The sequence below is a fragment of the Rhodoferax sp. LB1P47 genome (assembly GCF_056521445.1).
The window spans coordinates 115,343-171,234 of the sequence record NZ_JBWMAU010000006.1 but is presented as its reverse complement, the minus strand read 5'-3'; the positions used below and the strand labels follow the sequence as shown (position 1 = coordinate 171,234).

Genomic DNA, 55,892 nt, shown 5'->3' with positions numbered 1-55,892 from the left:
ACCCCCAGCGGCAACATCCACGGCATGCCCGTGGCCTGCCTGTGCGGCCACGGCCCGCAAGAGCTGATCGAAATCGGCGGCCATGTGCCCGCTATCCAAGCGCGCGAACTGGTGCAAATCGGCATCCGCAGCGTCGATGCCGGTGAAAAGCGCTTTGTGCACGAGCAGGGCATTGAAGTCTTCGACATGCGCTTCATCGACGAAATGGGCATCCGCGCCACGATGGAAATGGCGCTCGACGGGCTGGATGCCAACACCCATCTGCACGTCAGCCTGGACGTGGACTTTCTCGACCCCGTCATCGCCCCCGGCGTGGGCACCACCGTGCGCGGCGGCCCCAACTACCGCGAGGCCCAGCTGTGCATGGAAATGATTGCCGACACCGGCCTGCTGGCCTCGCTGGACATCGTCGAGCTGAACCCCGCACTCGACGTGCGCAACCAGACCGCCGAGCTGGCAGTGGATTTAGTGGAAAGCCTGTTCGGTAAAAGCACGCTGATGCGGCAGGTCACCCATGCAACATGACTTTCTGTCTGCCCTGATGGTCTTGCTGATCGTCACCGACCCGCTGGGCAATGTGCCCATCGTGCTCAGCCTGCTGCGCAACGTGCCCAAAGAGCGGCGCTTCTGGGTCATCACCCGCGAATGCCTGTTTGCGCTGGGGATTTTGCTGGTCTTCATGGTGGTGGGTGACCGGCTGCTGCACGTCATGCACCTCACCGATGCCTCGCTGGAAATCGCCGGGGGCGTGATCCTGTTCCTGATCGCGATGGGTATGGCCTTCCCCAGCATGGGCGTGGGCTTTTCTGGCCCCGAGGAAGCGGCCGAACCGATGCTGGTGCCCCTGGCCATCCCGATGATCGCCGGGCCATCTTCCCTGGCCACCGTGCTGCTGCTGGCCTCGCGCCAGCCTGAGCGCGCCTGGGCCTGGGCCGGGGCCATCACCCTCAGCATGGTGGTGGTGTGGCTGGTGCTGCTGTCGGCCAGCGGGCTGGCGCGGCGCATCGGCAAGTCGGGCCTGATTGCGGTGGAGCGGCTGATGGGCCTGCTGCTGGCGGCGATGGCGGTGCAGATGCTGATTTCGGGCTTGCGCAATGCATTTCCGGCTATCTCTTGATGGGCTGGTATTAAGAAATTAATCACTAGTTAAGTCTAGAAATTTGGTGAAATTGTTGGGTGTTGTCGCTGCAAACTAGGAAAATTGCAGTCAACCCAGCAGGAATTCACCATGCGTTTGCCCACCCCCTACCGGTCTGAATCTGAAACCGTTGCCCACCGTCTGGCCGCCTTGTCGGGTGCGTTGGATTGGGGGGTCGCCAGCGCCCCCGCCCGCCCCTGGGTGCAGGCCGTGCGCGACAACCCGCCGCCGTTCTGGGCTATGGAAAGCCTGCTGCGCGAATACCCCATCTCCAGCGCCGAGGGCCTGGCCCTGATGCGCTTGGCCGAAGCCCTGCTGCGCGTGCCCGATGCCGAGACCGCCATCGCCCTGACTGCCGACCAACTGGGCCGCGCCGACTTTGACGGCCTGGATGACACTGGAGCCGCCCACGTGTTGGGCCGCTCCACCCTGGCCAAACTCTCCAGCAGCGCCATCGCCCTGTCGAAAAAATTCTTGCCCGAAGCCGAGGCTCCCCAAGGCCTGCTCACCAAGCTGGGCGCCAAGACCGTTGTAGCCGCCACCGTGCGTGCCGTGCAGCTGCTGGGCCGCCAGTTTGTGCTGGGCCAAACCATTGGGGACGCGATGGATGAAGCCGCCTCCGCCCGCACAAAGCAGCCCCAGCTCACCTACAGCTACGACATGCTGGGCGAGGGCGCACGCACCGATGCGGATGCGCTCAACTACCTGCAAAGCTATAAGAATGCTATTGAAGCGATAGCTACCCGCGCAAGTACCACCTGCGCCACCGAGCAAAACGACGGTATATCCATCAAGCTCAGCGCCCTGCACCCGCGCTACGAGTGGACCCAGCGCGAACGCGTGCTGGCCGAGCTGGTCCCTCGCGTCTGGAGCCTGTGCGAGCAGGCTGCCCGCGCCAACATCAACCTGACCATCGACGCGGAAGAAGTGGACCGCCTGGAGCTGTCGCTCGACGTATTCGAGGCGCTGGCCGCGTTGATCGCCCAGCACCAACCCCAGTGGCGCGGCTTTGGTCTAGCCATGCAGGCCTACCAAACCCGGGCGCTGGAGCTCATCCAGCACATTGCCGTTATCGGCCGCAAATACAAGCTACGCCTGATGTGCCGTTTGGTGAAAGGCGCGTACTGGGATTCGGAAATCAAACGCGCCCAAGAGCTGGGCCTGCCGCACTACCCGGTGTTCACCCACAAGCACCACACCGACGTGTCGTACCTGGCCTGCGCCAAGGCCCTGCTGGACGCGCCCGATGCCATCTACCCCCAGTTCGCCACGCACAACGCGGCCACCATTGCCGCCATCCTGTATTTGGCCGCCAAGAGCGGTACGCCGTTTGAGCTGCAACGCCTGCACGGCATGGGCGAGGGCGTGTACCGCGAGGTGCTGAAGAACCCGCTGATCGGCTGCCGCGTCTACGCCCCCGTGGGCAAGCACCGCGACCTGCTGGCCTACCTGGTGCGCCGCTTGCTGGAGAACGGCGCAAATTCGTCCTTCGTACACCAGCTTGCAGACGAGTCGGTGGGCATGGAAGAAATTTTGGTGTCACCCCTGCGCCTGGAGCCAGTGTCTGCATTCCCGTTGCCGCCCGTGCTGTTTGGCCCCGGCCGCAAAAACAGCGCGGGCATGGACTTGGAAGTGGCCACCCAGCGCGCTGTGATGCAAGCCGCCTTCGACGCCACCCCCGTGTTGCCCGTGCCAGAGTTTGATGCCAAATTGGCCGCTAGCGCATATGCTACAAGTGCTGCAAGCTACAAAATATGGAGCAAAACCCCCACCGCTGCCCGCGCTGCCCTGCTGCGCCAAAGCGCCGATGCGCTGGAACACCAGATGCCCCGCTTCTGCGCCCTGCTGGTCAAAGAAGCCTTCAAAACCTGGGGCGATGCCGTGTCGGAAGTGCGCGAAGCCGTGGACTTCCTGCGCTTCTACGCCAATGAAGCCGAGCGCATCATGGCCCCGGTCGCCTTGCCCGGCCCGACGGGCGAAACCAACGAATTGCGCTTGACGGCCCGTGGCGTGTGGGTCTGCATCAGCCCGTGGAACTTCCCACTCGCCATCTTCATGGGCCAGGTGGCGGCGGCCCTGGCTACGGGCAACACGGTCTTGGCCAAACCGGCCGAGCAAACCCCGTTTGTGGCGCTGGAAGCCGTGCGCCTGCTGCATGCCGTGGGCATCCCCGAGGGCGCGGTGCAACTGCTGCACGGCCCAGGCGTTACCGTGGGTGCGGCGCTGGTGGCGCTGCCCGGCATTGCGGGCGTGGTGTTCACCGGCTCGACCCCTGTGGCCCGCCACATCAACCGGGCGCTGGCCGCCAAAGACGGCCCCATCATCCCGCTGATTGCGGAGACGGGCGGCATCAACGCCATGCTGGTGGACAGCACCGCCCTGCCCGAGCAGGTGGTCGATGCCGTGGTGCAAAGCGCCTTCCGCAGTGCGGGCCAACGCTGCTCGGCGCTGCGCCTGCTGTGCGTGCACGAGGCCATCGCCGACCACGTGATAGCGATGGTGCAAGGCGCGGCCCAAGAGCTGGTGCTGGGCGACACGGCCAACTGGGCAACCGATGTCGGCCCGGTCATCGACAAAGATGCCTTCGACGGTATCCAAAAGCACATCCAGCGCCTAAATTTAACGTCAAAAGTGCTTCTAGCGCAGACAGTAGCTGCGCAAGATGCTCCTAATTTAATAGCGCCGCAGGCGTTTGAGTTGAACCAGATTGCCGACGTGTCGCAGGAAATTTTTGGCCCCGTGCTGCACATCGTGCGCTGGTCGGGCGACCCGCAGGCCGTGATCGCGCAGATCAACGCGCTGGGCTACGGCCTCACGCTGGGTATCCAAACCCGCATCGACAGCCGCGCCCACGCCCTGGCCGCCGCCGCCCATATCGGCAACGTCTACATCAACCGGAACATCATTGGCGCAGTGGTCGGCGTGCAGCCCTTCGGCGGCGAAGGCCTGAGCGGCACGGGGCCCAAGGCCGGTGGTCCTAACTACCTGGTGCGCTTTTGCGCCGAACAGACGCTGACGGTGAATACGACTGCGGCGGGCGGCAACGCGGCGCTGCTGGCGGCGATGCCTTGAGGCCTAGGCAGGACTAAATGGGTCCACCACCCGCACCCCGGTCGGCGCAAAGTGCCGGGGGTTGCGGGTCACCATCGTCAGGTTGTGGCTGAGGGCGGTGGCAGCGATCAGGTTATCGATGCCGGTGTTGCCGGTTTGCACGCACAGCCGCCCCCATAGCCGGGCGATGGCGGGCGTCACGGGCAGGATGAAGGCTGCGAACTGCAATTCCGTCTGCGCTAGCCACTGGGCCAGGTCGGCAGCGAACGCCGGGTTGGCGCTGCGCTGGCGTTCGATACCGGCCTCGATTTCTCCCACGGTCAAGGCGCTGATAAAGACGGAATCGGCGGGCTGGGCCTGTAAATACGCCAGCACGCCCGCGTTGGGGCGGGACTTGCGCAGCTCGGACAGCACCACGGTGTCAAGCAAGATCATGTGAAGTCGATGCTGCGGGGCGGTACGTCCAGGCGCGGCAGGTCCAGCGCGCTGTCCGCCAAGTCTTTGGGCATGGCCAGCAGATGCGCCAGAAAGCTGGCAGGCGGGGCAGACCGGCTGGCTGCGCTGTGTTGCAAGGCGGCAAAGTCGGCCTCTGACAGCACCACCACCGCCTGTTTACCGCGCCGCGTCACGTGCTGCGGCACGCCACGCAGGGCGTTATCGACCAGTTCACTGAACTGCGCCTTGGCATCTTGCAAGCGCCAGGGTTTAGCGGGTGGTGCGGTGGTAAGGGTTTGCATGGTTATCTGACTAGCTGAATGGACTAGTCTTATTTTAGGCTGAGCAGGCCCGCCGACTAAAATATTTTGCCCATGCCCAAAATCATCCTCTTCAACAAACCCTTCAACGTGCTCACCCAGTTCCGCCCCGACGGCGACCGGCCGACGTTGGCGCAGTTCATCACCGACCCGACCCTGCGCGTGGCCGGGCGGCTGGACCGGGATTCGGAAGGGCTGCTGCTGCTCACCGACGACGGCGTGCTCAACGCCCGCATTACCCAGCCCCAAGAGAAGCAGTTCAAAACCTACCGCGTGCAGGTGGACGGCACGCCCACCGATGCCGCCTTGCAGGCGCTGCGCCAGGGCGTGCTGCTGAACGACGGCATGACCCTGCCGGCCGAGGCCGTGCAGATCGCCGAGCCACCGGGCCTGTGGCTGCGCACGCCGCCGGTGCGCTACCGTGCGCACCTGCCCACGGCGTGGCTGGAGATTCGCATTTGCGAGGGGCGCAACCGCCAGGTGCGGCGCATGACGGCGGCGGTGGGTTTGCCAACTTTGCGGCTGGTGCGGGTGCAGATTGGCATCTATGCGCTGGGCGATTTAGCCCCGGGGGCTTGGCGGATATTTTCATGACGAAATATGCCTCTAGCGCATATTTAATATGCGCTAGTAGCTATATATTTGATAGTGAATCGTCTTTGCCAAGCGGACATCCACACCGCCAAAGCCAGCCCTATACTGCACTGCAACATGGCTTTGCCTGAAAGGTTTTAACGTGGCTTCACCCTCTGCTGCCGAACGGGCCTTACCCGGCCCGCACCACGAACAATGCACCCTGGTGCTGCAAGGCGGCGGCGCTTTGGGGGCCTACCAGGCGGGGGTGTACGAGGCGCTGGAAGAAAACGGCATCTGCCCCAACTGGGTGGCGGGCGTGTCGATTGGGGCCATCAACGCGGCCATCATTGCGGGCAACCCGCCGCCGCTGCGGGTGCCGCGCCTGAAAGAGTTTTGGGAGGGCGTGTCGTCCCAGCTGCTGGCCCCTGCGCCGTCTGCGCAGTGGGGCATCCAGGCGCGCGAGCTTTTTAACGAATCCAGCGCGGCCTTGGTGGCCATGCTGGGCGTGCCGGGCTTTTTCAAACCGCGCATCCCTGCCGCCCAGTACCAGCCGCAGGGCACGCTGGCCGCTTTGGGCATCTACGACACCGAGCCGCTGCGCGCTACGCTGCTCAAGCTGGTGGACTTTGACCGCATCAACCGCAACTGCCCTGACGGCAATGTGCGGTTGTCGGTGGGCGCGGTCCATGTGACCAGCGGCAACTTCGCCTATTTTGATTCGGCCGACCGCCTGCACCGCCAGCCGCTGGGCCCGCAGCACATCATGGCCAGTGGCGCGCTGCCGCCGGGTTTTGCGCCGGTGGAGGTGGGCGGCGAGTTTTATTGGGACGGCGGGCTGGTGTCCAACACCCCGTTGCAGTACGTGATCGACCAGCCCTCCGCCGAGGACATGCTGGTGTTTCAGGTGGATTTGTTCAGCGCCCGGGGCCACATGCCGCGCAACCTGAACGAGGTGGCCGAGCGGGGCAAAGACATCCAGTTTGCCAGCCGCACCCGCTTCAACACCGACCTGGTGGCTACGCAACAAAAGTTGTCAAACGCCGCGCAAAAGCTGGCCGCCAAGCTGCCGCCCGAATTTGCCAGCGACCCCGATCTGCAACAGTTACTGAACGCTGGATCGGCCAGCGCCCTGACCGTGGTGCACCTGATCCACCGCAGCAAGCATTTTGAAACCCAGTCCAAAGACTACGAGTTCTCGCGTGCCACGGTGCGTGAGCACTGGGCCGCAGGCCGCGCCGACGTAGAGCGCAGCCTGGCCGACCCGCGCTGGCTGAACCGCCAGCGGCCACCGGCCGGGGTGACCGTGCTGGATTTGACCAAACCCCAGGACTACTAGCCCGCCCGCATCTGCACCGAGTCGCGCACCACCAGCGTGGGCACCAGCAGGTGCTGGGGTTCGGTAAGCACCTCCCCGGCGGCCAGCCGCAACGCCAGCTGTGCGGCGGTGCGGGCCAGCGCGGCCACGGGGTGGTGCACGGTGGTTAGGCGCGGGTGGATCAGATCGGCGTATTCCACGTCGTCAAAACCAATCAACGACAGCTCTGTGGGCACTTCGATACCGGCCGCCCGGCAGTGGTTGAGCGCGCCAAAAGCCATCTGGTCGTTTAGGCAGAACACCGCGCTCAAGCCCGGTTGGGTGGCCCGCAGTTCGGCCATGCAGGTGCTGCCCGAGGCAAAGTGGAAATCGCCCTCGCACACCCGCTCCGGCGGTAGCTTTATCCCGGCGGCTTCCAGGGTGCTTTGAAATGCGGCCAGGCGCTGCATGCTTTCCGGGTTGCTGCGCGGCCCGGCAATCACCCCGATGTCGCGGTGGCCGCAGCGCAGCAGGTGCTGGGCCGCCAACTGGCCACCAGTGTGGTTGTCGAGTTGCACGCAACGGGCTTCAAATCCCGGCACGGTGCGGTGGATGACCACCATGTGCGGGTTGTGGCGCAGCATCTCGGCCAGGGCCTGGTCGCACAATTGGCCGGGGTACAAGATGATGGCATCGCAGCGCCGCTGCCGCAGGAATTGCAGACCGTTGGCCACCTCGTCCACACTGTTTTTGCCGCAGGTGACGACCAGGTAGCTGCCCACGGCGCTCACCGCTTCTTCCACCGCATTGACCAGCGGCGCAAAAAAGGCCCCGGACAAATGTGGCACCACCAGCCCCACGCATTCCGAGCGCCGGGAGGCCAGCGAGGCGGCAAAGCTGTTGCGCGAAAAGTCCAGCGTGCGCATGGCGGTTTCCACCTTCAGGCGGGTGGCTTCGCGCACTTTGTGCGGGTCGTTCATCACCCGCGATACGGTGGCGCTGGAGACACCGGCCAGGGCGGCCACGGTGTGGATGGTGGACATGGCGGTGGTAGGGCTCAGGTTGCCGGAGGGTCAAACACCTCCGTTGCCGGATGTTACCGCCCGCCCAGGCGCATCAGCGGGGCTGTCGCCGCCGTGCAGCCCACAACCCGAAGGCCCCCGCGCCCAGCAAGGCCAGCGAACCGGGCTCGGGCACGGCGCTGGCCTCCAGGTTGTCGATGGCGAAGCTGTCGGACGCGCCGCTCACGTCGAACCAGATGGCCCGCACATGGCTGAACGGTTCCCCCAGCGCGAAGCGGGTGGCGGGGAAGCCCGAATCGTCGCTGGGCAGCAGCTGCGCGAAGTCGTCGCTGCTGCCGTCGGCCGAGGCGTGGACGTAGACCTGCTCATTGCCCGATGCCGGGCCGCCACCGGTGTCGGTGTTGGAGACGATATCGAAGCCGCCCAAGCTGAAGGCCCCGCCATCGGTGCGGGTCAGGCGGATCTGCGTCAGGTAGCCAAAGTTGCCGCTAGCCCAGTGGCCTTGCAGCACGTCGTTGCCGACCTCATAAAAGTCGCCCACGTTGCTGGAAAAGGCCGAGTCGGTGCCGATAAAGGTGACGCGAAACCCCGCCTCTTCGTAGCGCTGAACATCGTCCCAGTTGATGGCGTTGTTGGTGATGCCGGTGGAGGCATCGTTGCGGGTAGCGGTGCCGCCGGTGAAGGTGATCAGCGAGGCCTGGGCCGAAGTGGCCAGGCCACAGGCGAGCAGGGTTGCCGCGAGGATGTGGTTTTTGAACATGTGTTTTCCCTTGGGGGCTTATTGGACGAATCGGACGTTGCGTACCTGGAACTGCACGCCTTGCTGGTCACCCCATTTGGGGAAGATGGCAAACGGCACACTGGTGCGGCGCAGGTCAAAGCAGGGGGTCGGGGCGGCGGTGATGCTGGCCATGGTGATGCTCACGGCCTGCCAGCCGCCTGCGGTGGGGCGGCCAAACAGCACGTCACCGGTGTTGCAGCTGCTGCCCGCGCTCTCCATCTTCACCACCAGGCCGCTGGTGTTGCTGCCGTAGTTGCTGACGTTGATGTCGAACTGCAGCTTGCCGCCGGTAAAGTTGCCCAGGTTGACGGGGCCGCCATCGTTGAAGAACAGCAGGCCATCGCCCCCGTCGGCGGCAAAGTTCAACGCCAGTTCCCCTGTGGACAGCACGCTGAAGCTGGTGTGCACATTGTTGGTGGAATAGGTGTTGGCCTTGAAGCCGTCGGATATCACGCCGTTGTTGAACACGGTGTAGGTGGGGCCGGGTTTGGGGGTGGGCAGGGCGACGGCAGGCGGCACCAGGGTGTCGCAGGCGACCGCGTCGGCATCTTTGGCGGCACCCGGCACCCAACGGATGTGGGCAAACGAGGCGCTGAAGGCTTTCTCGGTGTAGACCAGGAACGGCGTGTTGATGCTGGCGAAGTCGGTGCCCTTGGCGGCAAAGCAGCTTAGCGGCAGCTTCACCGTGCGCTTGGTGTTCAGCCCCAGCGTGCTGAACAGCGTGGTGCCGTCCACTTCGCCGATGCAGGGGTAGCTGCAATCGATGCGCACCTTGACCAGGCCGTCGGGCAACTGGTGGACGATGGTCTCAAACACCAGCGCCGCGTCCGAGTTGAGGTAGCTTTGCTGGTCGCTGGTGCCGGGCTGCTGCGCATAGAACTGGCCGGTGCCGGTCCAGGTGATTTTTTTGCCGTCTTGCTGCACGTTGACCTGGGTGGTTTCGGCCTTGATGGTGCTGTGGGCGATGACGGCGTTCAGGTCGGAGCCCAGCGCGGTGCCGCCCCAGTTCTCGGGCGAGCCGATGCCGAGCGCAAACGGGGCCTGGTCGGTGGAGTTGAAGACTTCCAGATCCACCGTGGTGGTGCCGCCCCCGGCGGTTTGACCGCAGCCCAGGGTGGGCACGGTTTCATCCAGCTTGGACAGGGTTTTCTGGTCGGCGTAGCGCATGCCGTAGCCGTAGGCAAACAGCGGGTCGTAGGCCGCATCGCCCACGTTCAGCGGGGTTTGGCAACCCGACTTGGGCCATGAGAATGACAGCTTGCCCATGGTGTCGAAGTTGACCTTGCCGTTGTAGGTGCGGAAGAGCACGTCGCCCACGCCCTTGCCCTCAGTGCCGGGCAGCCAGGCCACCATGAATGCGTCGGAGCGGTTGATTTCTTTGTTCGCCAGCACCGGGCGGCCGGTGACCAGCACGGTGACCACCGGTACGCCTTTGCCGCTCACGGCATTCAGCACGGCCAGGTCTTCGGGGTAGCGGCGGGCGTGCTCCAGCGTGCCGGTTTTGCCGATGTCGCCTACGCCCTCGGCATACGGCGTTTCACCGATCACGGCAATCACCACCTTGAAGTCGGCCAGGTTGATGCCCGCACCGGTGGCGCTGTAGGTGACGTTGGCAGCACCTGTGGCGGCTTTGATGCCCGCCAGGATGCTGTCGGCGTTGGGGAAGTCGGCGTTGGTGTTGGAGGTACCTTGCCAGGTGAGCGACCAGCCACCGGTCTGGTTCGATAGGTTGTCGGCCGATTTGCCCACCACCAGCACTTTTTGGCCGCGCACCAGGGGCAGCAGCTGGTTGTCGTTCTTCAGCAGCACCAGCGATTTGCGCACCGCCTCGCGGCCCAGCACCCGGTGTTGCAACTGGGCTGCATTGCCGGCATTCAGGCGCTCCAGTGGGCGCTTGGCGGTGAAGATGCCCGCGCGCAGCTTGACCCGCAGGATGCGGGTGACGGCATCGTCGATGCGGGCCATCGGAATGCTGCCGTTTTGCACCTGGGCGATGGTGTTGGTGATGAAGCCCTGCCATTGGTCGGGCACCATGATCATGTCGACCCCGGCGTTGATGGCCTGGGCGCAACTGGCATCTGTGCAGCCCGGCACCTGGCCGTGGCCGTTCCAGTCGCCAATCACAAAGCCGTCAAAGCCGATCTGGGTCTTCAGCACATCGGTCAGCATTTTTTTGCTGCCGTGCATCTTGCCCACGGCGATGCCCAGGCTCTCGTTGGTCCAGCTGTTGAAGGAGGCCATCACGGTCTGCGCGCCTGCGCCCAGCGCCGAGTAGTAGCCCTGGCCGTGGATGTTGACCATCTCGCTTTTGCTGGCCATGTTCACGCCCTGGTCCTTGCCCTGGTCGGTGCCACCGTCGCCCATGAAGTGCTTGGCGGTGGCAATCACGTTGGTGGGCTTGGTGAAGTCGCCCTGCAAGCCCTTGATCATCTCGTAGCCATAGGTGTTGACGATCAGCGGGTCTTCGGAATAGCCCTCGTAGGTGCGGCCCCAGCGGTCGTCGCGCACCACCGCCAAGGTGGGCGCAAAGCTCCAGTCAATGCCGGTGGATGCCACCTGCGTGGCCACCGCCTGGCCGATGCGCCGCACCAGCGCCGGGTCGTTGGCGGCACCCAGGCCGATGTTGTGCGGGAACAGCGTGGCACCAAACACATTGCCGTGGCCGTGGACTGCGTCGGTGCCCCAGATCACCGGGATCTTCACCCTGGAGTCGGTGGCCATCGAGGCCATCCAGTAGGCGTCGGCCAGCTTGACCCAGTCGCTGGAGAGCGCGTGCTTGTTGTTCTGCGGCCAGGAGCCGCCGCCGTTGAGCACCGAGCCGATGTAGAACTGACGGACCTGGTCGGGCGTGATGCTTTTGATTTCGGGCTGCGTCATCTGGCCCACTTTTTCGGCCAGGGTCATGCCGGTAACGATGGTTTGGATGCGGGCCTCCAGCGCGGCGCTGCTGGGCAGGTCGCTGGTAATGTGCGGCCAGTCGGCGTACTGGGGCAGGGTGGTGGCGGTAGTGGCGGTGGCCACGGCGGCTTTGGCCTGCTGGTCGCTCAGCGCGGTCGGGCTGGACCCGCCTCCGCATCCTGCCAGCAAGGCCGCACCGCAAAGCGCCGCGAGGCCTCTGCGTCCATACGTCTGAAAGTAGTAATCCATAGTGTCTCCAAAGGGTGTTTGGCTGCAATGTAAGCGGTTACATTTTCAATCGGAGGTGGTTTGTGGCATTGGTATATGCCCTTGGTAACGGCCTGTAACTCCGCCTCATTTGTTTCTGGATGTAACCTGTTTGCGCCGTCCACAGAGATCGCAAGCAGGTTCTAAAACCCTTGGCGAGCAGCTGGGTAATATCGTTTGCAGAGGCGGGAAATGTTGCTATGGCAGACTCCGGCCATGCACACCCGCCCCTCCACCCGGTTTTGGACCACCTTCTTGGTGGTTCTGTGTTTGCTGTGGGCGCAACTGGCTTTGGCGGCCTATGTGTGCCCCCAGTGGGTGCAGCCGGTGGCGGCCATGCCGGGGTGTGATGCTATGGCCGCAGAGCAAATGGACCCGGCCCAGCCCGCGCTATGCCATGCGGCGGTCGAGGCCAGTCCGCAGTCGGCCCACCAGGCCAGCGGTGTCGATGTGCCGTCCCCCGTCTGGGCCGCGCTGTGGACGTTGGTGTGGTTGCTACCCTTGCTGGCGCTCACGGCATTGGCCGTTCCAGCGGCCCGTCCGCTGCGGCCCTTTAGCGGTCCGCCGCTGTACCTTTTCAACCAAGTTTTCCGTCTATAAGCCGACCCAGCGCCTACGCTGGGCTCGGGCTGGTTCGTCGATCACACACCTGTGAATGCGAACGCCTTGGGCGTTTAAATTTAGATTGTGATGTGTTGACGGAGGACTTCCATGTTCACCTTTTTGTACCGCAGCGTGCTGGTCGCGTCTGCTTTGGCCACGCCTGTGGCTGTGGGGGCGGCAGAGCCGCTGGCGTTCCATACCGCCTTGCAAGTCGCAGAGGCCCAGTCGCAGCGGGCGGCTGCGGCTAGTTGGCAGGCCAGCGCGGCCCGCGATATGGCAGTGGCGGCAGGGCAGTTGCCCGATCCGGTGTTGCGGCTGGGGCTGAACAACCTGCCGCTCAATGGCGAAGACCGGTTCAGCCTGGGCCGCGACTTTATGACCATGCGCTCGGCCGGTGTCATGCAGGAATTCACCCGGCAAGACAAGCGCCAGGCCCGCCGCCAGCGCTTTGAAAAAGAGGCTGAAGCCGCCGATGCCGCCCGCGCCCAGACCCTGGCCAGCGTGCGCAGCAGCACCGCCATCGCCTGGCTGGAGCGCTATTACCAGGAACGGTTGCGGGCTTTGTTGCTGCGCCAACAGGCAGAGGCACGGTTGCAAATCGATGCCGCCGATGCCGCCTACCGAGGTGGCCGTGGCAGCCAGAGCGAGGTGTTTGCCGCCCGCGCTGCACTGGCCCAAATGGACGACCAGGTGGCGCAGACCGACCAGCAACTGGCCGCAGCCCAAACCCAGTTGACCCGCTGGGTGGGCACGGCTGCGGCAGAGGGCGTGGGCGAGCTGCCCACGATGGCGCAGACCGGGTGGAACGAGGCCACGCTGGAGTCCCAACTACAGCACCATCCGCAAATCGCCGCGCTGCAAAAGCAGGAAGAAATGGCCCAGGCCGATGCCGACCTGGCCCGTGCCAACCAGCGTGCCGACTGGAGTGTGGAACTGATGCTGAGCCAGCGCGGTTCCGCCTACTCCAACATGGTGTCGATCAACGTCTCCGTACCCTTGCAGTGGGACGCCCCCAACCGCCAAAACCGCGAACTATCCGCCAAGCTGGCCACCGTATCCCAGGTGCAGGCTGAGCGCGAGGACGCGCAACGCAACCACGCCGCCGAGGTGCGCGCCATGCTGCAAGAGTGGCACAGCGACCAGGCCAGACTGCTGCGCTACAGCAGCGCAATAGTGCCGTTGGCCGCCGAGCGCACCCTGGCCAGCCTGTCTGCCTACCGGGGCGGGGCCAGCGGCACGCTGGCCGCCGTGCTAGAGGCCCGGCGCGCCGAGATCGACGTGCGCATGGCGCAACTGCGCCTGGAAATGGACACCGCCCGGCTCTGGGCACAACTTACATATTTAGCGGCTACGCCCCGCTAACCCGCAGGAGATTGCTATGCAAAAAACATTTATCGCCGCCCTCGTGCTGACCGCCACCGCCGTGGCGGGGGGCTACGGCCTGTACCAGCTCGGTGTGCAACGTGGCGCACACAGTGCACCGGCAATGGCAGTGGCCACCACGGCCTTGCCGCAAGGGATTGCCGAAGGCGAGGCCGCCACCCGCCGCCATATCGATACAGGCATCAAAGCCGGGGATATGGACCCCGTGACAGGCCGCAAGGTGCTGTATTACCAAGACCCGATGGTGCCGGGCAAAAAATTTGACCAACCCGCCAAGTCACCGTTTATGGACATGATGCTGGTGCCGGTGTACGCCGGGGGCGGTGAGGGCGGTGAGGGCGGTGCCAACGCCAGCACCGTGACCATCAGCCCACGCGTGCAGCAAAACCTGGGCGTGCGTACCGCCGAAGTGACCGAAGGCACGCTGTCACCGCAAGTTACCGCTGTGGGCACGATTGCCTTTAACGAGCGCGACCAGGCCTTTGTGCAGGCCCGCGCCTCGGGCTTCATTGAGCGGCTGCACGTGCGCGCTACGCTGGACCCGGTGCGCCAAGGCCAGCCGCTGGCCGACATCTATGTGCCCGACTGGGTGGCCGCGCAGGAAGAGTTTTTGTCGGTGCGGCGCATGCAGGGAACCGATCTGGCCCCGCTGGTCGATGCGGCCCGCCAACGCATGCGCCAGGTGGGCATGGACGACGCGCAGATACGCCGTGTTGAGAGCAGCGGCAGCGCCCAGCCGCGCTTTACCCTCACGGCCCCCATCGGCGGCGTGGTGGTGGAGCTGCTGGCACGCGAAGGCATGGCGGTGATGCCGGGGGCCACGTTGTTCCGCATCAACGGCCTGGCCAGCGTGTGGGCCAATGCCGAAGTGCCAGAGAGCCAAACCGCGCTCACCCGCCCCGGCACGCCGGTGCAGGCCACCAGTGCATCGGCGCCCCACACGGTGTTGCGCGGAGTGGTGCAGGCGCTGCTGCCGCAGGTCAACCCCGCCACCCGTACCCGCATGGCGCGGGTGGAGCTGGCCAACCCCGGCCAGATGCTGGTGCCGGGGATGGCGGTCAACATGCAGTTTGCGGCGCTCCAGGGCGAGAAGTTTTTGCAGATTCCCTCGGAAGCGCTGGTCCAAACCGGCAAGCGTAGCGTGGTGCTGGTGGCCGAAGAGGGCGGGCACTTTCGCCCGGTGGAGGTGGCCGTGGGCTTGGAAAGCATGGGGAGCACCGCCATCTTGCGCGGCTTGCAGGCGGGCCAGCGGGTGGTGCTGTCCGGCCAGTTTCTGATCGACTCCGAGGCCAGCCTCAAAGGGGTAGAAGCGCGCTTGAATGCGGCGGTGCAGCCATGATCGGCCGCCTGATCCGCTGGTCGATTGGTAACCGTTTTTTGGTACTGCTGGCCACGCTCATCCTCAGCGCCTGGGGTGTTTTCAGCGTACTCAAAACCCCGCTGGATGCCCTGCCTGACTTGTCCGACGTGCAGGTCATCATCCGCACCAGCTACCCCGGCCAGGCCCCGCAGTTGGTGGAAAACCAGGTGACCTATCCGCTGACCAGCACCATGCTGTCGGTGCCGGGGGCCAAGACCGTGCGCGGCTACTCGTTCTTTGGCGATTCGTTTGTCTACGTGCTGTTCGAGGACGGCACCGACCTGTACTGGGCCCGTTCGCGGGTGCTGGAGTATTTGAACCAGGTGCAGTCGCGCCTGCCGCCCGGTGCCAAGGCCACGCTGGGGCCAGACGCGACGGGCGTGGGCTGGATTTACCAGTACGCGCTGGTAGACCGCAGTGGCACCCAAGATGCAGCGCAACTCCGGGCGCTGCAAGACTGGTTTTTGAAGCTGGAACTGAAAACCGTGCCCAACGTGGCCGAGGTGGCGACCATCGGCGGCATGGTGCGGCAGTACCAGATCGTGCCCGACCCGCAGAAGCTGGCGGCCTACGGCATTCCGTTGGGCAAGCTCACCGAGGCGATCCAGAAAAACAACCAAGAGGCCGGGGGCTCGGTGCTGGAGCTGGGCGAGGCCGAGTACATGGTGCGTGCCAGCGGTTATCTGCGCACGCTGGACGACTTTCGGGCCGTGCCGCTGGTGACCAATGCCGCCGGGGTTACCGTGCGGCTGGGCGACGTGGCCCGCATCCAGCTCGGCCCCGAGATGCGCCGGGGCATTGGCGAACTGGACGGGCAGGGCGAGGCCGTGGGCGGTGTCATCGTGATGCGCTCGGGCCAGAACGCGCTGGAGACCATTGCCGCCGTCAAAACCAAGCTGCGCAGCCTGCAAGCCAGTCTGCCCAAAGGCGTGGAGATCGTGCCCACCTACGACCGCTCGGGGCTGATCGAACGCGCCGTGGCCAATCTGGGCTTCAAGCTGTTGGAAGAGTTTGCGGTGGTGGCCGTGGTGTGCTTTGTGTTTTTGGGCCACCTGCGTTCGGCCCTGGTAGCCATTGTCTCGCTGCCCATTGGCATTCTGGTGGCCTTCATTGCCATGCGCTACCAGGGCGTGAACGCCAACATCTTGTCGCTGGGCGGCATCGCCATTGCCATTGGTGCGATGGTTGATGCGGCGGTGGTGATGGTGGAAAACGCCCACAAGCACCTGGAGCAGTGGGGCCACGCGCACCCCGGTGAAAAGCTACAGGGCAAGGAGCGTTGGCGCGTCATGGGCGATGCAGCCGCCGAGGTGGGGCCTGCGCTGTTTTTCTCGCTGCTGATCATTACCCTGTCGTTTATCCCGGTGTTCACGCTGGAGGCGCAAGAAGGCCGCTTGTTTGCGCCGCTGGCCTTCACCAAAACCTATGCGATGGCGGCGGCGGCGGGCCTGTCGGTCACGCTGATTCCGGTGCTGATGGGCTATTTAATCCGGGGCCGTATCCCGATCGAGGCTACCAACCCGCTGAACCGTTGGCTGATTGCCCTCTACCGCCCGCTACTGACCAAAGTGCTGCAATGGCCGCGTGCCACGCTGCTGGGGGCTGCGCTGCTGTTGCTGGCCAGCCTGTGGCCGCTGCAACACATCGGCGGTGAGTTCATGCCCCGGCTGGACGAAGGTGATTTGCTCTACATGCCGTCGGCCCTGCCGGGCTTGTCGGCGGGCAAGGCGGCAGAGCTGTTGCAACAGACCGACCGCCTCATCAAAACCCTGCCCGAGGTGGCCAGCGTGTATGGCAAAGCCGGGCGGGCCGATAGCGCCACCGACCCTGCGCCGATGGAGATGTTTGAAACCACCGTGCAATTCAAGCCCCGTGAGCAGTGGCGGCCCGGCATGACGCAAGACAAGCTGGTCGAGGAGCTGGACCGCATTGTTCAGGTGCCAGGCCTGTCCAACATCTGGGTGCCGCCCATCCGCAACCGCATCGACATGCTGGCCACCGGCATCAAAAGCCCGGTGGGCGTGAAGGTGGCCGGGGTCGATCTGGCCACCATCGACCGCCTGACCGGAGAAATTGAGCGCACCCTGAAAACCGTGCCCGGTGTCAGTAGCGCCCTGGCCGAGCGCCTGACCGGCGGGCGCTATGTGGACATCACCGTGCGCCGCGCCGATGCGGCCCGGCTGGGCCTGCACATCGCCGACGTGCAAGCCGTTATCAGCACCGCTGTGGGCGGCGACAACATTGGCGAAGTGGTAGACGGCGCGCAGCGTTTCCCCATCAACATCCGCTACCCGCGCGAGATGCGCGATTCGGTGGCCCAGTTGCGCAGCCTGCCGATCGTGGCCGAGAGCGGGGCGCGGTTGGTGCTGGGCGACGTGGCCGATATAAAAATCGCCGACGGCCCGCCCATGCTGCGCAGCGAAAACGCCCGTTTGTCCGGCTGGGTGTATGTGGATATTCGCGGGCGGGATCTGAAATCTGCCGTGCAAGACATGCAAAAAGCTGTGGCCGCGCAGGTGGTGTTGCCTGCGGGCTACGCCGTGTCGTGGTCGGGCCAGTTCGAGTTTTTGGAGCGGGCCACCGCCAAGCTGAAAGTGGTGGTGCCGGGCACCTTGCTCATCATCTTTGTGCTGCTCTACCTCACCTTCCAACGCGTGGGTGACGCGGCGCTGATCATGGCCACCCTGCCGTTTGCGCTGGTCGGCGGCATCTGGCTGCTGTACCTGCTGGGCTACAACCTGTCGGTGGCGGGCGTGGTGGGCTTCATTGCGCTGGCCGGTGTATCTGCCGAGTTTGGCGTCATTATGCTATTGTATTTGCAGCAGTCTACGCAGGCACGTATTGCGCTAGGACAAGATTCGGATGCGCATTTGCTGGACGCCATCATGGAAGGAGCCGTGCTGCGCGTGCGCCCCAAGGCCATGACGGTGGCCGTCATTCTGGGCGGTCTGCTGCCCATCCTGTGGGGCAGCGGTACGGGCTCTGAGGTCATGCAGCGCATAGCAGCGCCCATGGTCGGCGGCATGGTCACCGCGCCGCTGCTGTCGATGTTCGTCATTCCGGCGGTGTATCTTTTAATGCACCGCAAAAATAATGCGAAGGGAGCTGTAAGAAACCGCTAGCCCTTCCGACTACTCCACAGCAAGGCGAAACACCCTGCTGACCTTCAACCCCAAGTGCTTTTAAACCGGAGATTTCCATGACTGCTTCCACCAAATCCTTTGCCTCCACCGCTGTGCTGGCCCTGGCCCTGGGCTCCGCCCTGGCGATGGCCGCCGCGCCTGCTGCTGCTGCTGACGAGAAAGAAAAATGCTTTGGCGTGGCCATGAAGGCCAAGAACGACTGCGCCGCAGGAGCCGGCACCACCTGTGCAGGCACGTCCAAGATGGACTACCAGGCCAATGCCTGGAAGTACGTGCCCGCTGGCACCTGCGAAACCATGAAGTCCATGAGCTCGCCCACCGGCATGGGCCAAAAAATGGCCTTTACTGCAAAGATGTAAGGCCCGCCATGCCCACATCCTTGCCGCCCGGTGTGGGCATCGGCCTCAAGTCCGGTCACATCCAGGAGATTCTGGACACCGCGCCCGACCTAGGTTTTTTCGAGGTGCATGCCGAAAACTACCTGGTGGACGGTGGCCCTTTCCACCACTTTCTGACCCGCATCCGCGAACGCTACCCGCTGTCCATCCACGGGGTTGGCCTGTCCATTGGGGCCGAAGCACCGCTGGACACCGCCCACCTAGCCGCGCTGGCTAATCTGCTCGACCGCTATGCGCCCCAATCTTTCTCCGAGCACCTGGCCTGGTCCACCCACAGCGGCGTGTTCTTGAACGACCTGCTGCCCCTGCCCTACACCGATGCCTGTTTGCAGCGGGTGTGCGACCACATCGACCAGGTACAGACCCGCCTGCAACGCCGCATGCTGCTGGAGAACCCCGCCACTTACGTTGAATTTGCAGCCTCCACCTGGACGGAATCCGCCTTCCTCCGCGAGGTGCTGCGCCGCACCGGCTGCGGCCTGCTGCTGGACGTGAACAACGTGTTTGTCAGCAGCGTCAACCACCATTTCGACGCGCGGGCATACATCGCATCGCTGCCGCTGGAGGCCGTGGGCGAAATCCACCTGGCGGGCTTTGCCGAAACGCAAGACGGCGCCGGCGACCCACTGCTGATCGACAGCCACGGCGCACCCGTGGCCCCGGCCGTGTGGGATTTGTACGCTTTTGCCCTGGGCCTGACCGGCCCCGTACCCACCCTGATCGAGCGCGACAACCTTGTTCCCGCGCTGCCCGTGCTGCTGGCCGAGGCGCAGGCGGCGCAAGCGATGTTGGCGGCCCAACCCCCTCACCCCAACCCTCTCCCCCAAGGTGGAGAGGGGGCAATGCATTCCTCCCTCTCCCGCCGCGCGGGAGAGGGCCGGGGTGAGGGTGATCAGGCCAGCCCGGATGGTGCGGACTTCCGGCCATGACACACCAAACCACCTTCGCCGCCGCGCTGCTCAACCCCGCGCTCCCCACGCCCCCCGGCCTGCGGGTGTGGAATGGCTCCGACCCGGCGGTGCGCTTCGCCGTCTACCGCAACAACGTGGTGGCCTCGCTGATCGACGCGCTGGCTGCCACCTTTCCCGTAGTGCAGGCGCTGGTCGGCGGGAATTTCTTTCGGGCGATGGCGCGGCTGTACGTGCAGGCCCACCCGCCGCGCTCGCGGGTGATGGCCTGGTTTGGCGCGGAGTTGCCCGCATTTATTGAAGCGTTTGAGCCCGCCGCCAGCGTGCCCTACCTGGCCGACGTGGCCCGGTTGGAGCGGGCCCAAGTGCAGGCCTACCACGCCGCCGACGTGCCCGCCATCGCCCCCGAAGCCCTGCAAACCGCCCTGGCCAACCCCGATCAATTGGCCATGCTCCGACTGGGTTTGCACCCATCGGTGCAGGTGGTGGCCTCGGCGTATACCGTGTTCTCGCTCTGGGTGGCCCACCACGGCGGAGAGCCGGTGGCCGATGTGGACCAGCCCCAAACCGCCTTGGTGCTGCGCTGTGGGTTGGAGGTCGAAATTCTGTCCATCTCCGTTGCCGCCGGGCGGTTCATCACGGCGCTGCAAGCTGGCGACACCCTGCTGGCCGCCGCCAGTGCCGACCCCGCGCTAGACCTGCCCGCCACCCTGGCCCTGCTGATCCGCCAACAGCTCATCACCCACATACAAGGCTTCACACCATGACCACTTTCATAGCGCTGTGCCGCCGTATCCCCCACAGCCTGATCGCCTTGCTGGCCCGCTTCTCCATCGCCGCCGTGTTCTGGCAGTCCGGCCAGACCAAGGTGCAGGGCTTTGCCGTGGACATCGTCAGCGGCACATTCGAGCTGGGCTGGCCGCGCCTGTCGGACACCGCCGTAGACCTGTTCCGCGACGAATACCGCTTGCCCCTGCCGCAGCTCATGGCCCCGCTGGCCGCCGGAGCCGAGCACCTGTTCCCGCTGCTGCTACTCGTCGGCCTGGGCACCCGCTTCTCCGCTCTGGCCCTGCTAGGCATGACGCTGACCATCCAGATCTTCGTCTACCCCGGCGCGTACCCGACGCATGGCACCTGGGCGGCGTTGTTGCTGTACTTGGTGGCGCAGGGGCCGGGGAAGATTTCTATCGACGCATGGGTAGCGCGGCGTTGGGGGTGATTTAAGCGAAATAGGCCGCTAGCGCATGTGGTGTGTGCGCAAGAAGCTATTTAAAACGTAGCTAAATCAGTGCAAAACCTGCTGTAACGCGGCCTCAAATGCTTCTTTGAATGCCTTGAAGCTGGGCATGGACACGGCCCGCTCCGTGTCGAGTGGTATGTGCAGTAACCAATCGCACAGTTCTTCGCTACTGTGGTCGTGGCCCAGTGCCTTTTCCAGTTGGAATTTGGCGGAGTTGGGCGAATCGTCGTTACCCGAGATATCTTCCAAGTGTGCGTAGCTGGGTGCATGTGGCAGTGCCGCAGACAGTAGCCACGCCTCGGACTTGGGTTGGGGCAACATGGGTACGCCGTGTGCAAAGCCCGCGTGGGTGAACCCATCCTGCATCGACTTCCACTTGCTTTTCCATAGGCTGCCAGCGCTGCTACGTGTGCCGTCACTGTCGCGGAAAAGAACGGCCAGAACGGGCTCGTCGGATGCGGCCGCCAGGACTTTCGCAAGCTGGCCCAACATGGATGCGTTGCCGTAGTAGTAGGCCGTTTCAACATCCTGTTTTTTACTGCGTGTGGGCCGTAGCCGCACAGGGCGGGCCTTTGCCTGTGCGCACAGTGCCGTCTCGCTGATGAAATGCAGGCTGTCGGGTGTGTCCAACAAGGCATAGCCCAGCTGAGGTTCTGCCAATTGCGACAGCACCACGGTCATGGGGCCGATGCGGAAATCTGCGCCGTCACACCGGCCTTGCGCATTGCCGCAGGCCCCTAAATCGCTGGGTCCTTCTCCGCTTAACAGCAGTTTCATGCCGCAGCATCCGCCGCAACGGGCAATGCGTCCAGCGCAATGCACTCGGCGGTCAGGGCTTTGAGGTCGGTATCCACAAACGCGTCGCCCGGCCCCATGGAGCGGAGCTTGTCGGCCATGCGCGGGATCTCGAAGAAGGGCCGGATGCGCGATTCCCCCGCTGGAGTTTTGTAGATGAACTGCACCGACTGGCGGGCTACGTCGTCGCTCAGGTAGTTCAGGACCAGTGGGCTGTGGGTGGTGAGCAGCATTTGCTGGGGGCTGGTGACCAGGGTGTCCACCAGGGTTTCAATGATTTCCTGGTTGATGCCGTTTTCGATCTCGTCGAGCAAGATCAGGGAGCGGTCAGAGGAGGTTTGCGCCAGCACGGCCAAGATGCGCAGCAGGCCGTCGTTCATATGGGCGGCATCGGTTTCCAGGCGGTGGTCGCCGTACTGCTCGAAGACGGAAAGCTTCTTCCAGCCCGAGGTTTGGGAGGTGACTTTGAAGTCCAACAACGCGGGGTAAAACTTTTGCAACAGGGTCACCAAGGCGGCTTTTTTCTCGCCTTTGATGGTGTGCAGGTAAGCGGAGAGCTTTTCGCCGCCTGCGCCGATGTCTTTTTCGCTGGCGCGGGCGCGTTTACGCAGAAGTTGGGGGGACAGCAGTTCTAGGGAACGGATGCGGCGCAGGGCATCGCGGAATTCAAGAACAGGGGTGGGGAGTTCAGAGTCTTTGAGGATTGACAGCAAGGAGCCTTGGTAGGTGAAGGCGATGTCTTGGCGTGGTGTGTTTTTAAAACCGTAAGTCTGTCCGTCGGCTGAGAGCTGCACAATTTCATTTACCCAGACTTGTTCTTGTGTGCACCGCTGTAGCGAGCGGTTAAATCGCCCCATCCATTGCACTAACTCACCTGTGGAGGTACGAAATTCAGCACCTAACTTGATATTGCTTTCATTACGCACTTTGCAGTTCAAGTCAGAGATATTCCAGCCGCGACTATCCAGCCAAGACTGCACATCCCCCAGCATCAACTGCGATAAAAAATCAAGCGCTTGCAGTACGGTACTTTTGCCCGCGCCATTCATGCCAATCAGACAGTTGAATTTGGCGAATCGCAGGGTCACATCACCCAGTGACTTGAAGTTTCCAATCCGAATCGACTCAATCATTGCGACCTCCCCGTATAGCGGCCAATTGTGGCCTGCATCACTGGCTAGCCGCCACCAACGCCCCTAACTTCGCCCGCGCCGCCCCCGACTCAATCGCCGTCCGCGCTAGCACCAGCCCATCGGCCATAGTCCCCGCCACGTTGGCCGCGTACAGCGCAGCCCCAGCGTTCAAAATCACGATATCCCGCGCCGCGCCGTGGTCGTTGTCCAGCACGCCCAAGAGCATGGCTTTGGACTGCTCGGGGGTTTCTACGCGCAGGTTGCGGTGGCTGGCCATGGTCATGCCGAAATCTTCGGGGTGGATCTCGTATTCGCTGATTTCGCCGTTTTTCAGCTCGCCCACCACGGTGGCCGCGCCCAGGCTGACTTCGTCCATGCCGTCTTTGCCGTAGACCACCAGCGCGTGTTCCGCGCCCAGGCGTTGCAGGGCGCGCACCTGGATGCCGACCAAATCAGGGTGGAACACGCCCATCAGGATGTTGGGGGCGTCGGCCGGATTGGTCAGCGGGCCCAGGATGTTGAAGATGGTGCGCACGCCCAATTCCTTGCGCACCGGGGCCACGTTCTTCATGGCCGGGTGGTGGTTGGGGGCGAACATGAAGCCGATGCCGACCTCGGCCACACACTGGGCGATGCGGTCTGGCGGTAGGTTGATGTTGACCCCCAGGCTTTCCAGCACGTCGGCACTGCCGCTTTTGCTGCTAACGCTGCGCCCGCCGTGCTTGCTCACCCGGGCCCCGGCGGCGGCGGCGACAAACATGGCGCAGGTGGAGATGTTGAAGGTGTGCGAGCCGTCGCCGCCGGTGCCGACGATGTCCACCAGGTGGGTTTTGTCGGCAACAACCACCTTGGTCGAATACTCACGCATCACCTGGGCGGCGGCGGTGATTTCGCCGATGGTTTCCTTCTTCACGCGCAGGCCGGTGACCAGCGCGGCCATCATCACCGGCGACATCTCGCCCGTCATGATGAGCCGCATGATGTGCAGCATTTCGTCGTGGAAGATTTCACGGTGTTCGATGGTACGTTGCAGGGCTTCTTGGGGGGTGATCATGGGGTGTTCCGCTTTCAGGGTTTGGCCGACAGGGCCAGTTTGATACCAAAACCGACAAACAATGCGCCCGCACCGCGTTCCAGCCAGTGCATGCCGCGCCGCACCGCGCCCATGCGGCGGGCGGCCCAGGCGGCCAGCAGGGCGTAGCCGAGGTTGATGGGGATGGCGTTCAGATTGAACAAGAGCCCCAGCAGCACGAAGGCCAGCGTGGGCTGCGGCGCGCCGGGGGTGATGAACTGCGGCAAAAACGCCAGAAAGAACAGCGCCACCTTGGGGTTGAGCGCGTTGGTCCAGAAGCCTTGGATGAATATGGTTTTTAAGCTTTTTAGGCCACTAGCGCTTATTTCATCTGCGGTAGTAGCTATGGAATCCGTAGCATCTATCGGTTGGGGTGAGCGGAGCATCTGGATGCCCACCCACACCAGATAGGCCGCGCCCAGCCACTTCAGCACGGTGAAGGCGGTGGCCGACGCGGTAATCAGCGCGCTGATGCCGATGGCGGCGGCAAAGATGTGGACGAAGCAGCCCGCAGTAATGCCCAAGGCCGCCACCACCCCGGCCCGCCAGCCGCCGCGCAGGCCATTGGTGAGGATGTAGAACACATCCGGCCCCGGGGTCAGGTTCAGCAGCCAGCCCGACACGATGAACAGTGGCAGATGCTGGATGCCCAAGCTGTCGAGGGTCACCGCGCCCCCTGGTCCAGAAAGTTCTTCAGCATCGCGTGGCCATGCTCGGTGAGGATGGATTCGGGGTGGAACTGCACGCCCTCGATGGCCAGCGTCTTGTGCCGCACGCCCATGATTTCGCCGTCCTCCGTCCAGGCGGTGATCTCCAGTTCGGGCGGGCAGCTGCTGCGCTCGATGGACAGCGAGTGGTAGCGGTTCACGGTGAACTGCTCCGGCAGCCCGGCAAACACGCCTTTTTGCGTGGTGGTGATGACGCTGGTCTTGCCGTGCATCAGCTGCTGCGCCCGGATGATGTTGCCACCCAAAGCCGCGCCAATCGCCTGGTGCCCCAGGCACACGCCCAGGATCGGCAGCTTGCCCGCAAAGTGCTGGATGGCCGCGACGGAAATGCCCGCCTCCTTGGGCGAGCACGGGCCGGGGGAGATCACCAGCCGGTCGAAGGGGCGGGCAGCGAGTTCCGCCAGGGTGATTTCGTCGTTGCGCACCACCTCCACATCGGCCCCCAGTTCACCAAAGTACTGGACGATGTTGTAGGTAAAGCTGTCGTAGTTGTCGATCATCAGCAGTTTCATGAGGGGCTCCTGGGGGCGGCGTGGCACGCCCGTTGTGGGTGATTCCGGTTGCGGCTTTGCATTGAATGGCGTAATGGCCAGTAACCGATTGGTTTTAGGGCAAGACAAGATTCCGACTGAAGGGTTTTCTCCAAAGGGGTATTCCGAAATAGTGGAGGCAAAGATTCCACCTTTGAAAACAATGCGTTGGATGGATTTTCCCAAGGCAATAGGGTTTTCAATTGTGAGGACAGCGTCTCCACAATCTGCGGGTACGTACGAAACAGTCGCAGGTAGCGGTAGAGCTGGCGTTTGTCGCAGTTGCTCAGGCGGGCGGCTGTGAGTTCGCGCGCCAGGTTGGCAAACAGTTGGTCGCCATAGCCCGCATGGTCGGCACCGCGCAGGTCGAAGGCATCGATGTAGTAGCCAATCATCCAGTTGCGCAGGGTCAGGCTGAGGTTGACGGCGCGTGCGGCTTGCGCCCCCAGTTCCTGGTGTACATGGACGATGGACCGAACAAGCCCGTTGAATTCGAGCAAGGCGGACGAGCTCACTCCAAACCTTCTTCAACCAATTCGCTGGCGCGCAGCAGGGCGCGGGCTTTGGCTTCAGTTTCTTTCCATTCCAGCTCGGGCACCGAGTCGGCCACCACGCCTGCTGCCGCCTGCACGTACAGGGTTTGGTTCTTGATGATGCCGGTGCGGATGGTGATGGCCACGTCCATGTCGCCCGCATAGCTGATGTAGCCGCAGGCGCCGCCATACAGGCCGCGCTTGGTGGGCTCCAGCTGGTCGATCAACTCCATCGCGTGGACCTTGGGCGCGCCGGTCAGCGTGCCGGCAGGGAAGGTGGCTTTGAGCACGTCGATGGCGCTCATGCCGTCCAGCAGCGTGCCTTCGACGTTGCTGACGATGTGCATCACATGGCTGTAGCGCTCTACCGCAAAGGCTTCGGTGACCTTGACCGTGCCGATTTTGGCGATGCGGCCGATGTCGTTGCGGGCCAGGTCGATCAGCATCACGTGCTCGGCGCGTTCCTTGGGGTCGGCGATGAGCTCGGCCTCGGCGGCCAGGTCGGCTTCGGGCGAACCACCCCGTGGGCGGGTGCCTGCCAAGGGGCGGATGGTGACTTTTTGTTCGCCATTGGCCATGGATTCCTGGCGCACCAGGATTTCGGGCGAGGCGGCCACCACATGGAAGTCGCCCATGTTGTAGAAGAACATATAGGGCGAGGGGTTCAGCGCCCGCAGCGCGCGGTACAGCGACAGGGGCGATTCGGTAAAGCGCTTCTTGATGCGCTGGCCCACCTGCACCTGCATGAAGTCACCGCCCGCAATCAGCTCTTTGGCGCGCTCTACCGCCGCGATGTAGTCGGCCTTGGCGAATTCGCGCTCGGTGGGGTGGCTTTGGCTGGGCTTGACGACGGGGGCGCTGACCGAATACTTGAGCTGCTCTTTGAGTTCACGCAGGCGCTTTTTAGCGCTGGCATACGCCTCGGGCTGGGTCGGGTCGGCGTAGACGATGAGGTAGAGCTTGCCCGACAGGTTGTCGATCACCGCCAGCTCTTCGCATTGCAGCAGCATGATGTCGGGGCAGCCCAGGGTGTCGGGCGGGCAGGTTGCTTCGAGCTTTTTCTCGATGTAGCGCACCGCGTCGTAGCCAAAGTAGCCCGCCAAGCCGCCGCAAAAGCGCGGCAGGCCGGGGCGCAGCGCTACTTTGAAGCGCTTCTGAAAAGCCTCGATGAAGTCCAGCGGGTTGCCCTGGTTCGTCTCCACCACCACACCGTCGCGTACCACTTCGGTGTGGGCTTGCGCACCAAAGCCGCTGGCGCGCAGAAAGCTGCGGGCGGGCAGGCCGATGAAGCTGTAGCGGCCAAAGCGTTCGCCACCCACCACCGATTCCAGCAGGAAGCTGTAGGCGCCGCCGTTGCGGGTATGGGCCAGCTTGAGGTAGAGCGAGAGCGGGGTTTCCAGGTCGGCAAACGCCTCCAGCATCAAGGGGATGCGGTTGTACCCGTCCTGGGCCAGGCTTTTGAATTCAAGTTCGGTGATCACGGATGTGCCTTTGTGAGAGAGTCCCGGCCGCTGGGGGTCGGGGGACAGCACGGGGTGCTGGATGTCGATTCCGCCTCACCGGGTGAGGCACTGGGCGCACGGGCAGCGCCGTGCAATCAAGAGCGCGCAGTTGTTGGCTTGCGCCAAGACCAGGCTCCCTGGCTGGGGCAGCCTGCAATGGTTGTGCGTGGAATGGACATGGGCAAAGTGTAGCAAACGCGCGCAGGCCGCTGTCCCGCAGAGCACTGGTTCTGCGGGTATGCCCGGGGGCGTTTAGGCGATATTTTGGCCGGGACGCGTCAAAATGCGGGCCTCGGTGGCGCAGGCCCCACTTCAAAAGGTTGATTGGAATGAAGTCACTCTGTGTATGCGCTGTTATGTGTCTGGGTGTGCTGGCAACCAGTGCCCCAGCGTGGGCTGTGACCGTGGGCGGCGTGGCCTATGCCGAAAACGCCGATCAACGTGGCACGGCGTTGCAACTCAACGGCGCGGGTGTGCGCTACAAGGCGGTGTTCAAGGTCTATACCGCTGGTTTGTACCTCAGTAAAAAAGCCAGCACCCCCGAGGATGTAATGGCCATGCCGGGGCCAAAGCGCATCAGCATCACCATGCTGCGCGAGATCGATGCCAACGAGCTAGGCAAGCTATTTACCCGGGGCGTAGAAGACAACACCGGCCGCGCTGAACTGTCAAAGTTGGTGCCCAGTCTGTACCGCATGGGCCAGGTGTTTGCCGAGCAGAAAAAGTTGCAACCCGGCGATTCGTTTGCGCTGGACTGGATACCCGGCGTGGGGACGGTGTTGCTGGTCAAGGGCAAGCCCCAGGGCGAACCCTTTCCCGAGGCCGAGTTTTTTAACGCTTTGTTGCGCATTTGGCTGGGCCCCAGCCCCGCTGACTGGAAGCTCAAAGACGCGCTGCTGGGCAAGGCGGGATGATGGGTTTTCCCGCAGGCGGTGGGGCGGCATTGCATGAATCATGCTGTTACATTCTGGGTTGAATTTGGGTGCACGGTATACGCCACTGTGTGACTTGATCCAACCAAACAGGCTCGACCTATGCATGCAATTCGTAACATTCCCATCGGGCGGCGCTTAGGCCTCGCTTTGGCGATCGTTTTGGTGCTTTTGGCGCTCAATGTGTTTGTTGGGGTGTGGCGGTTGCAGACTTTGGCGGTCACCACCCACAGCATGGGGACCACGGAGGGGGATAAGCTGGATTTGGCCAAAGAATGGCGGACCAAAATTGAGCTGAGTTGGGTCGGCGTGCAGGGGGCTGTTCGCAATGCCGATGTGCGCTATTTGGTCCAATACCAGACTGGCGGCGAGGCCCGAGGAGAACGGATCACCCAGATTCGTGGCCGTTTGCTGGAGTTGGTGCAATCCGAACAAGACAAGGCATTGATTGCCAAAATTGACCAAGCCCGCGCCACATACAACAGGGCGCTCCAGGATGTACTGAAGAAAAAGCTGGGCGGCGAAGATGTGGCCGCTTTGCTGGACCAAGATGTGCAGCCTTTGTCCAAGGCCTATATCGATGCCATTGGCGCGTTGCAGGCGCGGCAAGACAAGATGTTTTCGGGCACCTTGGCCGATGCCGAGAAGAGTGCCGCAGTGGGGCGGCCAGTGCTGCTGTCGGCCGGGGCTATTGCGCTATTGGTGGGGGTTTATTTTGCGTATGCTTTGACGCGTTCGATTGTCGTGCCGATCGAACAGGCGACGGCCAGTGCCGAGATTTCCCAGGGCAACAACGACTTGTCTGGCCGCACCGAGCAACAGGCCTCAGCGCTCGAGGAAACGGCTGCGTCTATGAAGCAACTGAGCGCTACCGTCAAACAAAACGTCGATACAGCACGCGAGGCCAACCAATTGGCCACACAGGCCTCTACGGTCGCCGTGCAGAGTGGCGACGTGGTGGGCCGCGTGGTGAACACGATGAAAGACATTAACGGCAGTTTGAAGAAAATCGCCGACATCATTGGCGTAATCGACGGGATTGCATTTCAAACTAATATTTTGACGCGGAATGCGGCGGTAGAGGCCGCCCGTGCGGGTGAGCAGCGCCGATGCCGCCAAAGAGATCAAGGTGCTGATTTCGGCCAATGTGGAACGGGTCGGGCAAGGCACCTTGCTGGTGGACCAGGCCGGGGTCATCATGGCCGAGGTGGTGCAATCCATTCGCCGGGTTACCGACACCATGGGTGAAATCAGTTCTGCCAGCAGCTTGCAAAATCAGGCGGAGCAGTTGGTGCAAGCTGTCGCACTATTTAAACGTGTGGGTGGTCGTCTGGCCTAGCACACCGGGTTTTTGCAGCCCTCCATCGTTGCAAGTGTGAGCACTTGTAAAAAATTCAAATCCAGTTCTAATAGTTCGCAAAAGGGGTAAATCATGGCAACAGTCCAGCAAGAAATTGACGAGCGCACCAATCTCACCAGCAGCAACAAGTTTGAATTGTTGCTGTTTCGACTGGGTGAGGCGGCCCATTCGGCCCAGCGCGAGCTGTTTGGCATCAACGTGTTCAAGGTGCGCGAGATCATGGTGATGCCCACCATCACGGCCGTGGCGGGGTCTACCAAGCACATGCTGGGCATGACCAATATCCGGGGCCAGGTGATTCCGGTGATTGATCTGGCCGGTGCCGTGGGCTGCAATCCGAAAAATGGTTTGAATATTTTGATGGTGACCGAGTACGCCCGTTCTACCCAGGCATTTGCCGTGGAAGAGGTGGACCAGATCGTTCGACTGGATTGGGGTCAGGTACTGTCCGCCGAATCCAACACCCAAGGCGGCATGATTACCAGCATTGCCCGGCTGGACGGCGACATCGACAACACCCGGCTCGCCCAGGTGCTGGACGTGGAGCAAATCTTGCGCAACGTAATGCCGCCCACCGCCCCGGACGTGGACCCCTCCCGTATGGGCCCGGTTGTCAAGTTACGCCCTGGCTCTGTGGTGCTGGCGGCCGACGACTCGATGTTGGCCCGCACCCTGATTGAACAGGGCTTGGTGGCATTGGGTGTGCCGTTCATTATGTGCAAAACCGGTAAAGAAGCCTGGGAGAAGCTGCAATCCTTGTCGGATGCTGCGATCGCCGACGGCAAGACGATTGAAGACAAGGTCGCCTTGGTGTTGACAGACCTGGAAATGCCTGAGATGGATGGGTTCACCCTGACCCGCAACATCAAGAAAGATGCCCGTTTTAAAGGTGTGCCGGTGATCATTCACTCGTCATTGTCTGGTTCCGCCAACGAGGTCCATGTGAAGAGCGTGGGGGCCGATGCCTATGTGGGCAAGTTTGTCGCCGAAGAGCTGGCCGCCACCATCCGCCGGGTGCTCAAGCACTAGCGTCTGCGGGGTTACTGCCCCGTGTAAGCCACCAATGCGGCCAAGGCCAACACGGCATACGGAAATGCCACCGTGGGCCGTAGCGCATGGCTGGCGTATTCACCTAGTAAACCCAGACTGCCTTTGCGGCCGGCCAGCCATTCGGTGTGCAGCTGGCATGCGCTGGTGGCGGGCGCGGCGGTTTTCAGCAGCGCCTCTACCCGCACAATGCGCTCGCCCAGGCGGGCCTGGGTAGTGCGGCACAGGCTCTCTTGCACCCACAACAGCAGTGCGGTGCCGCCGATCAATTCGTAGGGCAGGCCCAGTGCGTAGCCGCCCACACACAGCACCACTGCGGTTAGTTTGACCAGCAGCGCATGGCGCTCGGCCTGTTCAAAATTGTTTTGCAGGGTGGTCCATTCCTGGGTCAGTGCGGCGGTGTGGTGGGGCATAGTGGTATCCAGGTTTAAAGAGGGAGCGGGCGGGGTTCACCTTGCTCGGTGATGGCTACGAAGGTCAGCGTGGCCTCGGTGACCTTGATGTACTGGCCCTGGATGTGTAGGCGCTCGGCAAACACCTCTACCCGCACGGTGACCGAAGTACGGCCCAGCCGCGTCACGGACGCGTAAAACGACAAAATATCGCCCAGCCGCACCGGCTGCTTGAAGATAAATTCTTTCACCGCCACGGTGGCGATGCGCCCCTGGGCGTAGCGGGCCGGAATCACCGACCCCGCCAGATCCACCTGCGCCATCACCCAGCCGCCAAAAATGTCGCCGCTGGCGTTGCAGTCGGCAGGCATGGGGATTACCTTGAGTACCAGCTCCATGTCGGTGGGCAAGGCAACGTGGGCGCTGGAATGGGTAGACATAGGGGACAATCTTGGGAAAATAACCACGAGATTGTCCCCCATGCGCCGCTATGGCGAAACCGCTCCTTCCCTTACCTTGCCTGCTTCGGGCGCGTCCGTACCCCCGCAATCCGACTGGCGCACCCTGCGCCGCCTGTTTCCCTATCTGTGGGAGTACAAATGGCGGGTGATGGCCGCGCTGGCTTTCATGGTGGGGGCCAAGGCGGCCAGCGTCAGCGTGCCTTTGCTGCTCAAACAACTGGTCGATACGATGAGCCCCACCGGCGGCAAGCTCAGCAGTGACCAACTGCCTGCGTTGATCGTGGTGCCGGTAGCGCTGCTGGTGGCCTACGGGCTGCTGCGCTTGTCCACCTCGCTGTTCACCGAAATGCGCGAGCTGGTGTTTGCCAAAGCCACGGCAGGCGCGTCGCGGCGGATTTCGCTGGAAGTCTTCCAGCACCTGCACGCCCTGAGCCTGCGCTTCCACCTGGAGCGCCAGACCGGCGGTATGACCCGCGACATCGAGCGCGGCACCCGGGCGGTGAATTCGCTGATCTCGTACTCGCTCTACAGCATCATTCCCACGCTGATCGAGGTCAGTTTTGTGCTGACCCTGCTGGCTGTGAAGTTCGATATCTGGTTTGCCTGGATCACGCTGATCGCGCTGGTGGCCTACATCGCATTTACCGTCACCGTGACCGAATGGCGGACCCAGTTCCGCAAAGAGATGAACGCGCTGGATTCCAACGCGCAAAGCCGTGCCATCGATTCGCTGCTGAACTTCGAGACTGTCAAATACTTCAACAACGAAGCTTTTGAAGCCAAGCGTTACGACGAAAACCTGGAGAGCTACCGGCGCGCCTCGGTCAAAAGCCAGCGTACCCTGAGCCTGCTCAACACTGGCCAGCAGCTCATCATCGCCACCGGTCTGGTCGCCATGCTGTGGCGTGCTACCCAGGGCGTGGTGGATGGCCGTATGACGCTGGGCGACCTGGTGATGGTTAACGCCTTCATGATCCAGCTCTACATTCCACTGGGCTTTTTGGGGGTGATCTACCGCGAGATCAAGCAGAGCCTGACCGATCTGGAAAAGATGTTTGCGCTGCTAGAGAAAGAGCGTGAAATCGCCGACAGCCCCGGTGCCCAGCCTTTGCAATTGGAGCCGGGCGACGGCCATGCCGATGTGCGCTTCGACCACGTGTTCTTCGCCTACGACCCGGCGCGGCCCATCCTGCAAGACATCAGCTTGCACATCCCGGCGGGTAAAACCGTGGCGGTGGTAGGGCCGTCCGGCTCGGGCAAGTCCACATTGGCGCGCCTGCTGTTTCGCTTCTACGACGTGCAGCAGGGCGAGATTCTGATCGCCGGACAGAACATCCAGACCGTCACCCAGGCCAGCGTGCGCCAGGCGATTGGCATCGTGCCGCAAGACACGGTGCTGTTCAACGACACGGTGGAATACAACATCGCCTACGGCCAGCCCGGGGCCAGCCGCGCCCAGGTGGAAGAGGCCGCGCGCGCCGCGCGCATCCACGGCTTCATCAGCGCCACGCCGCTGGGCTACGGCACCATGGTGGGCGAGCGCGGGCTCAAATTGTCGGGCGGCGAAAAACAGCGTGTGGCGATTGCCCGCACCTTGCTGAAGAACCCGCCGATTTTGATCTTCGACGAAGCCACCTCGGCGCTGGACTCGGCCAACGAGCGCGCCATCCAGACCGAGCTGCAAACCGCCGCCCGCAACAAGACCACGCTGGTCATCGCCCACCGCCTGTCCACCGTGGTGGATGCGCATGAGATTCTGGTGATGGACGCGGGCCGCATCCTGGAGCGCGGCACGCACGCCGCATTGCTCGCCGCCAATGGCCGGTATGCCGCCATGTGGGCTTTGCAGCAGAGCGCGGAATAAATTTAAGCAAAATTGGCCTCTGGCGCATATTCAATATGCACTAGTAGCTATAAATTTGATAGTAAATAAGAGATATCAAGATGCCTTCTGCACACCCCCAGGTTCTGGTTCTGGCCTTCATGGCCCCGCACCACCAGGCCTTGTTGGCACCGCATTTCGAGGTGGTTTACGCGCCCACCGCCGCGTTGCGGGCCGCCCATATCGCCGCCGATGCCGCCACCATCCGCGCAGTCTTGACCATCGGCAGCGTGGGCCTGGCGGCAGCCGAGATAGATGCCTTGCCCGCGCTGGAAATCGTCTGCGCCCTGGGCGTGGGTTTCGAGAACATCGACATCGCACACGCCCGCCAACGCGGCTTGGCGCTGGCCAACGGCGCGGGCACCAACGACGACTGCGTGGCCGACCACGCCTTCGCCCTGCTGCTGGCCGTGGTGCGCAACGTACCCCGGCTAGACGCGCAGTGCCGCCAGGGCCTGTGGCGCGATGTGTTACCCCTGCCCGCCAGCGTGTCGAACCGCCGCCTGGGCATCGTCGGTCTGGGCGGCATTGGCCACAAGGTGGCGCAGCGGGCGCTGGGCTTTGGCATGCAGATCGGCTACCACGGGCGCACCCAGCAGCCTGTGGCGCACACCTACTTTGCCGATCTGGTGGCGCTGGCCGCCTGGGCCGACTTTCTGGTGGTGGCCACGCCCGGTGGCCCGGCCACCCGCCATTTGGTCGATACCGAGGTGCTGGCGGCTTTGGGCGAGGGCGGTTATCTGGTGAATGTGTCGCGCGGCAGCGTGGTGGATACCGCTGCGCTGGCCGATGCCTTGCGCGGTGGCCGCCTGGCTGGTGCGGGTCTGGATGTGTACGAGAGCGAACCCCTGCCGCCCGCCGAGCTGCTGGATTTGGACAGCGTGGTGCTCACCCCGCACGTGGGTGGCTGGTCGCCGCAGGCGATTGAAGCGTCGGTGCAGCGTTTTATCGACAACGCGACGCGGCACTTTGCCGGGCAGCCGGTGGTGTCGCCCATTTAACCAGCATCCATAATCCGCTCATGGAAACCAAATGGCTTGAAGATTTTGTCAGCTTGGCTGAAACCCGCAGTTTCAGCCGCTCGGCCCAGTTGCGGCATGTGACCCAGCCTGCGTTCTCGCGGCGCATCCAGGCGCTGGAGGGCTGGGCGGGCACCGATCTGGTAGACCGCAGCTCGTACCCCACGCGCCTCACCCCGGCGGGTGAAACCCTGTACGCCCAGTCGCTCGAAGTGTTGCAGGCCCTGCAAAGCACCCGCGCCATGCTGCGCGGCCACCACTCGGCGGGGCAGGACGTGATCGAATTTGCCGTGCCGCACACGCTGGCGTTTACCTTCTTTCCGGCCTGGGTGTCGCTGCTGCGCGAGAAGTTTGGCCCCATCAAGAGCCGCCTGATCGCCCTGAACGTGCACGACGCGGTGATGCGCCTGGTGGAGGGTAGTTGCGATCTGCTCATCGCCTACCACCACAGCGCACAGCCGTTCCAGCTAGCTGCCGACCGGTATGAGATGGTCAGCCTGGGGCAAGAGGTGATTGCGCCTTACGTCAAGGCCGATGCCGATGGTGCGCCGTTGTACCAGTTGCCGGGCCGTCCGGGGCAGTTGCTACCCTACCTGGGCTACGCGCCGGGCGCCTACTTGGGCCAGACGGTAGACATGATTTTGAAGCAATCGGCCACGCCCATCCACCTGGACCGGGTCTACGAGACCGACATGGCCGAAGGCCTCAAGGCGATGGCGCTGGAAGGCCACGGCATCGCCTTCCTGCCCTACAGCGCAGTCAAAAAAGAGCTGCGTGCGCGCAAACTGGTGAGTGCCGCCCCGCCCGGTTTGACCGGCCTGGAGATGACGATGGACGTGCGCGCCTACCGCGAAAAACCGAGTGGCCCGGCAGCCGCCAAGGGCACGGCACAGGCCTTGTGGACCTATCTTTCGGCACCCAAAACAGGCAAATAATTGTCGGCTTTGGCGGACTCTGCATATAGAAACCCTTACTCCTTTTGCTTATGTGTCAGATCTATGACGTATTTGCATAACACTGCGTGCAAACGGCATTGGTGTTTGCTTAGGCCGACATTTACAGTTCGCCACCTTTGAATAAATCCCCGCCAGGATGCTTGTGAAATGCTGGTTTTCCATCGCAGATGGTGCACTATGGCGTGTTGCCGAGTGGGGGCATGCACAAGCAGGCACAGAGTCTGCATAGCAGGGGTGTACTGGTTCATTTCGGTTGGTTCGCATGCACCAAGAGGGGGCGGGAGGGTTATCCCTTGAATCCGATTCTCTAAAATTTGCGTTGTGTAGTTCTTATCTTTTACCTTGGAGTTTTCATGAAGAAACATTTGCTCGCCTTGGCTGTGGCTGCTTTCGCTACTGGTGGTGCGTTTGCACAAGCCACTGACACCATCGCCAAGGTCAAGGCTTCCGGCACCATCACTATGGGTGTGCGGGATTCTTCGGGCGCACTCGCTTTTACCTTGGGCGACGGTAAGTACACCGGCTTCCATTACGACGTGTGCCAGCACATCATCGCCAATCTGGAAAAAACCGTGGGTAAAAAACTGGACATCAAATACCAGTTGGTAACTTCACAAAACCGTATTCCGCTGGTGCAAAACGGCACGGTCGATATCGAGTGTGGCTCCACCACCAACAATGCCACCCGCCAAAAAGACGTGGCTTTTGCCAATACCGTCTACGTAGAAGAAGTGCGCATTGCGGTCAAAGGTAACTCTGGTATTGCCTCTATTGCCCAATTGAACGGCAAGAATGTGGCCACCACTACGGGCACTACGTCTGTGCAGCTGCTGCGCAAGAACGAGCGTGCAACCGGCGTGGACTTCAAGGAAGTCTTTGGCAAGGACCACGCCGACAGCTTCTTGCTGTTGGAGTCGGGCCGCGCGGACGCATTTGTGATGGACGGCCAAATCCTGGCCGGCAATATCTCTACCGCCAAAAACCCCGCCGATTTCAAAATCGTGGGTGAAGTGCTGAGCGTCGAACCCATCGCCATCATGCTGCGCAAAGACGACCCGGCTTTCAAGAAGCTGGCTGACGACACCATTGCAGGCATGGTCAAAACCGGCGAAATGGCCAAGCTGTACGACAAGTGGTTCACGCAACCCATTCCACCCAAGAACGTCAAGGTCGGATTGCCCGCCAGCGATGCCACCAAGGCTGCTTGGGCAAATCTGAACGACAAGCCCGCAGAAGACTACGCCAAGAAGTAAATCGCTGCGGATTTGCGGTACACCACCCTGCCCACACAGTCTGGGGGCAGGGTTTTTGCTTTAAGGCATCTGCGCAGCGACGCAGGCGGCAGCGGGCAAGCAACACCAGGATGGAGAGAGTTATGGATTGGCAGGTATTTCTCAACGATGACGGCAGTGGGCGCACCTATCTGCAATGGCTGATGGAGGCGTGGCGCTGGACACTGGCGGTCGCAGGAAGTTCGTGGTTGGTTGCAATGGTCGTGGGTGCCTTCATGGGCACCTTGCGCACCCTGCCCAACAACCCGTGGCTGGTGCGGATCGCCAACGCCTGGGTTGAGCTGTTTCGCAATGTCCCGTTGCTGGTGCAAATCTTCATCTGGTACTTTGTGCTGCCCAAGATATTTCCGCCCATGCAGCAGATACCGGGCTTCGCGCTGGTGGTGATGGCCCTGGGCTTCTTCACTTCGTCGCGGATTGCCGAGCAGGTGCGTGCAGGCATCCAGGCCTTGCCCAAAGGCCAGCGTTATGCGGGTATGGCGGTGGGTTTCAGTACCGCGCAAACCTACCGCTATGTGATTTTGCCCATGGCGGTTCGCATCATTTTCCCGCCGCTGACCAGCGAGTCGATGAACTTGTTGAAGAACTCTTCGGTGGCCTTTGCTGTGTCTATTCCAGAGCTGACCTTCTACTTCACCCAGGTGGGTGAAGAAACCTCGCGGCCTATCGAGGTGTACTTGGCGGTGTGCCTGCTGTACGTGGTGTCCGCTGTCGTGGTGAACCGCGTCATGGCGTTCATTGAGAAAAAAATCCAAATCCCCGGCTTCGTCGTTGCCGGTGGAACAGGCGGGGGGCATTGATATGGGCGGACTCGATCTAAGTTTCTTCAGCTGGGAAATCGTCAGCAAGTTCGTACGGCAAGGTTTCATCTTCAGCCTGCAACTCACCGCGATTGCCACGGTAGGCGGTATTTTCTTCGGCACCCTGCTGGCACTGATGCGCCTGTCGGGCCGCAAGCTGCTGGTGATTCCGGCTACCTTTTACGTCAACGGCATGCGCTCCTTGCCGCTGGTGATGGTGATTTTGGGCTTCTTTTTGCTGATTCCGTTCCTGATCGGGCGGCCCATCGGTGCAGAGCTGTCGGCCATCATCACTTTCATTGCTTTTGAGGCAGCCTATTTCAGCGAGATCATGCGGGCCGGTATCCAGTCCATCCCGCGTGGCCAGGTGCATGCGGGCCAGGCCGTGGGCATGACCTACGCGCAGAACATGAAGCTGGTGATCTTGCCGCAGGCGTTTCGCAACATGCTGCCGATTCTGCTGACGCAGACCATCATCTTGTTCCAGGACACCTCGCTGGTGTACGCCATTGGTGCCTACGACCTGCTCAAGGGCTTCACCACCGCCGGCAAGATATATGGTCGCCCGGAAGAAGCCTATCTGCTGGCCGCCGTGGTGTATTTCATCCTGTGCTTTGGCTTGTCGTACCTGGTTAAAAAGCTGCAAACCAAGATTGCCATCATTCGCTAATTAACGCGCCGTCATTCGAGCCGTGGAGTAAAACATGATTGAAATTAAAAACGTATCCAAATGGTATGGCCCTGTGCAGGTGCTGAACAACTGCAACGTCAGCATCAAAAAGGGCGATGTGGTGGTGGTCTGCGGCCCGTCGGGCTCGGGCAAGTCCACCCTGATCAAAACCGTCAACGCGCTGGAGCCCTTCCAGAAGGGCGAGATCTTCGTCGATGGCATTCCCCTGCACGACCCCAAGACCAACCTGCCCAAGCTGCGCAGCCGCGTCGGCATGGTGTTCCAGCACTTTGAGCTGTTCCCGCATCTGTCGGTCACCGAAAACCTGACCCTGGCCCAGATCAAGGTGCTGGGCCGCACGCCGGACGACGCCAAAGTGCGCGGCCTGAAGATGCTCGACCGCGTGGGCCTGATGGCGCACAAGGACAAGTTCCCCGGCCAACTCTCGGGCGGTCAACAACAGCGCGTGGCGATTGCCCGGGCGCTGAGCATGGACCCGATGGTCATGCTGTTCGACGAACCTACCTCGGCACTCGACCCCGAAATGGTCGGCGAAGTGCTGGACGTGATGGTGAAATTGGCCGGTGAAGGCATGACCATGATGTGCGTGACCCACGAAATGGGTTTTGCGCGCAAGGTTGCCAGCCGCGTGATCTTCATCGACGTGGGCGGCAAGATTCTGGAAGACTGCTCCAAAGACGAGTTCTTCAACCACCCTGAAAACCGCCAGCCGCGCACCAAAGATTTTTTGAACAAAATCCTGGCGCACTAAGACGGGTTGCCGCCTCTCAAAAATCCTCCTGGCCAGGAGGATTTTTTTTGTCGATTTGCACCGTATTGCCAGCAGGTGCAATCGTGTATTCTGGCCGGGCATCCACACAGAGAGTGCCACATGGCCTGAGTAAAAGACGCATCTACCGTGCCCATTGAACCCGAGAACCGCAACCACAGTATGCAGTTGCTCCTGGATGAGCTGGCAGGTCTGCGTCTGCGCCTGGCGCACGAACAGCAGCAACTGGTCGCCGCGCAACAGCAGGTGGCGCAGTGGCGTAGCCGGGCCGAATACTACGAAGCGGCGTTGAACAAAATTCCGTACCCGCTTTGGTACTTGGATGCCGATGCGCGGTTTTTTGGGCAAAACGTAGCCCATGAAATATCTATGGGCAACACCATGGACTTTTTACGCGGCAAAAGCGTTCTGGATCTGCCGTATATCCCGATGGTGCAGCGCATCGCCTACAAGGCGGTAGACGACCAGTTGATTGCCGCCGGAACCTCCCAGCAGCGGGAGATGGAAATTCAATTCGCCGATGGATCGCTGCACGAAACCTTGTTTTTTTCTGCGGGTTTTCGCAAACCGGATGGCAGCCCCGCAGGCATGGTTGGCTGCATGGTGGACATCACGGACCGCAAGCAGGCCGAACGCTTGGTGACCAGCTCCTTGCAGCAGCAGCAAACCATATTTGATACGGTCGGTCTGGGCCTGGCATTCATGGTGGACCGGACTATTGTGCGCAGCAACCAGGCTATGGCAACCATGTTTGGCTATGCGCCCGAGGAACTCAATGGCATGACCTCCGCGCTATTGCATGCCGACGCGGCCGCGTGGGAGAAAACCGGTGCGGACATGATCGCCAGCATCGCCAGTGGCCAGTCTTTCCGCGACGAATGCCCCATGCGGTGCAAAGACGGTAGCCTGTTCTGGGTCAGCCGCCACATTCGCGCCGTAGATGGTGCCGACCTGGGCCGGGGGGCCGTTTGGGTCTGCGAAGACATCACCCAACGCCGCGCCGCCGCCGACGAATTGCAACGCGCCAAAGAAATGGCCGAAGATGCCACCCGCATGAAGTCCGACTTTCTGGCCAATATGAGCCATGAAATTCGCACCCCCATGAACGCCATCATCGGCCTGCCGCACCTGGCGCTGAAGACCGACATGACCGATCGCCAGCGCGACTATGCCCAAAAAATCCAGTCTTCTGGCCAGCACCTGCTGGGCATCATCAATGACATTCTGGACTTCTCCAAAATCGAAGCCGACAAACTGACATTGGAAACCACCGAGTTCGCGTTGGAGCAAGTGCTCGACACCGTGTCCCACCTGATGGCCGAAAAAATGGGTGCCAAAGGCCTGGAGCTGGTGTTCGACGTGGCCCCCGAGGTGCCCAACTACTTGCTCGGCGACCCGCTGCGCTTGCGCCAAATTTTGATCAACTACGGCAGTAATGCCGTTAAATTCACCGAACAGGGCGAAATCAGCCTGCAAGTCCGCATGCTGGCCGACGATCCCGAGGGCCTCTTGTTGCACTTTGCCGTCACCGACACCGGCATGGGGATGACCCAGGTGCAAATGACCCGCCTGTTCCAAAGCTTCTCGCAGGCCGACACCTCCACCACCCGAAAATTCGGCGGCACGGGCCTCGGTTTGGCAATTGCCAAAAAACTTGCGGGCTTGATGGGCGGCGAGGTCGGGGTGAGCAGTGAAGTGGGCCAAGGCTCCACCTTCTGGTTTACCGCCCGCTTGGGACGCGGACAAGCCACTAGCCGCGCGGTTGCGCCACTGATCGACCTGCGGGCGCTGTCGCCGCATGCCCCGCCGCGCCCTCGGGTCGATGCCATATCCACCCTGCAAGCCCAGTTGGTGACGCTGGCGGGTGCCCGCATCCTGCTGGTTGAAGACAACGATATCAACCAGCAAGTCGCCTCAGAACTGCTGCAAGATGCGGGCTTCATCGTCGAAGTGGCCGACAACGGACAAATCGCCATCGATAAAATCCAGGCCGCCGTCTTTGACATTGTGCTCATGGACATGCAAATGCCCGTCATGGGTGGGGTGCAGGCCACACAAGAAATCAAGCAGCTGGGCCGGTTCAACCACATCCCCATCGTCGCCATGACGGCCAACGCCATGCAGGTCGATCGCGATAAATGCCTGGCGGCCGGCATGGTCGATTTCGTCACCAAACCTATCGAACCCGAGGACCTGTGGCGCGCCCTGCTGCAATGGGTGCCGCCGCGCCACCGCACCCCGCCTGAGCCCGCCACCGCCCCCGTCGCGGATGTGCTGCTGCCCCATGCCATCGACGGGCTGGACATGGCCACAGGGCTGCGCTGGGTGCTGGGTAAGAAACCCCTCTACCTGTCGATACTGCGCAAATTTACCGCTGGGCAAAGCGATGCCCCGGCGCGTATCCAGCAGGCCCTGGATGCGCCGGATGTGGCGGCTGCCGAACGGCTGGCGCACACCCTCAAAGGGCTGGCTGGCAACATCGGCGCGGCGGCCCTGCAAACACTGGCCGGGCAGCTTGAACACGCCATCCACACCCGCCAGCCGCCGGCCGACACCGCCCCCTTGCTGGCCCAGACCCGGCGCGTGCTGGATGCCTTGGTGAGGCAACTGCATGCGCAGCTCGGTTCTGAGCCCCAGGCCGCCCCGGCTGCCGCGATAGACCACGCCGCCCTGGCCCCCGTGCTAGCCCATCTGGAGCGCTTGCTGGCCGAGGATGATGCGGATGCCGCCGAGGTGCTGGCGCACAACGCCCGCTTGCTGCAAGCGGCTCTGGGGGCGGACTACAACGTGCTGGCCAGCGCCGTAGCCACATTCGACTTTGAAACCGCGCTGGCCGTGCTGCAAAAAGCTGCGGCGCAATAGCCCGCAGGGGGGCGGGCAGCCAGCGCGGGCTGCGACAATTCAACCCATGACCACCGCCACCCCCACCACCACACTCACCATCACCCGCCCCGACGACTGGCACCTGCATGTGCGCGATGGCGATGCCCTGCACACCGTGGTGCCGCACACCGCCGCCCAGTTTGGCCGCGCCGTCATCATGCCCAACCTGCGCCCGCCGGTGACCAGCACCGCCCAAGCACTGGCCTACCGCGACCGCATCCTGGCCGCTGTGCCCGAGGGTATCGCCTTCGACCCGCTGATGACCCTGTACCTGACGGACAGCCTGCCGCCCGACGAGATTGCCCGCGCCAAGGCCGCCGGCATCGTCGCCGCCAAGCTCTACCCCGCCGGGGCCACCACCAACAGCGACGCCGGCGTGACCGACCTGCGCAAGGTCTACAAAACCCTGGAAGCCATGCAGCGCGCCGACATGCTGCTGCTGGTGCACGGCGAAGTCACCAGCCCCGACATCGACCTGTTCGACCGCGAAGCCGTCTTCATCGACCAGCAACTTATCCCGCTGCGCCGCGACTTCCCCGAGCTGAAAATTGTGTTTGAGCACATCACCACCCGTGAAGCCGCCCAGTACGTGCGCGATGCCGACCGGTACACCGCCGCCACCCTCACCGCCCAGCACCTGCTGTACAACCGCAACGCCATCTTCACCGGCGGCATCCGCCCGCACTACTACTGCCTGCCGGTGCTGAAACGCGAAACCCACCGCCTGGCGCTGGTGGAGGCCGCCACCAGCGGCAACGCCAAATTCTTCCTGGGTACCGACAGCGCGCCGCACGCCACCCACCTGAAAGAGCACGCCTCGGGCTGCGCAGGTTGCTACACGGCGCACGCCGCCATCGAGATGTACGCCGAAGTCTTCGACAACGCCGGTGCTTTGGACAAGTTGGAAGCCTTCGCCAGTTTCAATGGCCCCGCCTTCTACAGCCTGCCGCGCAACACCGGCACCATCACCCTGGCCCGCGAAAGCTGGACCCCGCCGGACAGCTTTGCCTTTGGCGAAGCGCAACTCAAGCCCCTGCGCTCGGGCGAAGCCCTGCCCTGGAAACTGATTGGTTAACCCACTTGGAGTGCTGAACATGCAAATCACCTCTTCCCTGCAAGGCCGTGGCGGCGTTGCGCTGCTGATCGATGCCGACAACCTGAACTCGCCCGAGTCGGTGGAAGAGGCCTTGCGCCGCCTGACCGAGCTGGTCGGCCCGGTGGCGATACGCCGCGCCTACGGCAGTGCCGAGAACCTCAAGGGCCTGGCCACGGTGATGCGTGATCTGGCCATCCGCCCCATCTTGAACGACCCGCTGACCAAGAACACCACCGACATGCTGCTGGCCGTGGACGCGCTCGACCTCTGGTACGAATGTGCCCCCTCGGTCATCGCCATCGGCACAGGAGACGCCGACTTTGCCCCGCTGGCCCTGCGCCTGCGTGAACGCGGCGTGCGGCTGATCTGCTTCTCGCAAAAAACCAAGCTTTCGCCCGACATCCGCGCCTACTACGAGCAGGTGTTCATCGTGCGCTCCAAGAGTGCAGCGGATACGGAGTCCGCACCCAAAGCCAAAGCGCCACCGGCCAAAAAGACCGCCCCGCGTGCCAAAGCGGTGCCAAAGCCCCGTCCGCCCGCTCCGGCCCCTGTTGCCGCTCCCGTTGCGGCACCCGCCAAGCCTGCGCTGACGGATGCTGTCGCCGCCATCCTGGCCGTGGTGCCGGGCTTGCAAGACGGCCAAACCGTAGCCCTGAACGATGCCGTCAAGCTGCTGCACGATGCCAAGCTGATCGGCAAAAACGGCTCCTCCATCAAGTTCTTCAAAAAATACGCCGCCCACTTTGAACTCAGCCCCGAGACCCAGCCCACCCGGCTGCGCTTTCTGGCGGGATGAGCCTGCCGGACATCGACTGGTCCGCCCCCTGGCTGGCCCCGTACCACGCGCGGGGTAGGGCGGTGGCCGCGCAGGCCCACTTGGGCATCGCAGTCGCCCTGAACGCTGCCGCCCCCGCCCCGGTGCAGTTCGTGCCCCAGTCCGCGCTGCCGCCGGGCGAGGCCTACGAGCACTTCATCTTCCACACCCGCCAGTGCCCCACCCGCGACAACCTGCACGACTTCTTCAACGGCCTGTGCTGGCAGCATTTTCCGCACACCAAAACCCGGCTCAACCAGTTGCAGGCGGCGCAGATTGCCGCCGACGGCGTACAGCCCCTGCGCGGCCCGGTGCGCGATGCGCTGACGGTGTTGGACGAGAACGCCGCCTTTCTCATCGCCCCGCCCGCGCTGTGGGAGGCCCTGCGGGTGCAAGACTGGCAGCGGCTGTTCGTCACCCTGCGGCCTCTGTGGGCCGATGCCCAATTGGTCTTGTTTGGCCACGCCTTGCTGGAAAAGCTGGTTTACCCACGAAAACCGATCACTGCGCATGTTTACTGTGCGCAGGTAGCTATCAATTCAATAGTAAATATGGATGCCGCCATCGCGGCGCAGCTCAGCGCCGCCCACCTGGGCTGCAAGCCCTTTTTGCCCTTGCCGGTGCTAGGCGTACCGGGCTGGTGCGAAGATAACGCCCAAGCCGACTTTTACGCCGATACCGCCGTATTTCGCCCGCCGCGCCAAACAGCTTGAACTGTTGCGCAGCAGCCGCATCTAACACCCCATAAATTCCACGGAGAACCCATGAAACGCATCCTTTTATTTGTCCTGACCAACGTGCTGGTCGTCACTGTGCTGGGCATCGTTGCCAGCCTGCTGGGGGTCAACCGCTACCTCACGCCCAACGGGCTCAACCTCGGCTCGTTGCTGGGCTATGCGCTGGTGATGGGCTTTGGCGGGGCGATCATTTCGCTGCTGATCAGCAAGCCGATGGCCAAGTGGACCTCGGGCGTGCGCATCATTACGCAGCCGCAAAACGCCGATGAAGCCTGGATCGTGGAGACCGTGCGCCGCCTGGCCGACAAGGCCCAGATCGGCATGCCCGAAGTCGGCATTTTCGACGGCGACCCGAACGCCTTTGCCACCGGCGCGTTCAAAAACTCGGCCCTGGTAGCGGTGTCTACCGGCCTGCTGCAAGGCATGACGCACGAAGAAATCGAAGCCGTGCTGGCCCATGAGGTGGCCCACGTGGCCAATGGCGACATGGTCACCATGACCCTGATCCAGGGCGTGATGAACACCTTTGTGGTGTTTTTGAGCCGCGTGATCGGCTATGCGGTAGACAGCTTTTTGCGCAAGGGCGACGACCGCAGCAGTGGCCCCGGCATCGGCTACTTTGTTTCCACCATCGTGCTCGACATCGTGCTGGGCTTTGCAGCCGCCATGGTGGTGGCCTGGTTCTCGCGCCACCGCGAATTCCGCGCCGATGCCGGAGCCTCGCAGCTCATGGGCCGCAAGCAGCCCATGATCAACGCCCTGGCCCGCCTGGGTGGCCTGCACACGGCCGAGCTGCCCAAGAGCGTGGCGGCCTTCGGCATTGCCGGGGGAATTGGCCAACTGTTCTCCACCCACCCACCCATCGAGCAACGCATCGCCGCCCTGCAAAACGCCAATGGCTGAACTGCGCTTCCAGTGGGCGCGGCTGGGGGATTTGAGCGCGGTGGATTTCCATGCCGCGATGGTGCAGCGGGTGGCGGTGTTTGTGGTGGAGCAAAACTGCGTCTACCAAGAGGCCGATGCGCTGGACCCGGTGGCGTGGCATCTGCTGGCGTGGTCGGGTGACCAACTCGCCGCCTATCTGCGGGTGGCCGACCCCGGCAGCAACTACCCCGAACCCTCGCTGGGCAGGGTGCTCACAGCGCCCGCGTTTCGGGGCCAGGGCTTGGGCCAGCAGCTGCTCACAGAAGCCTTGGCGCGTTGTGCGGTCACCTGGCCCGGCCAGCCCAACCGCATCAGCGCCCAGCAGTATTTGCTGGAGTTCTACCAGAGCTTCGGTTTTGTGCCGGTGTCCGAGATGTACCTGGAAGACAACATTCCGCACGTAGAAATGCTGAGGTCTTAGCACACCCCCAGGCTTGCCCACTGCGTGTGGCCGCCAACCCCCTTGCAGGGGGCGATACCAGTGGCCCGGCAAAGCCGGTTCCACGGTATCTTTGGGGGCGCGTTCTGTCTGCACGCGATGTATGGTCTGTGACAGAGTTACGTTAAATTTGATAGCTACTAGCGCAGGTGGTATGTGCGCTAGAGGCCAATTTGATGCTTATTCGTCCACACCCGTCATCAGGCGCACACGCACGCTTTTTCCTTTGATTTTTCCGGCGTTCAGCTTGCGCTCGGCTTCAACGGCGATGCGGCGGTCTACCGCCACGTAGGTGGAGTATTCGTTCACATTGATCTTGCCGATCTGCTCGCGGGTGTAGCCTGCGTCGCCAGTCAGCGCGCCCAGCACGTCGCCCGCGCGGATCTTCTCTTTTCTTCCGCCGGTGATTTGCAGCGTCATCATCGGTGGGCGCAGCGGCTCTTTGCTGGTGGGGGTCAGCTCCTCCAGCTTGTGCCATTCGGATTCGCGGTTTTGCAGCACCTCGATCTTGCCGACAAAGCCCATCTCGTTCATGGATGCCAAATTCAGCGCCAAGCCCTCGGCCCCGGCGCGGCCGGTGCGGCCAATGCGGTGGATGTGCACTTCCGAATCCGGTGTCACCTCCACATTGATCACGGCGGCCAGGTCGGCAATGTCCAGCCCGCGTGCGGCCACGTCGGTGGCTACCAGCACGCTACAGCTGCGGTTGGCAAACTGCACCAGCACCTGGTCGCGCTCGCGCTGTTCCAGCTCGCCGTACAGTGCCAGCGCGCTGAAACCTTCGGCTTGCAGGGCGGCTACCAGGGCACGGCATTGCAGCTTGGTGTTGCAAAACGCCAGCGTGCTGGCCGGGCGGAAGTGGTTCAGCAGCCGGCCCACAGTGGCCAGGCGCTCGGACTTTTCCACCTGGTACCAGCGCTGGGCAATTTGGGTGGTGGCGTGCTGCGCCTGCACGGTGATGCTCTTGGGCTGGCGCATGAACTGCTGGCTCAGTTTCTCAATACCTTCGGGGTAGGTGGCCGAAAACAGCAGCGTCTGGCGCTCTTTGGGGCATTGCTTGATGACGGTGGCCATGTCTTCAAAAAAGCCCATGTCCAGCATGCGGTCGGCCTCGTCTAGCACCAGGGTGTTCAGGGCCGACAGGTCCAGGTGGCCGCGCTCCAGGTGGTCCATGATGCGGCCGGGCGTGCCCACCACGATGTGCGCGCCGTGCTCCAGGCTGGCGTTTTGCCCGCGCAGGGCCACGCCGCCGCACAGCGTCACCACCTTGATGTTTTCTTCGGCGCGGGCCAGGCGGCGGATCTCAGTGCTCACCTGGTCGGCCAGCTCGCGCGTGGGGCACAGCACCATCGCCTGCACGGCAAAGCGGCGGGCGTTCAGATTCGCCAGCAGAGCCAGGGCGAAGGCGGCGGTTTTGCCGCTGCCGGTCATGGCCTGGGCGATCAAGTCTTGCCCCAGCAGGGCCAGCGGCAGGCTGGCGGCCTGGATGGGGGTCATCTGCAAATACCCGAGCTGCTCCAGGTTGGCCAGCATGGCGGGGGCCAGGGGCAGGCTGCGGAAATCGGTGGCAGAGGGGGGCGTATTCGGTGTAGTCATACCCCGATTATCGTGGGCCAGCGTGTAACACCGTTGTCATCCGGTCTGTCTAGACTGGTTTACACAACTTCACTTGAACACAACGATGCACAAAATGACCGCACTGGCGCTTGCCGCCGCCGCCTTGCTTTCCGCCTGTGGCGATAGCGAACCTAGCTACAAGACGCTGGACGGACTCAAACCCTTGGTGGTGGGCCACCGGGGCGCAGCGGGCTACCGGCCCGACCACACGCTGGAAGGTTACAAGCTGGCCATCGACCAGGGTGCTGACTTTATTGAGCCCGACCTGGTGGCCACCAAAGACGGCGAGCTGATCGCCCGCCACGAACCCAACATCACCGGCACCACCGACGTGTCCACCCGCGCCGAATTCGCCAGCCGCCAGACCACCAAGGTGGTCGATGGCGTGTCGGAAACCGGCTGGTTTGCATCCGATTTCACTCTGGCCGAGATCAAAACCCTGTACGCCAAGCAGCCCCTGTCGGACCGCAGCGCCGCCTACAACGGCATGTACCGCATTCCCACCCTGAAGGAAGTGCTGGACCTGGCCAAGAGCGAAAGCACCCGCCTGGGCCGCACCGTGGGCGTGTACCCCGAAACCAAGCACCCCACCTTCCACGTGGGCTTGAATTTGAAGCTGGAAGACCGCTTGCTGGCCATTCTGGATAGCTATGGATACACCAAAAAAGACTCGCCCGTCATCGTGCAGTCGTTTGAAGTGTCCAACCTCAAATACCTGCGCACCAAAACCGCCGTGCGCCTGGTGCAGCTGATTGATGCCGACGATGTGAACCTGGCCGGCCAAGTGACCCTGGCCGCCCCGTACGACAAACCGTACGACTTCGCCGTAGCCAGTAACGCCGCCACCTTCATCACCATGCTGACGCCAGCGGGCCTGAAAGAAATCAAAACCTACGCCGACGGCATTGGCCCCTGGAAGGTCTACATCCTCAGCTCCAAAGGCACGGATGCCAATGGCGATGGCAAGGCCGACGACGTGAACGGCGACGGCGCAGTCGATGAGCGCGACCGCACCCTGCTGCCCGCCACCAGCCTGGTGGCCGATGCCCATGCCGCCGGGCTGACCGTGCACCCCTACACCTTCCGCAGCGAAGCCAAGCGCCTGGCCTCCGACTACAAGGGTGACCCCAAGGCCGAATACACCAAGTTCTTCCAGCTGGGCGTAGACGGCTTGTTCAGCGACTTCCCCGACACCGCTGTGGCCGCCCGCAACGCCTTGTAAAACGGTCAGACGCGTGCAACATCTGTGGGTCGGGTTTGTGCCTGAACGCAGGTGTTGCCGCTTATTTAACCGGGGGTGGTGGCGGTTTCAAAGCGTTTGGCCGGACCAAACTGCGCCACAATGCAGCAAATCCCCGTAATCGCTATGGAATTGCAATACCAACTCAAAGGCGGCAGCTACTACCTGTACGACATGGACACGCCTCCGAGCGCGGTCACGGGGGAGCGTCGCTTTCGTTTGAAGACCGACACGGTCGCCATTGCGTTTGATGTGAGCACCGGCGAGCTGCACCAGCACGGCAACCCCACCCGCATCCAGTCTTGGGCGATGGGCGCTCGCCGCAAGCTGCGGGCGGCCGGGGCGCAAGACTACGCCAATGACATCGTGGTGGTGTCCGGCCCGCTGCCGGTAGACGAGCTGAACAAATGCCTGGGCATTGACGGCTACTGTGGCCGCCTGTTTTCGCGCTTGGCCAGTCTGCCGCACGGCAAGTTCAACACCAAACCCTATACCAAACCTACCGCCAAGCCCTTCAAAGCCGCTACTGCCGCTTAGGCATTAAATCGGCCTCTGGCGCATATCCCTATTGCGCAAGCAGCTATTAATTGGATAGCAACTTGCGTAGGCTTGCATCCAGCCGCTCGGTGGGCAAGCGTTGAAAGCCCGAGCGGGTAAAGCGCTGCAAGCTGCCCATCGCAAATGCCACCAGCACCGAAGCCTGCACCTGCGTATCCACCGTCGGGGTGTCGCTGGCCGGTTGCGCTGCCCGCAGGCACTGGCGCAAGGTGGCCTCGATCTTGTCGAAAAACAGGTTCATGCGCTGCTGCAAGCGTTCGTTTTCAAACACCAGCGCGTCGCCCACCATCACCCGGGCCATGCCGGGGTTCTTTTCGCCAAATTGCAGCAGCACCGAGACGATGCGCCGGGCTTGCAGTGCGCCCTCTGCATCACCGGCGGTGGCCACAATCTGGTTGGCCAGCGAAAACACCGACTGCTCGATGAACTCGATTAGTCCCTCAAACATCTGCGCCTTGCTGGCAAAGTGCCGGTACAGCGCGGCCTCGCTCACGTCCAGCCGGGCCGCCAGCGCGGCGGTGGTGATGCGCTCGGCACCCGGTTGCTCCAGCATGGCCGCCAGGGTTTGCAGAATTTGCACCCGGCGTTCGCCCGGCTTGGGGCGCTTGCGGGGGGCTTCTTCAAGGACATCCAGCGCCATTTAGTGGGACCGGATCATGGTGCCGAAGGCCTGCTCGGTCAGGATCTCCAGCAGCAGCGCGTGCGGCACGCGGCCGTCGATGATGTGCACGGCCTTGACACCGCTCTTTGCGGCATCCAGCGCACCGGCAATCTTGGGCAGCATGCCGCCCGACAGCGTGCCGTCGGCAAACAGGCCGTCGATGTCTTGGGCGGTCAGGTCGGGCAGCAGTTCACCCGCCTTATTGAGTACACCGGGGATGTTGCTCAGCATCAGTAGCTTTTCGGCTTGCAGCTCAATCGCCAAGCGGCCCGCCACCACGTCGGCGTTGATGTTGTAGCTGGTGTTGTCGGCCCCAAAGCCGATGGGGCTGATGACGGGGATAAACGCGTCGTCTTGCAGCGCCTTGACCACGCTGGGGTCGATGCTCTCGATGTCGCCCACCTGGCCGATGTCGTACTGGATGTTGGGGTCTTCGTTGTCTGCCAGGCGCAGTTGCTTGGCGCGGATCATGCCGCCGTCACGCCCGGTCAGGCCCACGGCCTTGCCACCGGCCTGGTTGATCAGGCCCACGATGTCTTGCTGCACCTGGCCCGCCAGTACCCATTCGACCACTTCCATGGTCTCGGCATCGGTGACGCGCATGCCCTGGATGAACTGGCCCTTTTTGCCCAATCGCCCCAGTGCCGCCTCGATTTGCGGGCCGCCGCCGTGCACCACCACCGGGTTGATGCCGACCAGCTTGAGCAGCACCACGTCTTCGGCAAACGCCTGTTGCAGCGCCGGGTCGGTCATGGCGTTGCCGCCGTACTTGATGACCATCGTTTTACCGTGGAACTTGCGGATGTAGGGCAGGGCCTGGGCCAGGATGTCGGCTTTGTCGCGGGGGGCGATCACGGCGGAAGGGGTGGTCATGGTGCGGTTTCCTCAGAAATTAATGGTGGTGGCCGTGCTCGCCATGTACGTGTTGGTGGGTAATCTCTTCCTCGGATGCCGCCCGCACGCCGGTCACGGTGACGGTAAAGCGCAGCGCCTTGCCCGCCAGCGCGTGGTTGCCGTCCAGCAGCACCTGGTCGCCCTTGATCTTGACCACGTTGTAGATTTGCTCGGCACCGTCGTCGTTCACCCCTTTGAGCTGGCCGCCCACCTTCACGCCGGCCGGAAACTCGCTCTTGGGGATGCTGCGGGCCAGCGATTCGTCGCGCAGGCCGAAGGCATCTTCGGGCTGCAAATCCAGCGTCACGGCGTAGCCCGCCACGCGGCCTTCCAGGGCGGCTTCGATCTTGGGCAGGGTGTTGTTGTAGCCACCGTGCAGGTAGACCATCGGGTCTTTGGGCGCTTCAATCAGCAGGCCTTTGGCATCTGCCACTTTGTAGCGCAGGGTGACGGCGGTGTTTTTTTCGATTTTCATGGGGTCAAAAGTATCAAGAAGGGAGTGGATGGATAAGGTACGGGGCGTATTCTCGTGCACGCGATTTACCGGTAGACCTCGCGGCGGTTCCCAATTCTCAGCACCAAGATGAGCAGCGCACCGTCCTCGATACAGCTGATCACCCGGTAGTCACCTACGCGGTACTTCCAAAATTCACCTAACTTGGAGCCCTTGAGGGCTTCGCCAATGCTGCGTGGGTCGTCCAGCACGGCCACGCGGTCGCGCAAGAATTGAACAATCCGTTTGGCGACCTGTCGGTCCAGCTTTGCCAGGTCCTTCGCGGCCGCATCGTCAAATTTAATTTGCCAGGCCAAGGCTGCGCTCCACATCTTCTAGGCTGTGGGTTTTGCTGCGATTGGCCCGAATTTCAACCAAGCGCTTCTCGGCAATGTACAAATCTTCCAAGTCATCCAAATGCTCGCGGATGGCCTCGACCATGTAGAAAGTCTTGCTGCGCCCGGTGAGTTGCGCCAAATCTTGCAGACGTGTGGATACATCATCGGGGAGGCGAATGGAAACAGCGCTCATAGTGAATTTCTCCTTAATGCAAACTGCGCTACAAGTATCGCGCATGCCAACATGGCGCGCCACAAGAACCCCATTTTCGGGTGGATTCAATGGGTATAAATTTATATGATTTACGGCTCTAGCGCATATAGAAACTGCGCAAGCAGCTATTAATTTGATTGCAAGGCCAGCGGGGCCAGCCGCTGACCAAAACTGCCATCGCCACTCACGGTAACCACCAGCTGGTGCGTGGCGCGGGTGGCGGCGACGTAGAACAGCTGGGCTTCGGCGCGTTCATCTGCCGTTTTGGTGGGCATCTGGCCGACGCCGGGCAGGGCTACCACGGCAAATTCCAGCCCTTTGCTGGCGTGCATGGTCATCAGCTTGATGCTGTCGGCCAGCGGGTTGAAGTTGTGGCTGCCCGTGCCCCGGCGCAGCTGGAAGGGCAGTTTGCGCATCCGCAGCGGGCGGGCCAGCTCATCCAGCTGCCAGTGGTGGTGGCAAAAAATCGCCATGTCGCCCCAGGCGTGGCCCTGTTGGTGGGCGGCCACCAGGGCATCGGCCACGGCGCTGGCCTCGGCACGCAAATGGGGCAGGCGGATGATCTGCGGCGGCGGGCCTTCGCGGCCACAGCTGACCGGACGCAGCAGCGGGATGCCGTCGTCGTCCATGTCCTGGGCGGACAGCAGCTCGGCGGCGATCAGGCTGGCGGTGTGCAAAATCTGCTGGGTGTTGCGGTAGTTGATCTTCAGCACCGTGGTGCGGCCCTGCGCCTGGATGCCCACGCTTTTGAAGCTGAACTGTTTACTACGGGCGCGCTCATAGATGTTTTGCGCGTCGTCGTACAGCACCAGCAGGCTGTTGGTGTGCGGGTCCACCATTTGGGTGACCAGCTTGAACCAGGCAGGTTTGAAGTCGTGGCCCTCGTCGATCAATATCGCCTGGTACTGGCCCGACGGTATCTGGCGGCGGTCCACGGCGCGGACCACATGCTCCACCAGTTCGTCCGAGAAAACGCCACCATCGTGCGGCAACGCCTGCCCGTAGGCTACCAACTGGTCGTAACACCATTTGTGGAAATGCCGGGCGTGCACCCGGTCGGCAATGCCCTTGGCTGCCATGCTGGCGGCCAGCTTGCCTGCCAGCGGCTCGTTGTAGCAGAGCACCAGCACCGGTTTGCCCTCGGCAGCGGCGCGGGCCAGGTACTCGGCGCGGTAGCCCAAGATCATGGTCTTGCCTGAGCCCGCTACGCCGTGGATCACCCGGTGGCCGTCGCCCAGGCTGCGGGCCAACTGCTCTTGCTGGATGTCCATCACCCGCATGATGCCGGGCAGGTCGGCATCGTCGTCTTGCGGAGCGGCTTGCTCCGGTACCCGCACCTCGGGGAACAAAATCCAGCGCACCCGGTCGATCTGCGGCAGCGACAGCGCACCGCCCAGCATGTCGTACGGGAACATATCCCACAGGCGGCTCTGAAACTCCTCCGGGTCCACGCCTTCGGTCATCTCGTCCGAGCACACCACCCGGTTCGGTGCAATCGCCTGGTCCAGCCCGGCATCGGTAAATTGCTTGCGGGTGATGTGGCTGAACACCACGCCAAAGCTCCACGGAAAGCGCAGCTTGCCCTGGTGGCGGCCATCGGCTTGCACCAGTGGCGGGTCGCGCTTAAGGGCATCGACCACCTGCAAGGCGTAGTGGCGGGCCTGTTCAATGGGGTTGTCTACGGTTTTGGGATCGCCGCCGGGCAGGATGTCCCAGGTGCTTTTATTGGCCCGAACGATGGTAGCCAGCCGCCAGTCTTTCACCTCCAAAATCAGCAGCCCGCGCCGGGGGTGCAGCACCACAAAGTCGGGGTGGCTTTGGCGCGGCCCCACCGGCACGTCAAACCACAGCAGGTAATCGGCATCCAGCTTGGCCTCCAGCCGCTCCGCCAGCCGCCGCTCGCCCTGCGTCATACGGGCCACGCAAGCGCTGAGTGCGGGAATCAAAGTGGCCATAGCAGAGGGAGGGTGGTGGAGAAGCAGGCATTATGGGTGAAGCATAAAAAATGCCCGTAGCCCTTTGTCTAATTGCGTCAGCAGCTATAAAAATAAATAGGGGTCAGACCCCTATTTATCCGCCAACACCTTCTCCCCGCCCAGCATTTGCGTAAACCGCGCGGGGTCGCGGCCGTGTACCGGCTCGGCGTCGCCCCAGGGCCAGCCGCCGAACTGGGTGCGGCGGTAGTCGGCCATCGCCTGTTCGATTTCGGCGCGCGTGTTCATCACAAACGGGCCGTACTGGGCCACCGGTTCGTTCAGCGGGCGGCCTTGCAGCAGCAGGCATTCGCTCATCGCAGGGCCGTTGACCAGTTCCACGGCCACCCCGGCGTGCAGGCGGATGGCGGCGTGGTGGGTCACGGCTTGCCCATCTACCACCAGCGATTGGCCCTTGAAGAAATACAGCTGTCGCTGGGTCTCTGCGCCCAGGGCCGCAGGCAGGGCCCAGCGGGCACCGGGGGCCAGGGTGATGGTCCAGATGGCGACATCGGCCTCGGGCTGGGCGGCCCAGGAGTCGGGCGGTGGGGCGGGTGGATTCGCGTCGGCCAACCTGCCCGCCGTTACCAGCACCTCGGTGGTCAAACCCGCCGCGTCGGTGAAGGTGGTGCGGGGCACTTCGTGTTGCCAGAACATGGTGAAGTGCGGCGCGACCATCTTGTTGCGGGCGGGCAGATTCAGCCATATCTGGAACAGCTCCAGCGGATTCGGCGCGCCGGTGTCGAGCAGCGGAAACATCTCGGCGTGCACGATGCCCGCCCCGGTGGTCAGCCACTGCACGTCGCCTGCGCCGTAGCGGGCGCTGGCCCCCAGCGAATCGGCGTGGTCTACCAGCCCCTGGCGGACGATGGTGACGGTCTCGAACCCCCGGTGCGGGTGCGGCGGAAACCCCGGCACCACATCGCCGTGGTACATGCTCCAGCCGTCCTTGCGGCTGAAATCTTGCCGGATGGCGCGGCCTGCCAGCGAGGTGGCCGGGCCCATTTGCGGGTTGGCCTGCGGGTAGGCATCGTCGTGGTAGGCGCAGAACAGAAACGGGTCGATGGTGGGCCAGGGGAAGCCGAGGGGCTGGACTTGCAGGATGGCGGGCATGCGGTGGGGCTTTCTGTAAACGCAGCAATTGGGGGTTACCGGGCATTGTGCAAGCCACTCGTAAAATTCGCCGTTATGAACTTCCTAGACATGCTCCACACCGCCGGGCAGCGCAATGCCTCCATGCTCTGCGTCGGGCTGGACCCAGACCCCGAACGCTTTCCCGGCGCATGGCGCGGCGATGCCAGCAAGATTGCCGACTTCTGCAACCGCATCGTCGATGCCACGGCCGACCTGGCCATTGCCTTCAAGCCGCAAATTGCCTACTTTGCCGCCCACCGCGCCGAGGACCAGCTGGAGCGCATCGTGGCCCACATCCGCCGTGTCGCGCCGCAGGTGCCGATCATTCTGGATGCCAAGCGTGGCGACATCGGCTCCACCGCCGAGCAGTACGCCATCGAAGCCTTCGAGCGCTACTGCGCGGATGCGGTCACCCTGTCGCCGTTTATGGGGTTTGACTCGGTTCAGCCGTATTTGAAATACCCCGGCAAGGGCGCATTTTTGCTGTGCCGCACCTCGAACCCCGGGGGCGACGATCTGCAACCCCAGCGCCTGGCCGATGTGCCCGGCCAACCCCGGCTGTTTGAACACATTGCCCAGCTCACCCAAGGCCCGTGGAACCTGAACGGCCAGCTCGGCCTGGTGGTGGGTGCCACCTACCCGGCAGAAATTGCCCGGGTGCGCGCCCTGGCCCCCACGGTGCCGCTGCTGGTGCCCGGCGTGGGTGCGCAGGGCGGCGATGCCCGCGCCACCGTGCAGGCGGGCTGGACGGCCAACGGCCCGCTGGTCGTCAACTCGTCCCGCGCCATCCTGTATGCGTCCAGCGGCGACGACTTCGCCGATGCCGCCCGCCGCGTGGCGCAAGACACGCGCGATACTTTGCAGGCCGCACGGGCACTGTAAAAATAATAGCTACTAGCGCAGGTAACATATGCGATAGAGGCTGTTTTTCTATAAATAGTAAAAACGCCCAGGCCGCTGCTACCCGCATCGGTTCGATGGGCTTCATCCAGCCCAGTACATCCCCTTAGCCCGAGATCCTATGAGCCATACATTGCGCACCGCCATCGCTACCAGTCTGCTTTTGGCCGCCGGTGCCGGGTGGGGCCAAACCGCCCTGCGGGCCTGGAATATCCACCCCGATGGCTATCCCGTGACCGAGGCAATGAAGAGCTTTGTGGCCGAGG

The 55,892-nt window shown here is 62.8% G+C and carries 54 protein-coding genes and 2 pseudogenes (2 of these 56 running past the window's edge); 33 read left to right on the top strand and 23 right to left on the bottom strand.

Features of this window, described 5'->3' with window-relative positions:
* From rocF to AC0969_RS09665, 3 genes are all read left to right on the top strand, one after another.
* On the top strand, positions 1–525 hold the 3' portion of the coding sequence (rocF, locus tag AC0969_RS09675; protein WP_479623926.1) for an arginase. Its footprint begins 414 nt before the window's first position; 525 of the gene's 939 nt are visible here — the last part of the coding sequence; its start codon lies beyond the left edge, outside the window; its stop codon occupies positions 523–525.
* A complete protein-coding gene (locus tag AC0969_RS09670; RefSeq protein WP_479623925.1) occupies positions 515–1,117 on the top strand; it encodes a MarC family protein in 603 nt (200 codons plus the stop codon). Before rocF ends, AC0969_RS09670 begins: the two co-directional genes overlap by 11 nt.
* A 111-nt stretch (positions 1,118–1,228) precedes the next feature.
* Positions 1,229–4,210 carry an L-glutamate gamma-semialdehyde dehydrogenase gene (locus tag AC0969_RS09665; protein ID WP_479623924.1) on the top strand — a complete coding sequence of 994 codons (2,982 nt, stop codon included), beginning with the start codon at positions 1,229–1,231 and terminating at the stop codon, positions 4,208–4,210.
* 3 nt (positions 4,211–4,213) lie between these two features.
* On the opposite strand, the gene AC0969_RS09660 is transcribed toward AC0969_RS09665, so the two are convergent.
* Together AC0969_RS09660 and AC0969_RS09655 are read right to left on the bottom strand one after the other, a co-directional pair.
* A complete protein-coding gene (locus tag AC0969_RS09660; RefSeq protein WP_479623923.1) occupies positions 4,214–4,624 on the bottom strand; it encodes a PIN domain-containing protein in 411 nt (136 codons plus the stop codon).
* A complete protein-coding gene (locus AC0969_RS09655; protein ID WP_479623922.1) occupies positions 4,621–4,926 on the bottom strand; it encodes a type II toxin-antitoxin system prevent-host-death family antitoxin in 306 nt (101 codons plus the stop codon). Before AC0969_RS09655 ends, AC0969_RS09660 begins: the two co-directional genes overlap by 4 nt.
* Positions 4,927–4,998: 72 nt before the next feature.
* Between AC0969_RS09655 and AC0969_RS09650 the strand changes: the two genes are divergently transcribed.
* Both AC0969_RS09650 and AC0969_RS09645 read left to right on the top strand, forming a co-directional pair.
* Positions 4,999–5,538, top strand: a complete 540-nt coding sequence (locus AC0969_RS09650; RefSeq protein ID WP_479623921.1) for a pseudouridine synthase — start codon at positions 4,999–5,001, stop codon at positions 5,536–5,538.
* A gap of 142 nt (positions 5,539–5,680) precedes the next feature.
* Positions 5,681–6,856, top strand: a complete 1,176-nt coding sequence (locus AC0969_RS09645) for a patatin-like phospholipase family protein (RefSeq protein ID WP_479623920.1) — start codon at positions 5,681–5,683, stop codon at positions 6,854–6,856.
* Here the strand turns inward: AC0969_RS09645 and AC0969_RS09640 are convergent.
* The 3 genes from AC0969_RS09640 to AC0969_RS09630 form a co-directional block, all read right to left on the bottom strand.
* Entirely contained in the window at positions 6,853–7,857 is a 1,005-nt protein-coding gene (locus AC0969_RS09640; RefSeq protein ID WP_479623919.1) for a LacI family DNA-binding transcriptional regulator, read from the bottom strand. The two genes, AC0969_RS09645 and AC0969_RS09640, sit on opposite strands and share 4 nt — an antisense overlap.
* Before the next feature lie 73 nt (positions 7,858–7,930).
* A complete protein-coding gene (locus tag AC0969_RS09635; protein WP_479623918.1) occupies positions 7,931–8,596 on the bottom strand; it encodes a PEP-CTERM sorting domain-containing protein in 666 nt (221 codons plus the stop codon).
* Between the two features lie 18 nt (positions 8,597–8,614).
* The gene (locus tag AC0969_RS09630; RefSeq protein WP_479623917.1) at positions 8,615–11,764 is read right to left on the bottom strand and encodes a glycoside hydrolase family 3 protein; all 3,150 of its coding nucleotides are present in this window, start codon (positions 11,762–11,764) and stop codon (positions 8,615–8,617) included.
* A gap of 234 nt (positions 11,765–11,998) precedes the next feature.
* Between AC0969_RS09630 and AC0969_RS09625 the strand changes: the two genes are divergently transcribed.
* The 8 genes from AC0969_RS09625 (at position 11,999) to AC0969_RS09590 (ending at position 20,796) form a co-directional block, all read left to right on the top strand.
* A complete protein-coding gene (locus AC0969_RS09625) occupies positions 11,999–12,382 on the top strand; it encodes a hypothetical protein (RefSeq protein ID WP_479623916.1) in 384 nt (127 codons plus the stop codon).
* 111 nt (positions 12,383–12,493) lie between these two features.
* A complete protein-coding gene (locus AC0969_RS09620; protein WP_479623915.1) occupies positions 12,494–13,747 on the top strand; it encodes a TolC family protein in 1,254 nt (417 codons plus the stop codon).
* Positions 13,748–13,763: 16 nt separating this feature from the next.
* Entirely contained in the window at positions 13,764–15,107 is a 1,344-nt protein-coding gene (locus AC0969_RS09615) for an efflux RND transporter periplasmic adaptor subunit (protein WP_479623914.1), read from the top strand.
* Entirely contained in the window at positions 15,104–18,250 is a 3,147-nt protein-coding gene (locus tag AC0969_RS09610; RefSeq protein ID WP_479623913.1) for an efflux RND transporter permease subunit, read from the top strand. Before AC0969_RS09615 ends, AC0969_RS09610 begins: the two co-directional genes overlap by 4 nt.
* A 77-nt stretch (positions 18,251–18,327) precedes the next feature.
* Complete coding sequence (locus AC0969_RS09605) at positions 18,328–18,630, top strand: BufA1 family periplasmic bufferin-type metallophore (protein WP_479623912.1); 303 nt, start codon at positions 18,328–18,330, stop codon at positions 18,628–18,630.
* Between the two features lie 8 nt (positions 18,631–18,638).
* A complete protein-coding gene (bufB, locus tag AC0969_RS09600) occupies positions 18,639–19,598 on the top strand; it encodes an MNIO family bufferin maturase (RefSeq protein WP_479623911.1) in 960 nt (319 codons plus the stop codon).
* The gene (locus tag AC0969_RS09595; RefSeq protein ID WP_479623910.1) at positions 19,595–20,344 is read left to right on the top strand and encodes an HvfC/BufC N-terminal domain-containing protein; all 750 of its coding nucleotides are present in this window, start codon (positions 19,595–19,597) and stop codon (positions 20,342–20,344) included. The genes bufB and AC0969_RS09595 overlap by 4 nt, the downstream gene beginning before the upstream one ends.
* Positions 20,341–20,796 carry a DoxX family protein gene (locus tag AC0969_RS09590; protein WP_479623909.1) on the top strand — a complete coding sequence of 152 codons (456 nt, stop codon included), beginning with the start codon at positions 20,341–20,343 and terminating at the stop codon, positions 20,794–20,796. The genes AC0969_RS09595 and AC0969_RS09590 overlap by 4 nt, the downstream gene beginning before the upstream one ends.
* Positions 20,797–20,862: 66 nt before the next feature.
* On the opposite strand, the gene AC0969_RS09585 is transcribed toward AC0969_RS09590, so the two are convergent.
* The 8 genes and pseudogenes from AC0969_RS09585 to trpE form a co-directional block, all read right to left on the bottom strand.
* Positions 20,863–21,594, bottom strand: coding sequence for a hypothetical protein (locus AC0969_RS09585; RefSeq protein WP_479623908.1), 732 nt, complete (start codon positions 21,592–21,594; stop codon positions 20,863–20,865).
* Positions 21,591–22,406 carry an AAA family ATPase gene (locus AC0969_RS09580; RefSeq protein ID WP_479623958.1) on the bottom strand — a complete coding sequence of 272 codons (816 nt, stop codon included), beginning with the start codon at positions 22,404–22,406 and terminating at the stop codon, positions 21,591–21,593. Before AC0969_RS09580 ends, AC0969_RS09585 begins: the two co-directional genes overlap by 4 nt.
* 87 nt (positions 22,407–22,493) lie before the next feature.
* Positions 22,494–22,745, bottom strand: a pseudogene (locus tag AC0969_RS09575) (AAA family ATPase); the annotation flags it as partial.
* A 37-nt stretch (positions 22,746–22,782) separates the two neighbouring features.
* Positions 22,783–23,799, bottom strand: a complete 1,017-nt coding sequence (gene trpD, locus AC0969_RS09570; RefSeq protein WP_479623907.1) for an anthranilate phosphoribosyltransferase — start codon at positions 23,797–23,799, stop codon at positions 22,783–22,785.
* Between the two features lie 14 nt (positions 23,800–23,813).
* A complete protein-coding gene (locus tag AC0969_RS09565; RefSeq protein ID WP_479623906.1) occupies positions 23,814–24,485 on the bottom strand; it encodes a LysE family translocator in 672 nt (223 codons plus the stop codon).
* Complete coding sequence (locus tag AC0969_RS09560; RefSeq protein ID WP_479623905.1) at positions 24,482–25,057, bottom strand: anthranilate synthase component II; 576 nt, start codon at positions 25,055–25,057, stop codon at positions 24,482–24,484. Before AC0969_RS09560 ends, AC0969_RS09565 begins: the two co-directional genes overlap by 4 nt.
* Positions 25,054–25,575 (bottom strand): DUF1016 N-terminal domain-containing protein, encoded by a 522-nt coding sequence (locus tag AC0969_RS09555; RefSeq protein WP_479623904.1) that lies wholly within the window; start codon positions 25,573–25,575, stop codon positions 25,054–25,056. Before AC0969_RS09555 ends, AC0969_RS09560 begins: the two co-directional genes overlap by 4 nt.
* An 11-nt stretch (positions 25,576–25,586) precedes the next feature.
* Positions 25,587–27,089 (bottom strand): anthranilate synthase component I, encoded by a 1,503-nt coding sequence (gene trpE / locus AC0969_RS09550; protein ID WP_479623903.1) that lies wholly within the window; start codon positions 27,087–27,089, stop codon positions 25,587–25,589.
* A gap of 350 nt (positions 27,090–27,439) precedes the next feature.
* Here trpE and AC0969_RS09545 point away from each other — a divergent pair, with 350 nt between their 5' ends.
* The 3 genes and pseudogenes from AC0969_RS09545 (at position 27,440) to AC0969_RS09535 (ending at position 30,431) form a co-directional block, all read left to right on the top strand.
* Entirely contained in the window at positions 27,440–28,024 is a 585-nt protein-coding gene (locus AC0969_RS09545; RefSeq protein WP_479623902.1) for a chalcone isomerase family protein, read from the top strand.
* A gap of 777 nt (positions 28,025–28,801) precedes the next feature.
* A pseudogene (locus AC0969_RS09540) lies at positions 28,802–29,363 on the top strand (methyl-accepting chemotaxis protein); the annotation flags it as partial.
* Between the two features lie 111 nt (positions 29,364–29,474).
* Positions 29,475–30,431, top strand: a complete 957-nt coding sequence (locus AC0969_RS09535; protein ID WP_479623901.1) for a chemotaxis protein — start codon at positions 29,475–29,477, stop codon at positions 30,429–30,431.
* Positions 30,432–30,442: 11 nt separating this feature from the next.
* Here AC0969_RS09535 and AC0969_RS09530 read toward each other — a convergent pair whose 3' ends face one another.
* The gene (locus tag AC0969_RS09530) at positions 30,443–30,862 is read right to left on the bottom strand and encodes a hypothetical protein (RefSeq protein ID WP_479623900.1); all 420 of its coding nucleotides are present in this window, start codon (positions 30,860–30,862) and stop codon (positions 30,443–30,445) included.
* A 14-nt stretch (positions 30,863–30,876) separates the two neighbouring features.
* The gene (locus AC0969_RS09525) at positions 30,877–31,281 is read right to left on the bottom strand and encodes an acyl-CoA thioesterase (protein WP_479623899.1); all 405 of its coding nucleotides are present in this window, start codon (positions 31,279–31,281) and stop codon (positions 30,877–30,879) included.
* A 40-nt stretch (positions 31,282–31,321) separates the two neighbouring features.
* Between AC0969_RS09525 and AC0969_RS09520 the strand changes: the two genes are divergently transcribed.
* From AC0969_RS09520 to AC0969_RS09460, 13 genes are all read left to right on the top strand, one after another.
* Positions 31,322–33,166: an ABCB family ABC transporter ATP-binding protein/permease gene (locus AC0969_RS09520; RefSeq protein ID WP_479623898.1), complete on the top strand. Its 1,845-nt coding sequence runs from the start codon at positions 31,322–31,324 to the stop codon at positions 33,164–33,166.
* Positions 33,167–33,246: 80 nt separating this feature from the next.
* Complete coding sequence (locus AC0969_RS09515; RefSeq protein ID WP_479623897.1) at positions 33,247–34,185, top strand: 2-hydroxyacid dehydrogenase; 939 nt, start codon at positions 33,247–33,249, stop codon at positions 34,183–34,185.
* 20 nt (positions 34,186–34,205) lie between these two features.
* Positions 34,206–35,138: a LysR substrate-binding domain-containing protein gene (locus tag AC0969_RS09510; RefSeq protein ID WP_479623896.1), complete on the top strand. Its 933-nt coding sequence runs from the start codon at positions 34,206–34,208 to the stop codon at positions 35,136–35,138.
* Positions 35,139–35,512: 374 nt separating this feature from the next.
* A complete protein-coding gene (locus AC0969_RS09505) occupies positions 35,513–36,412 on the top strand; it encodes an amino acid ABC transporter substrate-binding protein (protein WP_479623895.1) in 900 nt (299 codons plus the stop codon).
* A 122-nt stretch (positions 36,413–36,534) separates the two neighbouring features.
* Positions 36,535–37,251 carry an amino acid ABC transporter permease gene (locus AC0969_RS09500; protein WP_479623894.1) on the top strand — a complete coding sequence of 239 codons (717 nt, stop codon included), beginning with the start codon at positions 36,535–36,537 and terminating at the stop codon, positions 37,249–37,251.
* A gap of 1 nt (position 37,252) precedes the next feature.
* The gene (locus AC0969_RS09495; protein ID WP_479623893.1) at positions 37,253–37,921 is read left to right on the top strand and encodes an amino acid ABC transporter permease; all 669 of its coding nucleotides are present in this window, start codon (positions 37,253–37,255) and stop codon (positions 37,919–37,921) included.
* A 34-nt stretch (positions 37,922–37,955) separates the two neighbouring features.
* On the top strand, positions 37,956–38,693 hold the full coding sequence (locus tag AC0969_RS09490; RefSeq protein ID WP_479623892.1) for an amino acid ABC transporter ATP-binding protein: 738 nt from the start codon (positions 37,956–37,958) through the stop codon (positions 38,691–38,693).
* A 180-nt stretch (positions 38,694–38,873) separates the two neighbouring features.
* The gene (locus AC0969_RS09485; RefSeq protein WP_479623891.1) at positions 38,874–41,573 is read left to right on the top strand and encodes a response regulator; all 2,700 of its coding nucleotides are present in this window, start codon (positions 38,874–38,876) and stop codon (positions 41,571–41,573) included.
* Between the two features lie 46 nt (positions 41,574–41,619).
* A complete protein-coding gene (gene pyrC, locus AC0969_RS09480; RefSeq protein WP_479623890.1) occupies positions 41,620–42,669 on the top strand; it encodes a dihydroorotase in 1,050 nt (349 codons plus the stop codon).
* A gap of 19 nt (positions 42,670–42,688) precedes the next feature.
* Positions 42,689–43,486 (top strand): NYN domain-containing protein, encoded by a 798-nt coding sequence (locus AC0969_RS09475; RefSeq protein WP_479623889.1) that lies wholly within the window; start codon positions 42,689–42,691, stop codon positions 43,484–43,486.
* Positions 43,483–44,217 (top strand): DUF3025 domain-containing protein, encoded by a 735-nt coding sequence (locus AC0969_RS09470; protein ID WP_479623888.1) that lies wholly within the window; start codon positions 43,483–43,485, stop codon positions 44,215–44,217. Before AC0969_RS09475 ends, AC0969_RS09470 begins: the two co-directional genes overlap by 4 nt.
* Before the next feature lie 51 nt (positions 44,218–44,268).
* Entirely contained in the window at positions 44,269–45,144 is an 876-nt protein-coding gene (htpX, locus tag AC0969_RS09465; RefSeq protein ID WP_479623887.1) for a protease HtpX, read from the top strand.
* Complete coding sequence (locus tag AC0969_RS09460) at positions 45,137–45,586, top strand: GNAT family N-acetyltransferase (protein ID WP_479623886.1); 450 nt, start codon at positions 45,137–45,139, stop codon at positions 45,584–45,586. The genes htpX and AC0969_RS09460 overlap by 8 nt, the downstream gene beginning before the upstream one ends.
* Before the next feature lie 198 nt (positions 45,587–45,784).
* Here the strand turns inward: AC0969_RS09460 and dbpA are convergent, their stop codons facing one another.
* Positions 45,785–47,200, bottom strand: coding sequence for an ATP-dependent RNA helicase DbpA (dbpA, locus tag AC0969_RS09455; RefSeq protein WP_479623885.1), 1,416 nt, complete (start codon positions 47,198–47,200; stop codon positions 45,785–45,787).
* A gap of 85 nt (positions 47,201–47,285) precedes the next feature.
* On the opposite strand from dbpA, the gene AC0969_RS09450 reads away from it, so the two are divergent.
* Positions 47,286–48,443, top strand: a complete 1,158-nt coding sequence (locus AC0969_RS09450; RefSeq protein ID WP_479623884.1) for a glycerophosphodiester phosphodiesterase — start codon at positions 47,286–47,288, stop codon at positions 48,441–48,443.
* 144 nt (positions 48,444–48,587) lie between these two features.
* A complete protein-coding gene (locus AC0969_RS09445; protein ID WP_479623883.1) occupies positions 48,588–48,998 on the top strand; it encodes a hypothetical protein in 411 nt (136 codons plus the stop codon).
* Positions 48,999–49,044: 46 nt separating this feature from the next.
* Here AC0969_RS09445 and slmA read toward each other — a convergent pair whose 3' ends face one another.
* The 7 genes from slmA to AC0969_RS09410 all read right to left on the bottom strand — a co-directional run bounded on the left by slmA (position 49,045) and on the right by AC0969_RS09410 (position 54,705).
* Positions 49,045–49,659: a nucleoid occlusion factor SlmA gene (gene slmA / locus AC0969_RS09440; RefSeq protein WP_479623882.1), complete on the bottom strand. Its 615-nt coding sequence runs from the start codon at positions 49,657–49,659 to the stop codon at positions 49,045–49,047.
* Positions 49,660–50,553 (bottom strand): acetylglutamate kinase, encoded by an 894-nt coding sequence (gene argB / locus AC0969_RS09435; RefSeq protein WP_479623881.1) that lies wholly within the window; start codon positions 50,551–50,553, stop codon positions 49,660–49,662.
* 19 nt (positions 50,554–50,572) lie between these two features.
* On the bottom strand, positions 50,573–51,049 hold the full coding sequence (locus AC0969_RS09430) for an FKBP-type peptidyl-prolyl cis-trans isomerase (protein ID WP_479623880.1): 477 nt from the start codon (positions 51,047–51,049) through the stop codon (positions 50,573–50,575).
* A gap of 65 nt (positions 51,050–51,114) precedes the next feature.
* A complete protein-coding gene (locus AC0969_RS09425; RefSeq protein ID WP_479623879.1) occupies positions 51,115–51,384 on the bottom strand; it encodes a type II toxin-antitoxin system RelE family toxin in 270 nt (89 codons plus the stop codon).
* The gene (gene relB, locus AC0969_RS09420) at positions 51,368–51,598 is read right to left on the bottom strand and encodes a type II toxin-antitoxin system RelB family antitoxin (RefSeq protein ID WP_479623878.1); all 231 of its coding nucleotides are present in this window, start codon (positions 51,596–51,598) and stop codon (positions 51,368–51,370) included. Before relB ends, AC0969_RS09425 begins: the two co-directional genes overlap by 17 nt.
* A gap of 149 nt (positions 51,599–51,747) precedes the next feature.
* Entirely contained in the window at positions 51,748–53,574 is a 1,827-nt protein-coding gene (locus AC0969_RS09415) for a DEAD/DEAH box helicase (protein ID WP_479623877.1), read from the bottom strand.
* A 111-nt stretch (positions 53,575–53,685) separates the two neighbouring features.
* Positions 53,686–54,705, bottom strand: coding sequence for a pirin family protein (locus AC0969_RS09410; RefSeq protein ID WP_479623876.1), 1,020 nt, complete (start codon positions 54,703–54,705; stop codon positions 53,686–53,688).
* Between the two features lie 75 nt (positions 54,706–54,780).
* On the opposite strand from AC0969_RS09410, the gene pyrF reads away from it, so the two are divergent.
* Entirely contained in the window at positions 54,781–55,608 is an 828-nt protein-coding gene (pyrF, locus tag AC0969_RS09405) for an orotidine-5'-phosphate decarboxylase (protein ID WP_479623875.1), read from the top strand.
* Positions 55,609–55,747: 139 nt separating this feature from the next.
* Positions 55,748–55,892, top strand: the start of a protein-coding gene (locus tag AC0969_RS09400) for a TRAP transporter substrate-binding protein (RefSeq protein WP_479623874.1). It continues 830 nt past the right edge of the window; 145 of the gene's 975 nt are visible here — the first part of the coding sequence; it begins with the start codon at positions 55,748–55,750; its stop codon lies off the right edge, out of view.

What these genes read in the sequence shown, in the direction of transcription:
- AC0969_RS09615 (WP_479623914.1), top strand. Translation starts at nt 13,764, where the DNA reads ATGCAAAAAACATTTATCGCCGCCCTCGTGCTGACCGCCACCGCCGTG.
- AC0969_RS09595 (WP_479623910.1), top strand. Translation starts at nt 19,595, where the DNA reads ATGACACACCAAACCACCTTCGCCGCCGCGCTGCTCAACCCCGCGCTC.
- dbpA (WP_479623885.1), bottom strand. Translation starts at nt 47,200, where the DNA reads ATGACTACACCGAATACGCCCCCCTCTGCCACCGATTTCCGCAGCCTG.
- AC0969_RS09630 (WP_479623917.1), bottom strand. Translation starts at nt 11,764, where the DNA reads ATGGATTACTACTTTCAGACGTATGGACGCAGAGGCCTCGCGGCGCTT.
- AC0969_RS09585 (WP_479623908.1), bottom strand. Translation starts at nt 21,594, where the DNA reads ATGAAACTGCTGTTAAGCGGAGAAGGACCCAGCGATTTAGGGGCCTGC.
- AC0969_RS09450 (WP_479623884.1), top strand. Translation starts at nt 47,286, where the DNA reads ATGCACAAAATGACCGCACTGGCGCTTGCCGCCGCCGCCTTGCTTTCC.
- AC0969_RS09660 (WP_479623923.1), bottom strand. Translation starts at nt 4,624, where the DNA reads ATGATCTTGCTTGACACCGTGGTGCTGTCCGAGCTGCGCAAGTCCCGC.
- AC0969_RS09625 (WP_479623916.1), top strand. Translation starts at nt 11,999, where the DNA reads ATGCACACCCGCCCCTCCACCCGGTTTTGGACCACCTTCTTGGTGGTT.
- pyrC (WP_479623890.1), top strand. Translation starts at nt 41,620, where the DNA reads ATGACCACCGCCACCCCCACCACCACACTCACCATCACCCGCCCCGAC.
- AC0969_RS09415 (WP_479623877.1), bottom strand. Translation starts at nt 53,574, where the DNA reads ATGGCCACTTTGATTCCCGCACTCAGCGCTTGCGTGGCCCGTATGACG.
- AC0969_RS09670 (WP_479623925.1), top strand. Translation starts at nt 515, where the DNA reads ATGCAACATGACTTTCTGTCTGCCCTGATGGTCTTGCTGATCGTCACC.
- AC0969_RS09500 (WP_479623894.1), top strand. Translation starts at nt 36,535, where the DNA reads ATGGATTGGCAGGTATTTCTCAACGATGACGGCAGTGGGCGCACCTAT.
- slmA (WP_479623882.1), bottom strand. Translation starts at nt 49,659, where the DNA reads ATGGCGCTGGATGTCCTTGAAGAAGCCCCCCGCAAGCGCCCCAAGCCG.
- trpD (WP_479623907.1), bottom strand. Translation starts at nt 23,799, where the DNA reads ATGATCACCCCCCAAGAAGCCCTGCAACGTACCATCGAACACCGTGAA.
- AC0969_RS09560 (WP_479623905.1), bottom strand. Translation starts at nt 25,057, where the DNA reads ATGAAACTGCTGATGATCGACAACTACGACAGCTTTACCTACAACATC.
- AC0969_RS09525 (WP_479623899.1), bottom strand. Translation starts at nt 31,281, where the DNA reads ATGTCTACCCATTCCAGCGCCCACGTTGCCTTGCCCACCGACATGGAG.
- AC0969_RS09635 (WP_479623918.1), bottom strand. Translation starts at nt 8,596, where the DNA reads ATGTTCAAAAACCACATCCTCGCGGCAACCCTGCTCGCCTGTGGCCTG.
- AC0969_RS09655 (WP_479623922.1), bottom strand. Translation starts at nt 4,926, where the DNA reads ATGCAAACCCTTACCACCGCACCACCCGCTAAACCCTGGCGCTTGCAA.
- bufB (WP_479623911.1), top strand. Translation starts at nt 18,639, where the DNA reads ATGCCCACATCCTTGCCGCCCGGTGTGGGCATCGGCCTCAAGTCCGGT.
- AC0969_RS09430 (WP_479623880.1), bottom strand. Translation starts at nt 51,049, where the DNA reads ATGAAAATCGAAAAAAACACCGCCGTCACCCTGCGCTACAAAGTGGCA.
- argB (WP_479623881.1), bottom strand. Translation starts at nt 50,553, where the DNA reads ATGACCACCCCTTCCGCCGTGATCGCCCCCCGCGACAAAGCCGACATC.
- AC0969_RS09610 (WP_479623913.1), top strand. Translation starts at nt 15,104, where the DNA reads ATGATCGGCCGCCTGATCCGCTGGTCGATTGGTAACCGTTTTTTGGTA.
- AC0969_RS09490 (WP_479623892.1), top strand. Translation starts at nt 37,956, where the DNA reads ATGATTGAAATTAAAAACGTATCCAAATGGTATGGCCCTGTGCAGGTG.
- AC0969_RS09665 (WP_479623924.1), top strand. Translation starts at nt 1,229, where the DNA reads ATGCGTTTGCCCACCCCCTACCGGTCTGAATCTGAAACCGTTGCCCAC.
- AC0969_RS09475 (WP_479623889.1), top strand. Translation starts at nt 42,689, where the DNA reads ATGCAAATCACCTCTTCCCTGCAAGGCCGTGGCGGCGTTGCGCTGCTG.
- AC0969_RS09495 (WP_479623893.1), top strand. Translation starts at nt 37,253, where the DNA reads ATGGGCGGACTCGATCTAAGTTTCTTCAGCTGGGAAATCGTCAGCAAG.
- relB (WP_479623878.1), bottom strand. Translation starts at nt 51,598, where the DNA reads ATGAGCGCTGTTTCCATTCGCCTCCCCGATGATGTATCCACACGTCTG.
- AC0969_RS09515 (WP_479623897.1), top strand. Translation starts at nt 33,247, where the DNA reads ATGCCTTCTGCACACCCCCAGGTTCTGGTTCTGGCCTTCATGGCCCCG.
- AC0969_RS09535 (WP_479623901.1), top strand. Translation starts at nt 29,475, where the DNA reads ATGGCAACAGTCCAGCAAGAAATTGACGAGCGCACCAATCTCACCAGC.
- AC0969_RS09510 (WP_479623896.1), top strand. Translation starts at nt 34,206, where the DNA reads ATGGAAACCAAATGGCTTGAAGATTTTGTCAGCTTGGCTGAAACCCGC.
- AC0969_RS09650 (WP_479623921.1), top strand. Translation starts at nt 4,999, where the DNA reads ATGCCCAAAATCATCCTCTTCAACAAACCCTTCAACGTGCTCACCCAG.
- AC0969_RS09460 (WP_479623886.1), top strand. Translation starts at nt 45,137, where the DNA reads ATGGCTGAACTGCGCTTCCAGTGGGCGCGGCTGGGGGATTTGAGCGCG.
- AC0969_RS09605 (WP_479623912.1), top strand. Translation starts at nt 18,328, where the DNA reads ATGACTGCTTCCACCAAATCCTTTGCCTCCACCGCTGTGCTGGCCCTG.
- pyrF (WP_479623875.1), top strand. Translation starts at nt 54,781, where the DNA reads ATGAACTTCCTAGACATGCTCCACACCGCCGGGCAGCGCAATGCCTCC.
- AC0969_RS09485 (WP_479623891.1), top strand. Translation starts at nt 38,874, where the DNA reads ATGCAGTTGCTCCTGGATGAGCTGGCAGGTCTGCGTCTGCGCCTGGCG.
- AC0969_RS09445 (WP_479623883.1), top strand. Translation starts at nt 48,588, where the DNA reads ATGGAATTGCAATACCAACTCAAAGGCGGCAGCTACTACCTGTACGAC.
- AC0969_RS09640 (WP_479623919.1), bottom strand. Translation starts at nt 7,857, where the DNA reads ATGTCCACCATCCACACCGTGGCCGCCCTGGCCGGTGTCTCCAGCGCC.
- AC0969_RS09520 (WP_479623898.1), top strand. Translation starts at nt 31,322, where the DNA reads ATGCGCCGCTATGGCGAAACCGCTCCTTCCCTTACCTTGCCTGCTTCG.
- AC0969_RS09590 (WP_479623909.1), top strand. Translation starts at nt 20,341, where the DNA reads ATGACCACTTTCATAGCGCTGTGCCGCCGTATCCCCCACAGCCTGATC.
- AC0969_RS09530 (WP_479623900.1), bottom strand. Translation starts at nt 30,862, where the DNA reads ATGCCCCACCACACCGCCGCACTGACCCAGGAATGGACCACCCTGCAA.
- AC0969_RS09545 (WP_479623902.1), top strand. Translation starts at nt 27,440, where the DNA reads ATGAAGTCACTCTGTGTATGCGCTGTTATGTGTCTGGGTGTGCTGGCA.
- AC0969_RS09620 (WP_479623915.1), top strand. Translation starts at nt 12,494, where the DNA reads ATGTTCACCTTTTTGTACCGCAGCGTGCTGGTCGCGTCTGCTTTGGCC.
- AC0969_RS09470 (WP_479623888.1), top strand. Translation starts at nt 43,483, where the DNA reads ATGAGCCTGCCGGACATCGACTGGTCCGCCCCCTGGCTGGCCCCGTAC.
- AC0969_RS09410 (WP_479623876.1), bottom strand. Translation starts at nt 54,705, where the DNA reads ATGCCCGCCATCCTGCAAGTCCAGCCCCTCGGCTTCCCCTGGCCCACC.
- htpX (WP_479623887.1), top strand. Translation starts at nt 44,269, where the DNA reads ATGAAACGCATCCTTTTATTTGTCCTGACCAACGTGCTGGTCGTCACT.
- AC0969_RS09505 (WP_479623895.1), top strand. Translation starts at nt 35,513, where the DNA reads ATGAAGAAACATTTGCTCGCCTTGGCTGTGGCTGCTTTCGCTACTGGT.